Origin of the sequence: Limnohabitans sp., assembly GCF_038134685.1 — a bacterium.
Classification (GTDB): Bacteria; Pseudomonadota; Gammaproteobacteria; order Burkholderiales; family Burkholderiaceae_C; genus Limnohabitans_A.
Genome location: NZ_JAYPVP010000002.1, coordinates 31,580 through 86,820 on the forward strand (window position 1 = coordinate 31,580; position 55,241 = coordinate 86,820).

Annotated in this window: 57 protein-coding genes; 27 read left to right on the forward strand and 30 right to left on the reverse strand. The window is 60.3% G+C overall.

Annotation, left to right across the window (positions count from 1 at the left end; genetic code table 11):
* The first annotated feature begins 259 nt into the window (after positions 1–259).
* Positions 260–808: a YggT family protein gene (locus AAFM15_RS01090; RefSeq protein ID WP_341684855.1), complete on the forward strand. Its 549-nt coding sequence runs from the start codon at positions 260–262 to the stop codon at positions 806–808.
* Here the strand turns inward: AAFM15_RS01090 and accD are convergent, their stop codons facing one another.
* From accD to AAFM15_RS01180, 18 genes are all read right to left on the reverse strand, one after another.
* A complete protein-coding gene (accD, locus tag AAFM15_RS01095; RefSeq protein ID WP_341684856.1) occupies positions 809–1,681 on the reverse strand; it encodes an acetyl-CoA carboxylase, carboxyltransferase subunit beta in 873 nt (290 codons plus the stop codon).
* A 31-nt stretch (positions 1,682–1,712) separates the two neighbouring features.
* The gene (trpA, locus tag AAFM15_RS01100; protein ID WP_341684857.1) at positions 1,713–2,522 is read right to left on the reverse strand and encodes a tryptophan synthase subunit alpha; all 810 of its coding nucleotides are present in this window, start codon (positions 2,520–2,522) and stop codon (positions 1,713–1,715) included.
* A gap of 8 nt (positions 2,523–2,530) precedes the next feature.
* On the reverse strand, positions 2,531–3,814 hold the full coding sequence (gene trpB / locus AAFM15_RS01105) for a tryptophan synthase subunit beta (protein WP_341684858.1): 1,284 nt from the start codon (positions 3,812–3,814) through the stop codon (positions 2,531–2,533).
* Positions 3,815–3,835: 21 nt separating this feature from the next.
* Positions 3,836–4,513 carry a phosphoribosylanthranilate isomerase gene (locus AAFM15_RS01110; RefSeq protein ID WP_341684859.1) on the reverse strand — a complete coding sequence of 226 codons (678 nt, stop codon included), beginning with the start codon at positions 4,511–4,513 and terminating at the stop codon, positions 3,836–3,838.
* Entirely contained in the window at positions 4,510–5,292 is a 783-nt protein-coding gene (gene truA, locus AAFM15_RS01115; protein ID WP_341684860.1) for a tRNA pseudouridine(38-40) synthase TruA, read from the reverse strand. Before truA ends, AAFM15_RS01110 begins: the two co-directional genes overlap by 4 nt.
* Positions 5,289–7,016, reverse strand: coding sequence for a FimV/HubP family polar landmark protein (locus AAFM15_RS01120; RefSeq protein ID WP_341684861.1), 1,728 nt, complete (start codon positions 7,014–7,016; stop codon positions 5,289–5,291). Before AAFM15_RS01120 ends, truA begins: the two co-directional genes overlap by 4 nt.
* A gap of 51 nt (positions 7,017–7,067) precedes the next feature.
* Positions 7,068–8,198, reverse strand: a complete 1,131-nt coding sequence (asd, locus tag AAFM15_RS01125; RefSeq protein ID WP_341684862.1) for an aspartate-semialdehyde dehydrogenase — start codon at positions 8,196–8,198, stop codon at positions 7,068–7,070.
* Between the two features lie 230 nt (positions 8,199–8,428).
* Positions 8,429–9,496 (reverse strand): 3-isopropylmalate dehydrogenase, encoded by a 1,068-nt coding sequence (gene leuB / locus AAFM15_RS01130; RefSeq protein WP_341684863.1) that lies wholly within the window; start codon positions 9,494–9,496, stop codon positions 8,429–8,431.
* Between the two features lie 378 nt (positions 9,497–9,874).
* The gene (locus tag AAFM15_RS01135) at positions 9,875–10,936 is read right to left on the reverse strand and encodes a Fic family protein (protein ID WP_341684864.1); all 1,062 of its coding nucleotides are present in this window, start codon (positions 10,934–10,936) and stop codon (positions 9,875–9,877) included.
* A 97-nt stretch (positions 10,937–11,033) separates the two neighbouring features.
* Positions 11,034–11,681: a 3-isopropylmalate dehydratase small subunit gene (gene leuD / locus AAFM15_RS01140; RefSeq protein ID WP_341684865.1), complete on the reverse strand. Its 648-nt coding sequence runs from the start codon at positions 11,679–11,681 to the stop codon at positions 11,034–11,036.
* A gap of 12 nt (positions 11,682–11,693) precedes the next feature.
* Entirely contained in the window at positions 11,694–13,115 is a 1,422-nt protein-coding gene (gene leuC / locus AAFM15_RS01145) for a 3-isopropylmalate dehydratase large subunit (RefSeq protein WP_341684866.1), read from the reverse strand.
* Positions 13,116–13,325: 210 nt separating this feature from the next.
* On the reverse strand, positions 13,326–14,618 hold the full coding sequence (gene gltA / locus AAFM15_RS01150) for a citrate synthase (RefSeq protein WP_341684867.1): 1,293 nt from the start codon (positions 14,616–14,618) through the stop codon (positions 13,326–13,328).
* Between the two features lie 42 nt (positions 14,619–14,660).
* A complete protein-coding gene (locus tag AAFM15_RS01155; RefSeq protein ID WP_341684868.1) occupies positions 14,661–14,954 on the reverse strand; it encodes a succinate dehydrogenase assembly factor 2 in 294 nt (97 codons plus the stop codon).
* A gap of 24 nt (positions 14,955–14,978) precedes the next feature.
* Positions 14,979–15,683, reverse strand: a complete 705-nt coding sequence (locus tag AAFM15_RS01160; protein WP_341684869.1) for a succinate dehydrogenase iron-sulfur subunit — start codon at positions 15,681–15,683, stop codon at positions 14,979–14,981.
* A 32-nt stretch (positions 15,684–15,715) separates the two neighbouring features.
* Entirely contained in the window at positions 15,716–17,521 is a 1,806-nt protein-coding gene (gene sdhA, locus AAFM15_RS01165; RefSeq protein ID WP_341684870.1) for a succinate dehydrogenase flavoprotein subunit, read from the reverse strand.
* A gap of 40 nt (positions 17,522–17,561) precedes the next feature.
* Positions 17,562–17,927: a succinate dehydrogenase, hydrophobic membrane anchor protein gene (sdhD, locus tag AAFM15_RS01170; RefSeq protein WP_341684871.1), complete on the reverse strand. Its 366-nt coding sequence runs from the start codon at positions 17,925–17,927 to the stop codon at positions 17,562–17,564.
* A 19-nt stretch (positions 17,928–17,946) separates the two neighbouring features.
* Complete coding sequence (sdhC, locus tag AAFM15_RS01175; RefSeq protein WP_341684872.1) at positions 17,947–18,378, reverse strand: succinate dehydrogenase, cytochrome b556 subunit; 432 nt, start codon at positions 18,376–18,378, stop codon at positions 17,947–17,949.
* Between the two features lie 130 nt (positions 18,379–18,508).
* The gene (locus tag AAFM15_RS01180) at positions 18,509–19,291 is read right to left on the reverse strand and encodes a GntR family transcriptional regulator (protein WP_341684873.1); all 783 of its coding nucleotides are present in this window, start codon (positions 19,289–19,291) and stop codon (positions 18,509–18,511) included.
* A 153-nt stretch (positions 19,292–19,444) separates the two neighbouring features.
* Here AAFM15_RS01180 and AAFM15_RS01185 point away from each other — a divergent pair, with 153 nt between their 5' ends.
* From AAFM15_RS01185 to acnB, 3 genes are read left to right on the forward strand one after another with little or no spacing between them, the layout of a single operon-like run.
* Entirely contained in the window at positions 19,445–20,431 is a 987-nt protein-coding gene (locus tag AAFM15_RS01185) for a malate dehydrogenase (RefSeq protein ID WP_341684874.1), read from the forward strand.
* A 12-nt stretch (positions 20,432–20,443) separates the two neighbouring features.
* On the forward strand, positions 20,444–21,415 hold the full coding sequence (locus tag AAFM15_RS01190; protein WP_341684875.1) for an aldolase/citrate lyase family protein: 972 nt from the start codon (positions 20,444–20,446) through the stop codon (positions 21,413–21,415).
* Positions 21,416–21,430: 15 nt separating this feature from the next.
* Positions 21,431–24,022, forward strand: a complete 2,592-nt coding sequence (gene acnB / locus AAFM15_RS01195; RefSeq protein ID WP_341684876.1) for a bifunctional aconitate hydratase 2/2-methylisocitrate dehydratase — start codon at positions 21,431–21,433, stop codon at positions 24,020–24,022.
* A 100-nt stretch (positions 24,023–24,122) separates the two neighbouring features.
* Here the strand turns inward: acnB and AAFM15_RS01200 are convergent, their stop codons facing one another.
* The gene (locus tag AAFM15_RS01200) at positions 24,123–24,836 is read right to left on the reverse strand and encodes a DUF4395 family protein (RefSeq protein WP_341684877.1); all 714 of its coding nucleotides are present in this window, start codon (positions 24,834–24,836) and stop codon (positions 24,123–24,125) included.
* A gap of 83 nt (positions 24,837–24,919) precedes the next feature.
* Positions 24,920–26,287 (reverse strand): tRNA 5-hydroxyuridine modification protein YegQ, encoded by a 1,368-nt coding sequence (gene yegQ / locus AAFM15_RS01205; protein WP_341684878.1) that lies wholly within the window; start codon positions 26,285–26,287, stop codon positions 24,920–24,922.
* A gap of 55 nt (positions 26,288–26,342) precedes the next feature.
* Between yegQ and AAFM15_RS01210 the strand changes: the two genes are divergently transcribed.
* The gene (locus AAFM15_RS01210; RefSeq protein WP_341684879.1) at positions 26,343–27,530 is read left to right on the forward strand and encodes an FAD-dependent monooxygenase; all 1,188 of its coding nucleotides are present in this window, start codon (positions 26,343–26,345) and stop codon (positions 27,528–27,530) included.
* Positions 27,531–27,542: 12 nt separating this feature from the next.
* Here the strand turns inward: AAFM15_RS01210 and AAFM15_RS01215 are convergent, their stop codons facing one another.
* The 3 genes from AAFM15_RS01215 to AAFM15_RS01225 are packed head-to-tail and all read right to left on the reverse strand — an operon-like array spanning position 27,543 to position 29,978.
* Positions 27,543–27,848: a YkgJ family cysteine cluster protein gene (locus AAFM15_RS01215; RefSeq protein WP_341684880.1), complete on the reverse strand. Its 306-nt coding sequence runs from the start codon at positions 27,846–27,848 to the stop codon at positions 27,543–27,545.
* 10 nt (positions 27,849–27,858) lie between these two features.
* Positions 27,859–28,779 (reverse strand): ornithine carbamoyltransferase, encoded by a 921-nt coding sequence (gene argF / locus AAFM15_RS01220; RefSeq protein ID WP_341684881.1) that lies wholly within the window; start codon positions 28,777–28,779, stop codon positions 27,859–27,861.
* Positions 28,776–29,978, reverse strand: a complete 1,203-nt coding sequence (locus tag AAFM15_RS01225; RefSeq protein WP_341684882.1) for an aspartate aminotransferase family protein — start codon at positions 29,976–29,978, stop codon at positions 28,776–28,778. Before AAFM15_RS01225 ends, argF begins: the two co-directional genes overlap by 4 nt.
* A gap of 224 nt (positions 29,979–30,202) precedes the next feature.
* Here AAFM15_RS01225 and AAFM15_RS01230 point away from each other — a divergent pair, with 224 nt between their 5' ends.
* The gene (locus AAFM15_RS01230) at positions 30,203–30,523 is read left to right on the forward strand and encodes a DUF3579 domain-containing protein (RefSeq protein ID WP_341684883.1); all 321 of its coding nucleotides are present in this window, start codon (positions 30,203–30,205) and stop codon (positions 30,521–30,523) included.
* A gap of 107 nt (positions 30,524–30,630) precedes the next feature.
* On the opposite strand, the gene rpsT is transcribed toward AAFM15_RS01230, so the two are convergent.
* Positions 30,631–30,933 (reverse strand): 30S ribosomal protein S20, encoded by a 303-nt coding sequence (gene rpsT / locus AAFM15_RS01235; protein ID WP_341684884.1) that lies wholly within the window; start codon positions 30,931–30,933, stop codon positions 30,631–30,633.
* Positions 30,934–31,050: 117 nt separating this feature from the next.
* On the opposite strand from rpsT, the gene murJ reads away from it, so the two are divergent.
* Both murJ and AAFM15_RS01245 read left to right on the forward strand, forming a co-directional pair.
* A complete protein-coding gene (murJ, locus tag AAFM15_RS01240) occupies positions 31,051–32,616 on the forward strand; it encodes a murein biosynthesis integral membrane protein MurJ (protein WP_341684885.1) in 1,566 nt (521 codons plus the stop codon).
* A gap of 19 nt (positions 32,617–32,635) precedes the next feature.
* Positions 32,636–33,517: a tetratricopeptide repeat protein gene (locus AAFM15_RS01245; protein WP_341684886.1), complete on the forward strand. Its 882-nt coding sequence runs from the start codon at positions 32,636–32,638 to the stop codon at positions 33,515–33,517.
* 9 nt (positions 33,518–33,526) lie between these two features.
* Here AAFM15_RS01245 and purM read toward each other — a convergent pair whose 3' ends face one another.
* Positions 33,527–34,558, reverse strand: a complete 1,032-nt coding sequence (gene purM / locus AAFM15_RS01250) for a phosphoribosylformylglycinamidine cyclo-ligase (RefSeq protein WP_341684887.1) — start codon at positions 34,556–34,558, stop codon at positions 33,527–33,529.
* 142 nt (positions 34,559–34,700) lie between these two features.
* On the opposite strand from purM, the gene AAFM15_RS01255 reads away from it, so the two are divergent.
* From AAFM15_RS01255 to rfbC, 9 genes are all read left to right on the forward strand, one after another.
* Positions 34,701–35,780 carry an AI-2E family transporter gene (locus AAFM15_RS01255; protein ID WP_341684888.1) on the forward strand — a complete coding sequence of 360 codons (1,080 nt, stop codon included), beginning with the start codon at positions 34,701–34,703 and terminating at the stop codon, positions 35,778–35,780.
* On the forward strand, positions 35,777–36,463 hold the full coding sequence (gene hda, locus AAFM15_RS01260) for a DnaA regulatory inactivator Hda (RefSeq protein ID WP_341684889.1): 687 nt from the start codon (positions 35,777–35,779) through the stop codon (positions 36,461–36,463). Before AAFM15_RS01255 ends, hda begins: the two co-directional genes overlap by 4 nt.
* A complete protein-coding gene (locus tag AAFM15_RS01265) occupies positions 36,460–37,125 on the forward strand; it encodes an HAD family hydrolase (RefSeq protein ID WP_341684890.1) in 666 nt (221 codons plus the stop codon). The genes hda and AAFM15_RS01265 overlap by 4 nt, the downstream gene beginning before the upstream one ends.
* Positions 37,122–38,669, forward strand: a complete 1,548-nt coding sequence (gene pcnB / locus AAFM15_RS01270) for a polynucleotide adenylyltransferase PcnB (RefSeq protein ID WP_341684891.1) — start codon at positions 37,122–37,124, stop codon at positions 38,667–38,669. The genes AAFM15_RS01265 and pcnB overlap by 4 nt, the downstream gene beginning before the upstream one ends.
* Positions 38,670–38,673: 4 nt before the next feature.
* Positions 38,674–39,156 (forward strand): 2-amino-4-hydroxy-6-hydroxymethyldihydropteridine diphosphokinase, encoded by a 483-nt coding sequence (gene folK, locus AAFM15_RS01275; protein ID WP_341684892.1) that lies wholly within the window; start codon positions 38,674–38,676, stop codon positions 39,154–39,156.
* Positions 39,157–39,232: 76 nt separating this feature from the next.
* A complete protein-coding gene (locus AAFM15_RS01280; RefSeq protein WP_341684893.1) occupies positions 39,233–39,880 on the forward strand; it encodes a DUF47 domain-containing protein in 648 nt (215 codons plus the stop codon).
* A gap of 18 nt (positions 39,881–39,898) precedes the next feature.
* The gene (locus AAFM15_RS01285) at positions 39,899–40,909 is read left to right on the forward strand and encodes an inorganic phosphate transporter (protein ID WP_341684894.1); all 1,011 of its coding nucleotides are present in this window, start codon (positions 39,899–39,901) and stop codon (positions 40,907–40,909) included.
* 138 nt (positions 40,910–41,047) lie between these two features.
* Positions 41,048–41,920 (forward strand): glucose-1-phosphate thymidylyltransferase RfbA, encoded by an 873-nt coding sequence (gene rfbA / locus AAFM15_RS01290; protein WP_341684895.1) that lies wholly within the window; start codon positions 41,048–41,050, stop codon positions 41,918–41,920.
* Entirely contained in the window at positions 41,920–42,471 is a 552-nt protein-coding gene (gene rfbC, locus AAFM15_RS01295) for a dTDP-4-dehydrorhamnose 3,5-epimerase (protein ID WP_341684896.1), read from the forward strand. The genes rfbA and rfbC overlap by 1 nt, the downstream gene beginning before the upstream one ends.
* An 18-nt stretch (positions 42,472–42,489) precedes the next feature.
* On the opposite strand, the gene AAFM15_RS01300 is transcribed toward rfbC, so the two are convergent.
* Positions 42,490–42,936 carry a hypothetical protein gene (locus tag AAFM15_RS01300; RefSeq protein ID WP_341684897.1) on the reverse strand — a complete coding sequence of 149 codons (447 nt, stop codon included), beginning with the start codon at positions 42,934–42,936 and terminating at the stop codon, positions 42,490–42,492.
* 171 nt (positions 42,937–43,107) lie between these two features.
* Here AAFM15_RS01300 and rpsP point away from each other — a divergent pair, with 171 nt between their 5' ends.
* The 4 genes from rpsP to rplS all read left to right on the forward strand — a co-directional run bounded on the left by rpsP (position 43,108) and on the right by rplS (position 45,218).
* Positions 43,108–43,359: a 30S ribosomal protein S16 gene (rpsP, locus tag AAFM15_RS01305; protein WP_341684898.1), complete on the forward strand. Its 252-nt coding sequence runs from the start codon at positions 43,108–43,110 to the stop codon at positions 43,357–43,359.
* Between the two features lie 14 nt (positions 43,360–43,373).
* The gene (gene rimM / locus AAFM15_RS01310; protein WP_341684899.1) at positions 43,374–43,982 is read left to right on the forward strand and encodes a ribosome maturation factor RimM; all 609 of its coding nucleotides are present in this window, start codon (positions 43,374–43,376) and stop codon (positions 43,980–43,982) included.
* Positions 43,983–43,997: 15 nt separating this feature from the next.
* Positions 43,998–44,741 (forward strand): tRNA (guanosine(37)-N1)-methyltransferase TrmD, encoded by a 744-nt coding sequence (trmD, locus tag AAFM15_RS01315; RefSeq protein WP_341684900.1) that lies wholly within the window; start codon positions 43,998–44,000, stop codon positions 44,739–44,741.
* A gap of 96 nt (positions 44,742–44,837) precedes the next feature.
* A complete protein-coding gene (gene rplS / locus AAFM15_RS01320) occupies positions 44,838–45,218 on the forward strand; it encodes a 50S ribosomal protein L19 (protein WP_341684901.1) in 381 nt (126 codons plus the stop codon).
* Between the two features lie 86 nt (positions 45,219–45,304).
* On the opposite strand, the gene AAFM15_RS01325 is transcribed toward rplS, so the two are convergent.
* Together AAFM15_RS01325 and orn are read right to left on the reverse strand one after the other, a co-directional pair.
* Positions 45,305–47,203: a DEAD/DEAH box helicase gene (locus AAFM15_RS01325; RefSeq protein WP_341684902.1), complete on the reverse strand. Its 1,899-nt coding sequence runs from the start codon at positions 47,201–47,203 to the stop codon at positions 45,305–45,307.
* 235 nt (positions 47,204–47,438) lie between these two features.
* Positions 47,439–48,020, reverse strand: a complete 582-nt coding sequence (gene orn, locus AAFM15_RS01330) for an oligoribonuclease (protein WP_341684903.1) — start codon at positions 48,018–48,020, stop codon at positions 47,439–47,441.
* 54 nt (positions 48,021–48,074) lie between these two features.
* Between orn and AAFM15_RS01335 the strand changes: the two genes are divergently transcribed.
* Complete coding sequence (locus tag AAFM15_RS01335) at positions 48,075–49,334, forward strand: M48 family metallopeptidase (RefSeq protein ID WP_341684904.1); 1,260 nt, start codon at positions 48,075–48,077, stop codon at positions 49,332–49,334.
* 6 nt (positions 49,335–49,340) lie between these two features.
* A complete protein-coding gene (gene rsgA, locus AAFM15_RS01340) occupies positions 49,341–50,303 on the forward strand; it encodes a ribosome small subunit-dependent GTPase A (RefSeq protein WP_341684905.1) in 963 nt (320 codons plus the stop codon).
* A gap of 6 nt (positions 50,304–50,309) precedes the next feature.
* Here rsgA and AAFM15_RS01345 read toward each other — a convergent pair whose 3' ends face one another.
* On the reverse strand, positions 50,310–51,239 hold the full coding sequence (locus tag AAFM15_RS01345; RefSeq protein ID WP_341684906.1) for a CobD/CbiB family protein: 930 nt from the start codon (positions 51,237–51,239) through the stop codon (positions 50,310–50,312).
* Positions 51,236–51,949, reverse strand: a complete 714-nt coding sequence (locus AAFM15_RS01350) for a CoA pyrophosphatase (RefSeq protein ID WP_341684907.1) — start codon at positions 51,947–51,949, stop codon at positions 51,236–51,238. The genes AAFM15_RS01345 and AAFM15_RS01350 overlap by 4 nt, the downstream gene beginning before the upstream one ends.
* Positions 51,950–52,027: 78 nt before the next feature.
* Here AAFM15_RS01350 and AAFM15_RS01355 point away from each other — a divergent pair, with 78 nt between their 5' ends.
* The 4 genes from AAFM15_RS01355 (at position 52,028) to AAFM15_RS01370 (ending at position 55,225) form a co-directional block, all read left to right on the forward strand.
* A complete protein-coding gene (locus AAFM15_RS01355) occupies positions 52,028–52,858 on the forward strand; it encodes a symmetrical bis(5'-nucleosyl)-tetraphosphatase (protein ID WP_341684908.1) in 831 nt (276 codons plus the stop codon).
* Between the two features lie 18 nt (positions 52,859–52,876).
* A complete protein-coding gene (locus AAFM15_RS01360; protein WP_341684909.1) occupies positions 52,877–54,205 on the forward strand; it encodes a hemolysin family protein in 1,329 nt (442 codons plus the stop codon).
* 34 nt (positions 54,206–54,239) lie between these two features.
* Complete coding sequence (locus AAFM15_RS01365; protein WP_341684910.1) at positions 54,240–54,539, forward strand: H-NS histone family protein; 300 nt, start codon at positions 54,240–54,242, stop codon at positions 54,537–54,539.
* A gap of 140 nt (positions 54,540–54,679) precedes the next feature.
* Positions 54,680–55,225 carry a transcriptional activator RfaH gene (locus tag AAFM15_RS01370; RefSeq protein WP_341684911.1) on the forward strand — a complete coding sequence of 182 codons (546 nt, stop codon included), beginning with the start codon at positions 54,680–54,682 and terminating at the stop codon, positions 55,223–55,225.
* Positions 55,226–55,241 lie beyond the last annotated feature (16 nt).

Consider the following 55,241-nt stretch of genomic DNA (forward strand, 5'->3'; position numbering starts at 1 on the left):
GTGCTCAGGCTTGAAGTCGTTGGGAAAGGCCACGCCTTTGCCCTCAGCCTGGGCTTGGCGCAGGGCTTTGAGTTTTTCGCGGCGCTCGGCAATCAGCTGGTTTTCGTCTTGCTGGGGCGCGGCTGGGGCAGTGGTGGTGTCGGACATGGTCTTGTGTTTGCTAGGGTCCCGCATCGGTCTTGGCTGCGGGCTGGGCCAAAACCTTCTATTTTACCGGGCAGGCTCGGTATCATGAGAGGTTGTTGTTGAAAGGAGCCCCATGTTTTTGAACTTGATTTCCATGTTGCTGGATATCGCAGCCAGTCTGGTGGCGGGGGCCTGCCTGTTGCGTTTGCTGATGCAGTGGCAACGGGTGTCCTTTCGTCAGCCCTTGGGACAATTTGTCTGCGCTGTGACCGATTGGCTGGTGCTGCCCTTGCGTCGGTATATTCCGGCCTGGGGTAAGCTGGATACGGCCAGCGTAGCAGGGGCCTGGCTGGTCAAGGTTGTGCAATACGGCATGCTGTGGGCTTTTTCGGGCGCCCAGGGGGCGTTGGCCTTGCTGCCTTTGGTCAGTGTGGTGGGCTTGGTGCAGTTGGTGGTGTCGGCCCTGAGTGCACTGGTGTTTTTGTATGTGCTGATGTCCTGGTTACAGCCGGGTTCTGCGGCCTATCATTTGCTGAACCTGTTGACACAGCCATTTCTGGACTTCCTGCGCAGACGTATGCCACGCTTGGGGGGCGTGGACATTTCGGCTTGGGTATTTCTGATTTTGATGCAGGTCCTGGGCGTGGTCCTCGCAGGCCTGCAAACCAGCTGGATGCGCTGATCAGCTGACGGCGTCCGCACTCTGGCGCTGGAGCATGGCCAGGGTGCTGGCGATGGTCCAGCGCAGCTCGCGGCGGTCGCAAATAAAGTCCACAGCACCTTTTTCCTGCAAAAATTCTGCTCGCTGAAAGCCTTCGGGCAGCTTGACGCGCACGGTGGTCTCAATCACGCGCGGACCGGCAAAGCCGATCAGTGCCTTGGGCTCGGCAATCACCACGTCCCCCACGAAGGCGAAACCGGCGGACACACCGCCCATGGTCGGGTCGGTCAGCACGCTGATGTAGGGCAGGCCCTTCTTGGCCAGGCGCGTCAGGGCGGCATTGGTCTTGGCCATCTGCATCAGCGAGAGCAGGCCTTCCTGCATGCGGGCGCCACCGGTGGCGGTGAAGCAGACAAAAGGCACTTTTTGCTCGATGGCGGTCTCGACACCGCGCACAAAACGCTCGCCCACCACCGAACCCATCGAGCCACCCATGAAATCGAACTCGAAGCAGGCTACGACCAGCTCGATGCTGTGCACGGCGCCACCCATGACCACCAGCGCATCGGTCTCGCCGGTGTTGTCCATGGCTTCTTTCAGGCGCTCGGGGTACTTGCGGCTGTCCTTGAACTTGAGGGCGTCCACAGGCACGACTTCCTGACCGATCTCGTAGCGGCCCTCACCGTCCAGAAAAGCGTTCAGGCGTGCACGTGCGCCAATGCGGTGGTGATGTCCACAGCTGGGGCAGACGTTGACGTTTTCTTCCAGATCGTGCTTGTAGAGCACCGTCTCGCAGCTCGGGCACTTGATCCAAAGACCCTCTGGTACCGAGCGGCGATCTGCCGGGTCAGTGTGGGCGATCTTTGGGGGCAACAGTTTTTCAAGCCAACTCATTGGGGTCTCCTTGGGGAGGGATTATCGCTGCTCAAGCGTCCAAAGCCTGGCGGATACCAGACAGGAAGTCAGCGGCCACTGCGTTGACCTGGTCGGCGCTTTCGTTTTCGATCAGCTGGATCAGGCGCGAGCCGATCACCACCGCATCGGCGACGCGGCTGATGGCCTTGGCCGTGGCGGCGTCGCGGATGCCAAAGCCCACGCCAACGGGCACGCTCACGTGCTGGCGGATGCGGGGCAGCATGGCTTCCACGGCGTCGATGTCCAGCGCGCCAGACCCCGTCACGCCCTTGAGCGAGACGTAGTACACATAGCCGCTGGCCACTTGCGCGACTTGCTGCATGCGCTCGTCCGTGCTGGTCGGAGCCAGCAAAAAGATCAGGTCCATGCTGTGGGCGCGCAGCTTGGCGGCGAACTCTACGCACTCTTCGGGCGGGTAATCCACGATCAGCACGCCGTCCACACCGGCAGCAGCGGCATCCTTGATGAAACTGTCCGCGCCGTGCTTCTGGTCGTAGCGCTCGACCGGGTTGGCGTAACCCATCAGCACCACAGGGGTGGTGGTGTTGGTCTGGCGGAACGCGCGCACCATGTCCAGCACCTGCACCAGGCCAATGCCGAAGGCCAGCGCGCGGTCGCCGGCTTTCTGGATCACAGGGCCGTCAGCTGACGGGTCAGAGAAAGGCACGCCCAGCTCGATGATGTCGGCGCTGGCCGCGGCCATGGCGTGCATCAGCGAGGGGGTGCTGTCCGCGAACGGAAAGCCTGCGGTCACGAAAGGAATCAGCGCCTTGCGGCCCTGGGCTTTGAGCTGGGAGAGGGTGGTGTCAATGCGGCTCATCTCTTGGCTCACTTCACAAGATTCACGGGCTGTTCGCCGCCCTTGACCGACTGGCCACGGCAGCTGGGACGGCAGTAAAAGTCGGCCTGGCTCAGGTCTGCCACGGTACCAATGTCCTTGTCGCCACGGCCGGACAGGTTGACCAGAATCGACTGGTCCGGGCGCATGGTTTTGGCCAGTTTCATGGCGTAGGCCACGGCGTGGCTCGATTCGAGCGCCGGGATGATGCCTTCGGTACGGCACAGGTAGTGGAAGGCGTCGAGCGCTTCCTTGTCGGTGATGCCCACGTACTCGGCGCGGCCGATGTCCTTGAGGAAGGCGTGCTCGGGGCCGACGCCCGGGTAGTCCAGACCTGCACTCACGCTGTGCGTTTCGGTGATCTGGCCGTTGTCGTCCTGCAGCACATAGGTACGGTTGCCGTGCAGCACGCCGGGGCTGCCGCACTGCAGCGAGCACGAATGCTTGCCCGAATCCATGCCTTCACCGGCGGCCTCGACGCCGATCAGGCGCGTCTTCTCGTGCGCGATGTAGGGGTAGAAGATGCCCATCGCGTTGCTGCCGCCGCCCACGCAGGCGATCACGGCGTCGGGCTGCTGCTCGGCCATCTTCAGGCTCTTGAGCATTTCGGGCATCTGCGTCAGGCATTCTTCGCCGATCACGCTCTGGAAGTCGCGCACCATCATGGGGTAGGGGTGCGGGCCGGCCACAGTGCCGATGATGTAGAAGGTGTTGTCCACATTGGCGACCCAGTCGCGCATGGCTTCGTTCAGCGCGTCCTTGAGCGTCTTGCTGCCCGACTCCACCGGCACCACGGTTGCGCCCAGCAGCTTCATGCGGTAGACGTTGGGACTTTGGCGCTTGACGTCTTCACTGCCCATGTAGACCACGCACTCCAGGCCATAGCGGGCGCAGATGGTGGCGGTGGCCACGCCGTGCTGGCCCGCGCCGGTTTCGGCAATGATGCGCGGCTTGCCCATGCGTTTGGCCAGCAGCGCCTGGCCGATGGTGTTGTTGATCTTGTGCGCGCCGGTGTGGTTGAGGTCTTCACGCTTCAAGAAGATTTGCGCACCGCTCACTTCGCGGCTCATGCGGGCCGCGTGGTACACGGGGGAGGGACGGCCCACAAAGTGCGCCAGCTCGGACTTGAATTCGGCGATGAATTCGGGGTCTTGCTGGTACTTTGCGTAGGCCTCACGCAGTTCGTTGATGGCGTGCGTCAGCGTTTCGGACACAAAGCTGCCGCCGTAAATGCCAAAGTGGCCCTTGGCGTCGGGCTGGTGGTAGTCGTACATAAAACCTGAGGGGAAAGGGGTTCAGGAGAGCATGTTGTCAGCGGCGCGAACCGCAGCGACAAACTGCTGGATCTTGGCGGCATCTTTCAGGCCTTTGCCTGCTTCGATGCCCGAGCTCACGTCAACGGCCAAAGACCGCGCACGCGAGCGCAGCAGGCGAATGCCATCGGCCACGTTTGCAGGTGTGAGTCCACCAGACAAAACGAGGTGAGCGTTGACGTTTGGTGGCAGCAGTGACCAATTGAAGCTCTGGCCCGAGCCTCCGTAGCCGTCGACCAGGGTGTCGAGCAGCAGGGCTTGGGCATGTGGGTTGTCTTGGGCGAATTTTACCAAGTCGAAGCTGGAGGCGGGATTTTGCGGAATCCGGGCCACCCGTAAAAACGGTCGCTGACAGCGCTGGGCCACCTGGGCACAAAACTCGGCGCTTTCGTCACCATGAAACTGCAGCGTGGCACCCGGCACCTTGGCGCTGGCAACAGCCACTTCGTCACTGCTGGCATTCACAAACAACAACACCGGTGTGACAAAGGCGGGCAGGCGTACGGCCAATTCGCTGGCTCGCTCGGCGCTGACGTAGCGCGGGCTTTTGTCATAGAGCACAAAGCCCACGGCATCGGCACCAGCGTGGACGGCAGCGTCCACATCGGCTTCGCGGGTGAAGCCGCACATCTTGATGCGGGTACGGGTCTGAGCAGTCATGGCAGCCATTGAAAAGCAGGGGTATCGGTGGGCAGCTCCCATTCTGGCGCATAGACGGGGCCTGCGAAATACAGACCATCGGGCGAGAAGGTGGGCGCTGCCGCATCGCGGTTGCGCGCTGCCAGCACCTCGGCCATCCAGCTGGCCGGGTGCAGCCCTTGGCCAATGTAGACCAGGCAACCCATGATGTTGCGGATCATGTGGTGCAGAAACGCGCTGCCCTCGAAGTCGAAGCGCCAATAGGGGCCACGGCGCGAAATGTCGATGCGGTACAGCGTTTTGACCGGCGACAGCGCCTGGCAGCCACTGGCCCTGAACGAGCTGAAATCGTGCTCGCCCAGCAAATGCTGGCTGGCGCTTTGCATGGCCTGCAGGTCCAGCGGACGAAACACCCAGCCTACTTTGCCATGCTCAAGACTTGGGCGCACCGCAGACTCCAGCAGGATGTAGGTGTAGCGTCTTGCCACCGCACTGGCCCTGGCATGGAAGGTGTCGGGCACAGGTTGCGCCCATTGCACTGCGATGTCGGGGGGCAGGAAACGGTTGGTGCCGCGTACCCACGAAAACGGCTCACGGTCGATGTCGGTGTCCAGATGTACCACCTGCATCAGGCCATGCACACCCGTGTCGGTGCGGCCTGCGCAAAGCGTATGGACGGGGATGGTGGCGAATTCCTGCAGCGCGGCTTCAAGCTTGTCCTGAATGGTTTGACCATTGGGCTGGCTTTGCCAGCCCAAGTAGCCGTGACCGTTGTAGCTGATGCCGAGGGCCAGTCTCACTGCAGGGTGTTGAGCAGCTGCAGCGCCTGGGTTTGCACGCTGGGGTTGTTGGACTTGATGGCTGACAGCAAAAGTGCGCGGGCCAGATCTTTTTCACCCTGTTGTAACAATTGCTGGGCCAGTTGCAGTTTGTTGGCGCTGGTGTCGTTGGGGGCCGTCGGTACAGGTGCGGCAGGCACCTGTGCCGGGGTGGGCGATGTTGACATCACCATGGGGGCCACCGAGGCGGGCACAGGTGCATTGGGGGGACTGTTAAGGTCCAGGTTCAGTCCGGACAGACCCGCAGGCATGCCGGCCGGTGCGCTGGGCTCCATGCTGGGTGGGGTGTTGGCTGTGGCTGGAATATCGTCATAAGACGGGGAGTAAGCCATGGCACCTGCATGGCCACGCTTGTGGCTGCGTCGTACCCACCATGCCAAAGCGAACATGGCCGCCAGAAGTGCTGCCGCCCAGCCCATGGTGCGGGGGTCATTTTTGAGCTGCTCGAGCACATTGCTGGAGCTCTTGACATCGGGGGCGGCTTCAGTGGGCTTGGCTTCGGGTTGGGGCAGGTTGACGCCCACGCCCGGGCCGGTTTCCTTGTTCTTGGCCAAATCCTGTAACTCGGCCATGTTTTTCTGCAAGGCGTCGAGCTCTTTTTGCTTGTCCTGACCTTCTTGCTCTTTGGCAATTTTCACTTCCTGCCCATCGCTCACGGTGGCCTGGCTCAAGGTCAGTCGGTCTGGCTTGCCTTCTGCTTCCTTGACGCTGGCTTCCGGCGCGGTCAGGCGACCGCTCATTTCGTTGGTGGAGGTCTGGTCCACTTGCACGGGCGAGCGCGCCAGGCGCTGGGTGTAGGCGACGAAGTCGCGGGTTTGTGCAAGCACGATCTGGCGTGCTTCCTGGCGTGAGACGGTCTGGGCATCATTGGCTGAAGGCATACGCAGACGCGTACCGGCGCGCACCAGGTTCACATTGCCGTCGATGAAAGCTTCAGGGTTGGCTTTGGCCATTGCGACCAGCATCTGGTCCAGGGAGACGCTCTCAGGCAAATTGCGCACCGCAATTTCAGAAGCGGTGTCGCCCGTGTTGACCTCTACCGGACCCTCGGCCCGTGAGCTGGCGCTATGGACTTGTGCCGCGGGAGCCGACACGGCTGGCGCTGGCGAAACAGCTGGTGTCGAGGCTGCTGCAGGCGCATCAAACTTGTAGACGGGAACGCCATCGCTGTTGAGTACGGGGACAGGCATCTTGTCAGCAGGCTGGGCTGTCTGCACCGGCAATTGCGCAGCCGCGACAGGCTCATTTGTGCGTTGCCGCTGCGGTGTGATGCTGTTGAGCAGCAAAGCGTAATTGCGCTTGAGTTTGCCGCCATTGCTCCATTGGGCCTGAAGAATCAGATCCAGAAAGGTGTCCTTGACTGGCTGGCGTCCCTGTACCACGAGGAAGGGCAATCCTTCGCGTGTTTGAAGTGAGACCGTGGCACCTTGCAGGGCCGGGTTGAATTCCATGCCCGACTGGCTGAACAGGGCTGCGGGTGCCACCTGCGCTTGCAGACCGGACAGTTCTGCCGCGGTGGCGTCCACCACCGCGACTTCGGCATGCAGGGGATCACCCAAGCCGGACAACACTTGAAGACGCCCCAGATTCAGAGCGTGGACAGGCAAGCTCCAGGCCGCAAGCACGAGCAAGGCAGTGCTGCTCACAGCCCATGTGATGCGGTGGTTTGAGCTTTTCTGGGCCATGTTGTACTTCCCTGAATCTTGTTATGTGAACGACTTTGGCCTGAGGCGCGCTTATGCGTCCAGCAGGATGCGCAGCATGCGGCGCAGCGGTTCTGCCGCGCCCCACAGCAGCTGATCGCCAATGGTAAACGCGCCGACGTATTCCGGGCCCATGGCCAGTTTACGGATACGACCCACTGGAATGGTCATCGTGCCGGTCACGGCCACAGGCGTCAAGTCCTGCAGTGTGGCTTCGCGGGTGTTGGGCACCACTTTGACCCACTCGTTATCGGCGGCAATCATGGCCTCGATATCGGCCACGGGCACGTCTTTTTTCAGCTTGAAGGTCAGCGCCTGGCTGTGACAACGCATGGCGCCCACGCGCACGCAGAAACCGTCCACCGGAATGGCTGCAGAGCCAAAGCCTTCGCCCAGACCCAAAATCTTGTTGGTCTCAGCCATGCCTTTCCACTCTTCCTTGGATTGGCCGTTGCCCAGGTCTTTGTCGATCCAGGGGATCAGCGAGCCACCCAGGGGCACCCCAAAGTTGGCGGTCTCGGCACCGGTCAAGGCGCGCTGCTTGGCGATCACCTTGCGGTCGATTTCCAGAATCGCGCTCTTGGGGTCGTCCAGCAGGGCTTTGACTTCGGCGTTGAGCGTGCCGTATTGCGTGAGCAATTCGCGCATGTGCTGTGCGCCGCCGCCAGATGCAGCCTGGTAGGTTTGGGTGCTCATCCATTCGACGAGCCCTGCCTTGTACAGAGCGCCCACGCCCATCAGCATGCACGAGACGGTGCAGTTGCCGCCGACCCAGTTGTTACCACCCTTGGCCAGAGCGTTCTTGATCACGGGCATGTTGACCGGATCGAGCACGATCACGGCATTGCCTTCCATGCGCAGGGTGGAAGCGGCGTCGATCCAGTGGCCGTTCCAGCCAGCTGCGCGCAGCTTGGGGAAGACTGCGCTGGTGTAGTCGCCGCCTTGGGCGGTGATGATGATGTCGCAGCGCTTGAGAGCCTCGATGTTGTGCGCATCTTGCAGCACAGTCTCGTTCTTGGCCATGGCGGGGGCTTTGCCGCCAGCGTTGGAGGTGGAGAAAAAGACCGGCTCAATCAGGTCAAAATCTTTCTCGGCAACCATGCGGTCCATCAGAACCGAGCCGACCATGCCGCGCCAGCCGACCAAACCTACCAACTTGCTCATTTCAATGCCCTTTCAAAGTTTCAAACAGTGCCACGCCTGACTGTCTTGCCCGGCTCGTCTGGCCGGGTTGGGCGCACGACAAGCCAGAGCCGTTCAGCCCTTAATGGTCGTGGTTTTGGTGGAGATTGCGCGCACGCCAACGGCCACCGTGGTGGTGACAGCAAGATTCGGCGTGAACAGGCGTGCGGCAAACATGGGTGCAGATTGTAAAGGAAAGGCTTGGCCCGCCCTTACAGCGCCTTGACCACAGCGTCGCCCATCTGCGCGGTGCCGACCTTGGTCGTGCCTTCGCTGTAGATGTCGGGCGTGCGCAGGCCCTGGGCCAGCACTTTTTGCACGGCCGCTTCGATGCGGGCCGCAGCTTCGGGCTGGTTGAGCGAGAAGCGCAGCATCATGGCCGCAGACAGGATGGTGGCCAGCGGGTTGGCCACGCCTTTGCCCGCGATGTCGGGGGCGCTGCCGTGGCTGGGCTCGTACAGGCCCTGATTTTTCGTGTTCAGGCTGGCCGAAGGCAGCATGCCGATCGAGCCGGTCAGCATCGAGGCCTCGTCGGACAGGATGTCGCCGAACATGTTGCCGGTCACGACCACGTCAAAAGCCTTGGGCGCCTTGACCAGCTGCATGGCGGCGTTGTCGACGTACATGTGCTGCAGTTCCACGTCGGGGTATTGGGCGTGCACTTCGGTGACCACGTCCTTCCAGAACTGGAAGGTTTCGAGCACGTTGGCCTTGTCCACGCTGGTGACCTTTTTGTTGCGCTTGCGGGCGGCCTGGAAGGCCACATGGGCGATGCGCTCGATCTCGGGCTTGGAATAGCGCATGGTGTCAAACGCTTCTTCGGCGCCGGGGAAGTGGCCATCGGTGGCCACGCGGCGGCCGCGCGGCTGGCCGAAATAGATGTCACCGGTCAGCTCGCGGATGATCAGGATATCCAGGCCCGCGATCAGCTCGGGCTTGAGGCTGGACGCGCCCACCAGCTGCTCATAGCAAATGGCGGGACGGAAGTTGGCAAACAGCCCCAGGTTCTTGCGCAGGCCCAGGATGGCCTGCTCGGGGCGCAGTGGGCGGTCCAGGGTGTCGTATTTCCAGTCGCCCACGGCGCCGAACAGCACCGCGTCGGCGTCCATGGCCAACTTGAGCGTGGATTCGGGCAGTGGGTGGCCGTGCGCATCAAACGCTGCGCCGCCGACCAAAGCGGATTCCATCTCGAACTTCAGGTCGAGGGCGTTCAGGACTTTGACAGCTTCGGCGACGATTTCTGTGCCGATGCCATCACCGGGGAGGACTGCGATTTTCATGTTGAGAGGCGAGCACGCTCGCAAGAGAATAAGAGTGTTGGGAGCAAATCATTATTTTAGGTGGACTCCACATCAAGCGGATGGTGTGAATTTCACTTCAAACTGCAAGAAGTCGGTCAGCCGCTTTGATTCTGCAACGTCATCGTACTGCTCAAGCAAGTAGCGCCAAGGTTTGCTACCCACTGATGCCGTGTAGTCAGATGCATGTTTACACCAGCGCGATGCTGCCGCTGCCTCAACCTCAACCTGATGCGGGTTCAGATCGACTTGCTAGTCTACCAAGGTGGAGGCGAGCGACTCGACTGAATCCCCCGCTGTTCGATGAGTCAGCAACCACGCGTAGTACTAGCTTTGGTGTGGTGTCAGCACTGGGTGCATTCAGCTCTTTCCCTCCGCTTGGACTTGCGCCCACTTGGCGCTTCGGCCTTTGCCCATGGGTGCAATCAGCCCCTCAGCTTTCATGGCACGTAGCACCAGTCTGACGGTATCGCGGCTGATGCCGGGGCAGGCTTCTTCGATGTCGGTGATAGAGAAGGGTAGCTGGCGTTTGAGGATTTCTGCACGCACACGGTCGCCCTTGGTGCCGCGTCCACGCTCGATGGTGCCCACACGTTCTTCAAACTCTTTGTAGGCGCGCAGCAGAGCACCCCAAAAATAGTCCAGCCAAGGGGCAATGTTGTGCTCACCCTCGTGCCAGCCTTGCGAGCTGGCCTCCAGCGTTTCGTAGTAGCTCTCTTTTGTTTCTTCGAAGATGCGTTCCAGGCTGATGAAGCGGCCCACGGCGTAGTCAAAGTGGTAGAGCAACTGCAGGGTCAGCAGTCGCGCCATGCGGCCATTGCCATCTGGGAAAGGGTGAATACACAGGAAGTCGAGGATGGTCAACGGCACGAGCACCAAGGGGTCTGCCATGTGTTGATCTAACGCCAAGCGATAGCGCGCCATCAAATCCGCCATGGCCATGGGCGTCAGGTGCGCGGCCACGGGTCGGAAACGAATGCGAGAGGTGCCATCGGGGTGGCGCTCGATGATGTCGTTGTTGGTCGCCTTCCAGTGCCCACCCGGCTGTGGCATGTAGCGGTACAGCATACTGTGCAGTTGCAGCACAGTACCTTCCGAAAACGGCATTTGTTCGCCGCTTTCGTGGATCAGACCCAAGGCGTCGCAGTAACCTGCTACCTCCTGCTCGGAACGGCTTTGTGGCGTGGCGTTCTTGAGCACCAAGGACTTGAGTCGATGGGCCGCCACCACTACGCCCTCCAGGCGGTTCGACGACTCGGTGGATTCGACCACTGCGACTTGCTGCAGACCACCCAAAACCTCGGGTGATTGAGCGACAAATAGCTGCTGCTTGCCTCTGTATTCCCCCAATGCGCGCAGCGTTGCTAACTGCTGCGCACCAAAGCGAAGCTTGGCAAGGTATTCGGGTAGCAGGGAGTGCATTCAATAGCATTCAAAAATAAGATATTGGGGGAATGCTATCCGAAAAAATGGGGTATTCAGCTTAATGAATACCCCAATTAAGGTCCCATTACCCCATTTAAGCCATGTGCGCCAACCAGGGCTTGGTCGCCAGTCGTTCGGCTTCAAAAGCCTTGATTTTGTCGGCATGGCGCAAAGTCAGGCCGATGTCGTCAAAGCCGTTGAGCAGGCAGTATTTGCGGAAAGGGATCACGTCAAACGGGATCTCTTCGCCTTGCGGGCGCACGATGACCTGACGTTCCAGGTCGATGGTCAGTTCGTAGCCGGGGAAGGCTGCGACTTCGTTGAACAGCTGGTCCACGGTGGACTCGGGCAGCACGATGGGCAGCAGGCCGTTCTTGAAGCAGTTGTTGAAGAAGATGTCGGCAAAGCTGGGCGCGATGATGGCACGGAAACCGTACTGATCAATCGCCCAGGGCGCGTGTTCGCGGCTGGAGCCGCAGCCGAAGTTCTTGCGGGCCAGCAGGATGCTGGCACCCTTGTAACGCGGCTGGTTGAGCACGAAGTCCGGGTTGGGTTTGCGGTCGCTTTCGGGCACGCCGGGTTGGCCGGGCTGGTCCAGATAACGCCACTCATCGAACAGGTTGGGGCCAAAGCCGGTCTTGCGGATGGATTTGAGGAACTGCTTGGGGATGATGGCGTCGGTGTCCACGTTGGCGCGGTCCATCGGGGCCACCAGGCCTTTGTGAAGGGTGAATTTCTGCATGTCTGTAACCCTTTAAGCGAATTTGCGCACGTCCACAAAGTGGCCGTGGATGGCGGCGGCAGCGGCCATGGCGGGGCTGACCAAGTGGGTGCGGCCCCCGGCGCCTTGACGGCCTTCGAAGTTGCGGTTGCTGGTGGAAGCGCAGCGTTCTCCGGGCTCCAGGCGGTCGGCGTTCATGGCCAGGCACATCGAGCAGCCGGGCTCGCGCCACTCAAAGCCAGCGGCCTTGAAAATCTCGTGCAGGCCTTCGGCTTCGGCTTGGGCTTTGACCAGACCTGAGCCGGGCACGACCATGGCCAGTTTGACGTTCTTGGCCACTTTCTGGCCGAGCTTTTTGACCACGGCGGCGGCCTCGCGCATGTCTTCGATGCGGCTGTTGGTGCACGAGCCGATGAAAATTTTGTCCACGGTGATGTCGCTCACGGCTTTGCCCGGTTGCAGCGCCATGTAGGTCAGGGCGCGCTCGATGGCACCGCGCTTGACGTCGTCTTTTTCCTTGTCGGGGTCGGGCACGGTGCCGTCAATGCCCAGCACCATCTCGGGCGAGGTGCCCCAAGTGACTTGCGGCACGATTTGGGTGGCGTCCAGTTCCACCACGGCGTCGAACTTGGCGCCGTCGTCGGAGTGCAGTGTTTTCCAGTAGGTCACGGCCTGGTCCCATTCCACGCCCGTGGGCGAGAGCAGGCGACCCTTGACGTAGTCGATGGTCTTGTCGTCCACCGCCACCAGCCCGGCGCGGGCACCGGCTTCGATGGCCATGTTGCACACCGTCATGCGGCCTTCCATGCTCAGGGCGCGGATGGCGCTGCCGGCAAACTCGATGGTGTAGCCGGTGCCGCCAGCGGTGCCGATTTTGCCAATGATGGCCAGCACGATGTCCTTGGCGGTCACGCCGGGGGCCACCTGGCCCTCGACCTTGACCAGCATGTTCTGGGCCTTTTTGGCCAGCAGGGTCTGGGTGGCCATGACGTGCTCGACCTCGGAAGTGCCGATGCCGTGGGCCAGTGCGCCAAAGGCGCCGTGAGTCGAGGTGTGCGAGTCGCCGCAGACCACGGTCATGCCGGGCAGGGTGGCGCCGTTTTCCGGGCCGATCACGTGCACGATGCCCTGGCGCTTGGACATGAAGGGGAAGAAGGCGGCCGAGCCGAATTCGGCGATGTTCGCGTCCAGCGTGGTGATCTGTTCCTTGCTGATCGGGTCGGTGATGCCGTCGTAGCCCAGCTCCCAGCCGGTGGTGGGGGTGTTGTGGTCGGCGGTGGCGACGATGGAGCTGACGCGCCAGACTTTGCGACCCGCCTGGCGGATGCCTTCAAAGGCCTGGGGGCTGGTGACTTCATGGACCAGGTGGCGGTCGATGTAGAGGACGGCGGTGCCGTCTTCTTCGGTGTGGACGACGTGTTCGTCAAAAATCTTGTCGTAAAGCGTGCGGGCCATGGGGCGAGTCCTTCTTAGCAAGCCTGCCATTTTATGCGTTTGCGGCGTGTGTCGATGGGTGGAGATGGCAGCCTTTGGCGTCTCTCCCAGCCGCTGCGCGTCAGAACGTCGGGCCGCCAGAGCCCACCATCCCCACCCATCTGCCTTCGTGCTTGGGAATGAAAAAAGCCCGCCACATGTGGCGGGCTTGTGTGCGCAGCAGCGCAGCGCTTAGGCGTCGCGACGTGGCGAGCCGGTGAACAGCTGACGGGGACGGCCGATTTTGTACTCTGGGTCGCTGATCATTTCGTTCAGTTGGGCAATCCAGCCCACGGTGCGGGCCAGGGCAAAGATACCGGTGAACAGGTTCACAGGAATGCCAATGGCGCGTTGCACGATGCCGGAGTAGAAGTCCACGTTGGGGTAGAGCTTGCGGCTGACGAAGTATTCGTCTTCCAGGGCGATCTTTTCCAGCTCTTTGGCCAGCTTGAACAGCGGGTCGTTTTCCAGACCCAGTTCGGCCAGCACTTCGTTGCAGGTTTCCTGCATGAGCTTGGCGCGGGGGTCGTAGTTTTTGTAAACGCGGTGACCGAAGCCCATCAGCTTGACGCCAGAGTTCTTGTCCTTGACCTGGTTCATGAACTCGCCGACTTTGGAGACGCCACCCATTTTCTGGATGTCTTCGAGCATGTTCAGGCAAGCTTCGTTGGCGCCGCCGTGCGAGGGACCCCACAGGCAGGCCACGCCCGCGGCAATGGCTGCAAACGGGTTGGTGCCGGACGAACCGCACAGACGCACGGTGGAGGTGGAGGCGTTTTGCTCGTGGTCAGCGTGCAGGATGAAGATGCGGTCCATGGCGCGCTCGAGCACGGGGTTGACCTTGTAGTCTTCGCAAGGGGTGCCGAACATCATGCGCAGGAAGTTGCCGGCGTAGGACAGGTCATTGCGAGGATACATGTAGGGCTGGCCCATGCCGTATTTGTAGGCCATGGCCACCAAAGTGGGCATCTTGGCGATCAAGCGGATGGCCGCAATTTCGCGGTGCTCTGGGTTGTTGATGTCGGTGCTGTCGTGATAGAAGGCAGACAGGGCACCCACCAGGCCTGTGAGCACAGCCATGGGGTGGGCGTCACGACGGAAACCGCGCAGGAAGAACTGCATTTGCTCGTTGACCATGGTGTGGTGGTTCACGGTCTCGTGGAAATCTTTGCTTTGCGCGGCGTTGGGCAGTTCGCCCTTGAGCAGCAGGTAGCAGGTGTCGAGGAAGTCGATCTTGTTGGCCAGCTGTTCGATGGGGTAGCCGCGGTACAGCAGCTCACCCTTGTCACCGTCGATGTAGGTGATGGCGGACTGGCAGGATGCCGTGGACAGGAAGCCGGGGTCATAAGTGAACATGCCGGTTTGTGCGTACAGCTTGCGGATGTCGATCACATCCGGACCGATGTTGCCCGAGTAGACGGGCATTTCGACGCTCGGTGCGCCGTTGCTGAACGACAGGGTGGCTTTGTTGTCGGCAAGTTTCATGGTCGGGTTCCTTGAGGTAAAACGGGCTGGCCCCAAATTGGATCAATCTCGGAGCATGTTCAGGACTTGGCGCACCTCATCGGTGCTGATCTCGGGCTGCAACTCCTTGCGGCGCAGCAGCAAGTCCATGAGATCGTTGTCGGACAGGTCCATCAGTGTGTACATGCCGCGTGCCTGACCCACGGTCATGCAAGAAGCGTGCTTGTCGAAGAAACGCTCGATGAACAAATCGTTTTCGAGCAGGCCACGCCGGCAGCGCCAGCGCAGCTTGCTCAGAGACCGCTCGCTCAAAGGGGCGTGCTGATCCTGACCGTTCAAGGTTTCGTCGGCCAACATGTGGGTTCTGTCCGGGCTTTGGGGTCAGACGGCGCGGCGCACCATCAATTCCTTGATCTTGCCAATCGCCTTGGTGGGGTTCAGACCTTTCGGGCAAACGTCCACGCAGTTCATGATGGTGTGGCAACGGAAGAGACGGTAAGGGTCTTCCAGGTTGTCAAGACGCTCTGCGGTGGCCTGGTCGCGGCTGTCGGCGATGAAGCGGTAGGCCTGCAGCAGACCGGCGGGGCCCACAAACTTGTCGGGGTTCCACCAGAAGCTGGGGCAGCTGGTCGAGCAGCTGGCGCACAAGATGCACTCGTACAGGCCGTTGAGCTCGTCGCGCTCTTCGGGGCTTTGCAGACGCTCGGTGTCTGGGGCCTGGTCGTGGTTGATCAGGTAGGGCTTGACCGAGTGGTACTGCTTGAAGAACTGCGTCATGTCCACGATCAGGTCGCGCACCACGGGCAGGCCAGGCAGCGGTTTGAGGACGATGTCGCCCTTGAGCGTGTTCAGATTGGTCAGGCAGGCCAGGCCGTTCTTGCCATTGATGTTCATGGCGTCCGAGCCACACACGCCTTCGCGGCAGGAGCGACGGAAAGACAGCGTGGGGTCCGCAGCCTTGAGCTTGACCAGGGCGTCGAGCAGCATGCGCTCGGAGCCGTCGAGCTCGATGTCCAGGCTTTGCATATAAGGCTTGGCATCCTTGTCCGGATCGTAGCGGTAGATCTTGAATGTACGTTTTGCCATTTTTCAGATTCCTTGTTTTCTAACGTTCCGGATCAGAAGGTACGGGGTTTCGGCGGCACGGTTTCGGCCGTCAGAGGTTTCATGCGCACAGGCTTGTAGCTCAGGCGGTTGTTTTCGCTGTGCCACAGGGTGTGTTTCATCCACTCGGCGTCGTTGCGGCCCAGCGGGCAGGTGGGGTGGGTCACGTCGTGTTCGTAGTCACGCACCAGGTGGGCGCCGCGACACTCTTTACGGGCAGCCGCACTTTCCATGGTGGCCTGGGCGGCTTCCATGAGGTTTTCCACTTCCAGCGCTTCGATACGGGCTGTGTTGAACACCTTGGAGGTGTCTTGCAGACCGATGTTGGCCACGCGCGAACGCAGGGCGGCAATCTTGCGAACGCCTTCGTCCATGGTTTCCTGGCTGCGGAACACGCCGGCGTGAGCTTGCATGATGGCGCGCATGTCGTTGGCGATGTCCTGGGCGTATTCGCCGCTGGAAGCAGCTTCCAGGCGGTTCAGGCGGGCCAGGGTGGCGTCTGAGGCGCTGGCGGGCAGATCAGCTTGGGCTGCACCGGCCTTGGTGTTGGCGATGATGTGGTCGCCAGCGGCCTTGCCGAAGACCAGCAAGTCCAGCAAGGAGTTGGTGCCCAGTCGGTTGGCGCCGTGCACCGACACGCAAGAGCACTCGCCCACGGCGTACAGGCCTTTGATGGGCTTGTCTTCGCCGTTGATGTTTTCAACCACCTGGCCATTGATGTTGGTGGGGATGCCGCCCATCTGGTAGTGGATGGTGGGCACAACCGGAATCGGCTCTTTGGTGATGTCGACGTTGGCGAAGTTGTGGCCGATTTCTTCCACGGAGGGCAGACGCTTGCGAATGGTGTCGGCGCCCAGGTGGTCGAGCTTCATGAAGATGAAGTCCTTGTTGGGGCCGCAACCACGGCCTTCCAGGATTTCCTGGCCCATGCAGCGGGACACGAAGTCGCGCGGTGCCAAGTCTTTCAGGGTAGGCGCATAGCGCTCCATGAAGCGCTCGCCATTGCTGTTGAGCAAGATGGCACCTTCACCGCGGCAGCCTTCGGTCAGCAGCACGCCCGCGCCGGCCACGCCGGTGGGGTGGAATTGCCAGAACTCCATGTCCTGTAGCGGGATACCTGCGCGAGCAGCCATGCCCAGGCCATCACCGGTGTTGATGAAGGCGTTGGTGGAGGATTGGAAGATGCGGCCAGCGCCACCGGTGGCAAACAGCACGGTCTGTGCTTGCAGGGTGTACAGGTCGCCAGTTTCCATTTCGAGGGCGGTCACGCCGACCACATCGCCTTCGGCGTTGCGGATCAGGTCCAATGCCATCCATTCCACGAAGAAGGTGGTGCGGGCTGCCACGTTGGCCTGGTACAGGGTGTGCAGCATGGCGTGGCCGGTACGGTCAGCTGCAGCACAGGCGCGTTGCACCGGCTTTTCGCCAAAGTTGGCGGTGTGGCCGCCGAACGGGCGCTGGTAGATGGTGCCGTCAGGGTTGCGGTCGAAGGGCATGCCCATGTGCTCGAGTTCGTAAACGACTTTCGGCGCTTCACGGCACATGAATTCGATGGCGTCCTGGTCGCCCAGCCAGTCGGAGCCCTTGACGGTGTCGTAGAAGTGGTATTCCCAGTTGTCGTCGGACATATTGCCCAGCGAGGCGGACACGCCACCTTGGGCGGCCACGGTGTGCGAACGGGTGGGGAACACTTTGGACAGGACGGCCACATTCAGGCCGGCACGGGCCAGTTGCAGCGAGGCACGCATGCCCGAGCCACCGGCGCCGACGATGACAACGTCGAACTTGCGGTTGGCGATTTGGTCTTTGGTATAGCTCATGGTCTTCAATCAGTGAGAGGTACGCGAAGAAGGGCGACGATTACAGACGCCACAGCACCTGGACGGCCCAGCCGGCACAGCCGACCAGCCACACAATGGCAAACACCTGCAGCGACAGGCGGATGCCCACGGGCTGGATGTAGTCCATGAAAATGTCACGCACACCCACCCACACGTGCCACAGCAGGGCCACGATGACGGCAAAGGTGAGGAACTTCATCCATTGGGGGGCGAAGATGCCGGCCCACTGTTCGTAGCCGATGGGGCCGGAGGTGAAGATCACCTGAGCCAGTACCACCAGGGTGAACAGGGCCATGAGGGCGCCGGTAACGCGCTGCGCGAGCCAGTCGCGCAGACCATAGTGAGCGCCGACGACGATGCGCTTGGAGCCGTAATTGACGGACATGTTGTTTGCTCCTGGTGAATTAGTAAAGGCCGAACAGCTTGGCGCCCAGCACAGCGGTCAGACCCAGGCTCAGGGCGAGGGTGACCACGGCGGAAGACTTGCCAAATTCCTTGCTCACAGCATGGAACACGTCCATGTACAGGTGGCGAACGCCGGCAATGAAGTGGTGCAGATAAGCCCAGATCAGGGCCAGGGTCACCAGCTTGACCAGCACGCCGGGCACAAAGCCCAAGCCCACATTGAAGGCGGCGCTGAAGCTGGCGAAGGAGATTTCGGAGCTGACGGAGGTGTCGAACATCCAGATGATGAAGGGCATCAAGAGGAACATCAGGACACCGCTGACGCGGTGCAGGATCGATACCCAGCCTGCTGCGGGCAGGCGGTAGGTGGGCAGATCCTTCAGGGCATTGATGTTGCGGAACACGGGCCGCTTGCGTGCGATTTCAGTCATGGTGGCACTTTCTGAGGGGTGGTAACGCGTTTGTAATTTTTGGGGACAAACGCACGGATTCTATTGCAATGCAACAAACTGACATGAGCATTTCAGAAGGTTGACTTTGCAGCGTGGAAAAACGTTTTTTTCAGCTCAGGGCATTGTGGTAATGGTGACTGTCAGTGCGGTACAGGCCGCGGCGCAGCTCCATGGGGGTGTCGTTGTAGGTGTAGGCCACACGCTCGACGCTCAGCAGCGGGGTGCCAGCGGGCACGGCCAGCAGGGCTTGTTGGCCCTCATCGGGCAACACGGCACGGATTTTTTCGTCAGCTCGCACCATGCGCACGCCAAATTCGGACTCGAACAGGCCGTACATGGGGCCGTGGTACTCGGCCAGGCGCTCGGCACTCAGGCCTTTGAAGGGGCCGCCGGGCAGCCACAGGTCTTCCAAAATGGTCGGCACACCCGCAAAGGCCAGCACGCGCCGCACCTGCACCACGGTGTCGCCCGAGCGCAGGGCCAGGGTGCGGGCAATTTCGGCGCTGGCGCGCAGACGGCGGCAATCCACGATGGTGCGCTGTGCCGGGCCTTCGCTGGACAGATCGCCACTGTCGGGCACAAGTTTGAGGAAGCGGTATTGAACGTGCTGTTCGGCATGGGTGGCCACAAAGGTGCCTTTGCCCTGGCGACGTACCAGCAGGTTGTCGCCAGCGAGCTCGTCAATGGCTTTGCGCACAGTACCCTGGCTGACCCGGTAGCGGGCGGCCAGGTCCATCTCGCTGGGAATCGATTCGCCTGGCTTCCACTCTGCGGCTTGCAGGCTTTGCAGGATCAGCCCCTTGATCTGTTGGTACAGCGGGCTGAAGGCCGGCGCAGATGCGGTGTTTTCCGAGCTTGCTGTGAGTTCTGGAGGGGTGCTTTGCGTGTTCATGGGCAACAAATGGGTGCAGGAGGTCAGCCCCCTGTCAGGGGTGCAATCATATCTTATATAAGACATAAGACAAATTGACCTCTCAGGGTTTTCGCGGGTACACTCACGCGTTGTTTCTCTTTTCTGTTACCTCACACTTTTCTGGAGTTTTCTATGAGCAAGAAGCCTGTCCGCGTTGCCGTTACCGGCGCAGCTGGTCAAATCGGTTACGCCCTGTTGTTCCGCATTGCCTCTGGCGAAATGCTGGGCAAGGACCAGCCCGTCATCCTGCAACTGCTGGAAATTCCTGACGAGAAAGCACAGAAAGCCCTCAAGGGCGTGATGATGGAACTCGAAGACTGCGCTTTCCCGTTGCTGGCCGGCATGGAAGCCCACTCTGACCCGATGACCGCCTTCAAGGACACCGACTACGCCCTGCTGGTGGGCTCGCGTCCGCGTGGCCCCGGCATGGAGCGTGCCGAGCTGCTGTCCATCAATGGCGCCATCTTCACCGCCCAGGGCAAGGCTCTGAACGCCGTGGCCAGCCGCGACGTCAAGGTGCTGGTGGTGGGCAACCCCGCCAACACCAACGCGTACATCGCCATGAAGTCGGCTCCCGACCTCAAGCCCGGCAACTTCACCGCCATGCTGCGCCTGGACCACAACCGCGCTGCCTCGCAAATCGCCGCCAAGACCGGCAAGGCCGTCAAGGACATCGAGAAGCTGGCCGTGTGGGGCAACCACTCGCCCACCATGTACGCTGACTACCGCTTCGCCACCATCAACGGCGAATCCGTCAAGGACATGATCAACGACCAGGTCTGGAACGAAACCGTCTTCCTGCCGACCGTCGGCAAGCGCGGCGCCGCCATCATCGAAGCCCGTGGCCTGAGCTCTGCTGCTTCGGCTGCCAACGCCGCCATCGACCACATGCGCGACTGGGCCCTGGGCACCAATGGCAAGTGGGTCACCATGGGCATCCCTTCGCAAGGCTGGTATGGCATTCCCAAGGACGTCATGTTCGGCTTCCCCGTCACTTGCGAAAACGGCCAGTACAAGGTTGTCGAAGGCCTGTCCATCGATGCCTTCAGCCAGCAGTGCATTGACAAGACGCTCAAGGAACTGACTGACGAGCAAGCTGGCGTGGCCCACCTGCTCTGATAGGTCGCTTGCATGCATCCGCGTGACGTGTTGTTAGGGGCGCAAGCCGGTAGCGAGCAGCTGCCGGTGTGTGACCATTACAGCGGCGTCGAAGCGCGGATGCGCAAAAGCCTGCAACTGCAGGCCGAGATGACGCAGGAATACGGCACCTGTGTCTTCGATGTCACCCTCGATTGCGAGGATGGCGCCCCGGTGGGCGGCGAGGCGGAACACGCCGCGCTGGTCACCGAGCTGGCGCTGGCCGCAGCACCAGACGCTCGCGTTGCGGTGCGGGTCCACCCGGTGGATCACCCCTCTTTTGATGCCGACGTGGCCCAGATTGCAGGTCGCGCTGGTCACCGCCTGGTGCACATCATGGTGCCCAAGGTGGAATCGGTGCGAGATGTGGAGCGCGCTGCTGCAGCGCTCGATGCCGCTGGTGCCACAGCCCTGCCGCTGCAGGTGCTGATCGAGTCCCCCGCCGCCGTGCACCGTACTTTTGATATTGCAGCCCACCCCCGCGTGCAGTCGCTCAGTTTTGGGTTGATGGACTTTGTGTCGGCCCATGGCGGTGCGATTCCATCGGACGGCATGGCAGCGCAAGGGCAATTCACCCACCCGCTGGTGGTGCGTGCCAAGCTCGACATTGCCAGCGCCTGCCACGCTCACGGCAAAGTGCCGTCGCACTGTGTAGTGACCGAGTTCAACAACACGGACGCCATGCGCGAAGCCGCCCGCAAAGCTGCACGCGAGTTTGGTTACACCCGCATGTGGAGCATCCACCCGGCGCAGATTCGCCCCATTCTGGAGGCGATGGCCCCCACCGAAGCCGAAATCGAGCGCGCCAGCGACATCATTGCTGCAGCGCACGCTGCGCAGTGGGCACCCATCAGCCATGCCGGTCAATTGCACGACCGCGCCAGCTACCGATTTTTCTGGCAGGTGCTCGAACGTGCGCACCAGACAGGACGCAGTCTGCCATCTGCCACTCAGACCTTTTTTTAGACAGGAGAACGTACCATGTTGCAAGCCTACCGTGAACACGTCGCCGAACGCGCGGCACTCGGCATTCCACCGCTGGCGCTTGACGCCAAGCAAGTGGAAGCTCTTATCGAGCTGATCAAGAACCCGCCCGCAGGCGAAGACGCATTCCTGATGGATCTGCTCACCCACCGCGTGCCGCCGGGCGTGGACGATGCCGCCAAAGTCAAGGCCTCTTTCCTGGCTGCGGTTGCCCATGGCGACATCAAAGTGGGTCTGGTCTCCAAGGCCAAGGCCACCGAGCTGCTGGGCACTATGGTCGGCGGCTACAACGTGCACCCCCTGATCGAACTGCTGGACGACGCTGAAGTCGCCGGCATCGCCGCTGAAGGTCTGAAAAAGACCCTGCTGATGTTCGATTACTTCAACGACGTCGCCACCAAGGCCAAGGCCGGCAACGCCAAGGCCAAGGAAGTCATGCAGAGCTGGGCCGACGCCGAGTGGTTCACCACCCGTCCCGAAGTGCCCAAGTCCATCACCGTGACCGTGTTCAAGGTGCCTGGCGAAACCAACACCGACGACTTGTCGCCCGCGCCCGACGCCACCACCCGTCCTGACATCCCCATGCACTACCTGGCGATGCTCAAGAACACCCGTCCCGACGCGGCCTTCAAGCCTGAAAAAGACGGCGTTCGCGGCCCCATCCAGTACATTGAAGACCTCAAGAAAAAGGGCAACCTCGTGGCCTACGTGGGCGACGTGGTCGGCACCGGTTCTTCGCGCAAGTCCGCCACTAACAGCGTGATCTGGGCCACGGGCCAGGACATCCCCTTCGTGCCGAACAAGCGCTTTGGCGGTGTGACCCTGGGCGGCAAGATCGCTCCCATCTTCTTCAACACGCAAGAAGACTCCGGCTCCCTGCCGATCGAAGTGGACGTCTCCAAACTCGAGATGGGTGACGTGATCGAAGTGCTGCCCTACGACGGCAAGATCACCAAAAACGGCGCTGAAGTCGCTGCCTTTACGCTCAAGTCGCAAGTGTTGCTCGACGAAGTGCGCGCTGGTGGCCGTATCAACCTGATCATTGGACGTTCGCTGACCGCCAAGGCCCGCGAATTCCTGGGTCTGCCTGCTTCTACCCTGTTCCGTCTGCCCCAGGCGCCTGCCGCCAGCAAGGCCGGCTTCACCCTGGCCCAGAAGATGGTCGGCCGCGCCTGCGGTCTGCCTGAAGGCCAGGGCGTGCGTCCGGGCACCTACTGTGAACCCAAGATGACCACCGTGGGCTCGCAAGACACCACTGGCCCGATGACCCGCGACGAGCTCAAAGACCTGGCTTGCCTGGGCTTCAGCGCTGACATGGTGATGCAGTCCTTCTGCCACACCGCTGCTTACCCGAAGCCGGTGGACGTGAAAATGCACCGCGAACTGCCCAAGTTCATCTCTAACCGTGGTGGCGTGGCCCTGCGCCCGGGCGACGGCGTTATCCACAGCTGGCTCAACCGCCTGCTCTTGCCCGACACCGTGGGCACCGGCGGTGACTCGCACACCCGTTTCCCGATTGGTATTTCCTTCCCCGCGGGCTCCGGCCTGGTGGCTTTCGGCGCTGCCACTGGCGTGATGCCGCTGGACATGCCCGAATCCGTGCTGGTGCGCTTCAAGGGCCAGATGCAGCCTGGTATCACCCTGCGCGACCTGGTGCACGCCATTCCGCTGTACGCCATCAAGGCGGGTCTGCTGACTGTGGAGAAGGCCGGCAAGAAGAACGTGTTCTCGGGCCGCGTGCTCGAAATCGAAGGCCTGCCCGACCTAAAGGTGGAGCAAGCGTTCGAACTGTCTGATGCCGCTGCCGAGCGCTCTGCCGCTGCTTGTGCCATCCAGCTCAACCCCGAGCCGATCGCCGAGTACCTGCGTTCCAACATCGTTCTGATGAAGAACATGATCGCCAACGGCTACGAAGACGCCAAGACCCTGGCCCGCCGCATCGAGAAAGTCGAAGCCTGGCTGGCCAAGCCCGAGCTGCTCAAGGCCGACAAGGATGCCGAATACGCTGCCGTGATCGAGATCGACCTGGCCGACATCAAGGAGCCGATCGTCTGCTGCCCCAACGACCCCGATGACGCCAAGTTCATGTCCGAAGTGTCCGGTACCAAGATCGACGAAGTGTTCGTCGGCTCTTGTATGACCAACATCGGCCACTTCCGCGCTGCGGGCAAGATTCTGGAAGGCAAGAAAGACATCCCGGTGCGCCTGTGGGTGGCCCCGCCGACCAAGATGGACGCAGCCGAGTTGACCAAGGAAGGCTACTACGCCACCCTGGGCGGTGCGGGCGCCCGCATGGAAATGCCCGGCTGCTCGCTGTGCATGGGCAACCAGGCCCAGATCAAGGAAGGCTCGACCGCCATGTCCACCTCGACCCGCAACTTCCCCAACCGTCTGGGCAAGAACACCAATGTGTTCCTGGGCTCGGCCGAACTGGCGGCGGTGTGCTCCAAGCTGGGCCGCATCCCTTCTGTCGAAGAGTACATGGCCGAGATCGGTGTTGTCACCAAGAACGCCGACAAGATCTACAAGTACATGAACTTCGACCAGATCGAAGAGTACGCAGAGACTGCCAAAAGCGTGACCCTCTGAACTTGAGAGGCTGAAAAGCGAAACCCCCGCCAGCGTAAGCTGGCGGGGGTTTTTATTTAGAGTCGTCATTGCGAGGAGTGCAGTGACGAAGCTACCTTGTTCAGTAACGGAAATCCAGGTTGTTGCACTCTTCGCACTCTTCTTTCACCAGCCCCAGCTTGGCGGCGATCGAGTGCAATTTGCAACCCATACAAAAGCCTAGAACGGTTTCAAGCCACATGAAGCCCAGACAGGTCCAAACCAGGGTCACTGGAATCCAGCGCGGCATGTAGTTATAAGTTGTAGGCAGTACTTCGCTGCGCAGCAGGGTGTTGACCCAACCGGCAAATGTGTCCGGATTGAAGAAGATCAGACAGGCAATGATGAAGCTTGAACCCAAGGTCCAGGCAAAGCGCTTGGGCACCAGTGGCTTCCAGTAGGGACGGTGGCTCTTGGCCAGGAAGCTGGCCATCAAAATCGTCGGCGATAGGCGAGAAGTGGTCACAAACAGGCCGGACAGCATTTCGAACAGGGCATAAAACAAGACCCAGGTCTGCGTCGTGTAATCGTAGGTACGACGTACGGCTTCGACATGGTAGAGAATGCGGCCGTCAAAGTCCGTGTCAAACGTGTCCTTGATCATGTTGCCCGTGATTTCCCAGTGTGAGCCAAAGACCACGTCAAACAAGGTCAGGCCCATCATGATGGGAATGATCATCAAGATGCCTGCGCGGATGCGCACGGCGGTGTCGTTGATGAAGATGCTGTCTTCCTGTGTGTCGCGAAACCAGAGGTTGCGAACCGTGGTGCGGACTTCGTTAAGGTTCCAGGCCATGTTTTGTCTCCCGGGGGAAAACCGAAATTGACGGGGTCAATGAAGACAAAACTATACTCCTTTTACCCCTGGGGGTAAATGATTCAGAACATGCGTGCGATCAACGCGCCATCTGCCGGGCCATCCATGGGAATCAAAACACGCAGCGGGCTGCCCGAAGCCACTTCGATGGTGTGGCCATCCATGTTTTTCATCTGGGTCAGCTGTACTTTGCGGTTGCCGCTGGGGTGAATGATTTCCAGCGTATCGCCCACCGCAAAGCGGTTTTTGGTTTCCACCTCTACCCAACCCTCGCGGACGCTGCGCACCTCGCCGACAAACTGACTGCGGTGGCCCACCGAATGGCCGGTTTCGTAGTTCTGGTAACTCTGCGCGGGACGGCGCTCCAGAAAACCGGTGGTGTAACCCCGGTGGGCCAGGCCATCGAGCTCGCTGATGAGTTCGGGGTTGAAGGGGCGGCCAGCTACGGCATCGTCAATCGCGCGGCGGTACACCTGTGCGGTGCGGCTCACGTAATACAGGCTCTTGGTGCGGCCTTCGATCTTGAGCGAGTCCACACCAATTTTGACCAGGCGCTCAATCAACTCGACTGCGCGCAGGTCCTTGCTGTTCATGATGTAGGTGCCGTGCTCGTCTTCCATGATGGGCATGAGCTCGCCAGGGCGGTTGGCTTCTTCGATCAAATACACCTTGTCCGCGGCCGGGTGGCGCTGGCCATCGCCGCAGGACGAAAATGCCTTGTCGGCGGTTTCCTGTTCGCTGGCAAAGTTGAAGTCGCCTTCCATCTTGACGGGCAGCACTTCGCCGCTGTCGGTCTGGTCGGTGGCTTCGCTGGTGGCGTAGTTCCAGCGGCAGGCGTTGGTGCAGGTGCCCTGGTTGGGGTCGCGGCGGTTGAAGTAGCCCGACAACAGGCAGCGGCCCGAGTAGGCAATGCACAGCGCACCGTGCACGAACACTTCAATTTCCATGTCCGGACATTCCTGGCGGATTTTTTCCACCTCGTCCAAACTCAGCTCGCGGCTCAAAATAATGCGGCTCACGCCCATCTTCTGCCAGAACTTCACCGTGGCCCAGTTGGTGGTGTTCGCCTGCACCGAGAGGTGGATCGGTACGTCAGGCCACTTGTCGTGCACCATCATCATTAGACCGGGGTCGGCCATGATCAGGGCATCTGGCTTCATCTCGATCACGGGTTCAATGTCGCGCAGGTAAGTGCGCACCTTGTCGTTGTGCGCAATCAGGTTGCTGGTGACAAAAAATTTCTTGCCCAAGGCGTGTGCTTCAGAAATGCCTTGGGCCAGTTGTTCCAGTCGGAATTCGTTGTTACGGGCACGCAGGCTGTAGCGCGGCTGGCCGGCGTAGATGGCGTCGGCACCAAAAGCATAGGCGGCGCGCATTTTGTCCAGCGAGCCGGCAGGCAGCAAAAGTTCGGGGGCTTTGATCGAGGTCATGCCCGTATTGTCCGATGTTTGGCTCCGCTTGGCATGCAGCAGGCACAATGGGCCCATGGTGAAGACAGACATGGTGATTGCAGGCGCAGGCATTGGCGGGCTGGCTGCCGCGTTGGCACTGGCGCGTCAGGGGCAGGCGGTGCAGGTGCTCGAGCGTGCCGAGGCGTTTTTCGAGGTGGGGGCGGGCATTCAAATTGGGCCCAATGTCACGCGCATTTTGCAAGCCTGGGGTTTGAAAGACGCTTTGCATGCCGTGGCGGCATTCCCCAAACGCCTGCAGGCGCGCGATGCACGCAGTGGTCGTGTCGTGGGCGAGCTGCCTTTGGGCGAGCGCACGCAAGCCGTTTATGGCGCACCCTATGCCAGCATTCACCGCGCCGACCTGCATGCTTTGTTGGCCAAGGCTGCTTTGGGTGCAGGTGCCAGGATGTTCCTGGGACATCAACTACAGCAGGTGCTGCAAACCTGCGATGGCGTGCAAGTGCAAGGCGTACGTGCCGACGGCTCGGCCTGGCAAATGCACAGCCCCGCGCTACTGGGGGCCGATGGCCTTTGGGGCCTGACCCGACAAGCCATGGGACTCTTGGAGGAGCCGCGCTTTTCGGGGCAACTGGCCTACCGTGCCTTGGTTCCGCAAGCGGACTTGCCCGCGCATTTGCGTACCGACCAGGTGACGGTCTGGATGGGTCCTAAAGTTCATGTGGTGCACTACCCGGTGCAGGCAGGGCAAGGGCAAAACATCGTGGCCATTGTGCATGGCGCCAAACCGCAAAACCCGCAAGACTGGGACCAGGCAGCCGTGCAACAAGGTCTGAGGACGGGTTTGGGCGTTGTCTGTTCATCTCTGCGTGAGCGTTTGGAAGCAGTGCCGAGCTGGCGCTTGTGGGCTTTGCACGACCGCCCACCGTTGATCAGTGCAACCCAAATGGCGCAAGGTCGCCTGGCCTTGCTGGGCGATGCCGCACACCCCATGCGACCATACCTAGCACAGGGCGCGGGCATGGCCATTGAAGATGCATACGCCCTGGCCCAATGCTGGTCGCAGGGCGAGCCTGTTGAACAACGGTTGGCGCACTACGCCAGCCAGCGCTGGGCGCGCAATGCACGGGTGCAAGCGCGATCCATTCGAAATGGCGAAATCTTTCATGCCCAAGGGCCCATGGCACTGGGGCGTAATCTGTCGTTACAGTTGCTGGGCGATCGTCTGATGGATGTGCCCTGGCTGTACGGGCACCAGGGTTAGAAGGCAAAGGCTTTAGGCGAGCGTTGGCATACCGTGGCGTTGGCGGGCGCGCTGGCAGGCATCGCTGCCTTCCTCAAACTCGCGGCAAGGGGAAGGGCGCCACTCGTAAATGCCGCAAGTGGCCTTCTCGCCAATGCGGCCATACAGTGCTGCACAGCGTGGTGGGCTGTGGTCGGTGCCGCGCATGCGGCAGGTGTGTTCGGTGATCGGGGCGGCCAAGCCTGCAGGCACCGAGCCGCCGCCTTCTTCGTATTCAAACACCGAAAAGTCCACCCGAAAGCTGGCGCAGCAAGCCCCGCAGCTGGTGCACTGGCTCATGTCACTGCATTCAGGCGTTCACGCGGCCGAGCAGCAAAAACTCCATGAGTGCTTTTTGCACATGCATGCGGTTCTCGGCTTCGTCCCACACGACGGACTGCGCGCCGTCGATGACTTCGGCGGTCACTTCCTCGCCGCGGTGGGCGGGCAGGCAGTGCATGAACAACGCATCGGGCTTGGCCACGGCCATCATTGCTTCGTCCACGCACCAGTCGGCAAAAGCGGCTTTGCGCGCTTCGTTCTCGGCCTCGTAGCCCATGCTGGTCCACACATCGGTGGTGACCAGGTCTGCGCCACGACAGGCTTCGAGCGGGTCGCTGAACACCTTGTAATGTGCATTGCCTTTGACGCCCGCCACCTCGGCATTGACTTCGTAGCCGCTGGGTGTGCTCACGTGCACGGTAAAGCCCAGCAGCTCCGCTGCCTGCAGCCAGGTGTTGGCCATGTTGTTGCCGTCACCCACCCAAGCCACCACCTTGCTCTGGATGGAACCGCGGTGCTCGATGTAGGTGAAGATGTCCGCCATGATCTGGCAGGGGTGAAATTCGTTGGTCAGGCCGTTGATGACTGGCACGCGGGAATGCGAGGCGAACTTTTCGATCTTGTCCTGGCCAAAGGTGCGGATCATGACCAGGTCGGTCATGCGGCTGATCACGCGGGCGCTGTCTTCGATGGGTTCGGAGCGCCCCAGCTGGCTGTCGCCCGTGGTCAGATGCACCACCGAGCCACCGAGCTGGTACATGCCCGCCTCAAAGCTCACGCGGGTGCGGGTGCTGGCCTTTTCAAAAATCATGGCCAGCGTGCGGTCAGCCAGCGGATGGTATTTTTCGTAAGCCTTGAACTTGCGCTTGATCTCGGCAGCGCGCTTGAACAAGTGCGCGTATTCGTCGGCCGTGCAATCGGTGAACTGAAGGTAATGGCGAATCGTCATGCTTGCTCTGCCAAAAATTGTTGGATCTGCGGCACCACAATAGACAGCGCCTCGTCAGCCTCGGCGATGGTCATGATCAGCGGGGGCACCATGCGCACCACGCTGTCCGCAGTCACGCTGATCAGCAAGCCCGCTTCGGCGCAGCGGTTGGTCAGCACGCCGCATGGCTTGTCCAGTTCCACACCGAGCATCAAGCCAAAACCACGGATCTCTTTCACGCCAGGCTTGCCGGCCAGGGCTTTTTCCAGACCGGCTTTCAGGTGCGCGCCGACTTTAGCGGCGTTGTCCAGCAGGCCATCTTTTTCCATGATGCGAATGGTCTCCACCCCGGCGCGCATGGCCAGCGGGTTGCCGCCAAAGGTGCCGCCGTGGTTGCCCGGCTGGAATACGTTGGCGGCCTTGGGGCCCGCCACCACGGCGCCAATCGGCACACCCGAGCCCAGGCCTTTGGCCAGCGGCATCACGTCGGGCACGATGCCCGCCCACTGGTGCGCAAACCATTTGCCGGTGCGGCCCATGCCGCACTGCACTTCGTCAATCATCAGCAGCCAGTCTTTTTCGTCGCACAGGGCGCGCACTTGTTGCAGGTACTCGGTGCCCATGGGGTTGACGCCGCCTTCGCCCTGAATGGTTTCAAAGAACACGGCCACCACGCTAGGGTCGTTGGCGGTGGCGGCCTTCAGGGCTTCGATGTTGTTGACGGGTACGCGGATGAAGCCCTCGACCAACGGCTCAAACCCCTTTTGGATTTTGGCGTTACCCGTGGCACTCAGCGTGGCCAGCGAGCGGCCATGGAAGGCTTTTTCGTACACCACGATTTTCGGAAAGCTGATGCCCTTGTCGTGGCCAAACTTGCGCGCCAGTTTGATGGCGGCTTCGTTGGCCTCCAGCCCGGAGTTGCAGAAAAACACATTGGTCATGCCCGACAGCTCCACCAGCTTGGCAGCCAGCTTTTCCTGGTTGGGTACGTGGTAGTAATTGCAGCTGTGGATGATCTTGGCCACCTGATCCTGCAGCGCAGGCACCAGTTCGGCGTGGTTATGGCCCAGGGTGTTCACGGCAATGCCGGCCAAGGCATCGAGGTACTGCTTGCCATTGACATCCCAAACGCGGCAACCCTGACCGCGCTCAAGCGCGATGGGCAGGCGCCCATACGTGTTCATGGTGTGCGGCGAAGCGGCTTCAATGAAAGCGGACATGCGAAAACTCCGGTGCAAATAAAAAGCGGCCCAACGAAGAGGGCCGTTGAAACGTGATTTTAGAGGTATTCATGCCCCTCTCCTGGCAAGCTCTTCGCTTGTGGAAAACCGTTGCTTCTCAGGGTTACCACTGAGTTTCAAGTCTTATATAAGATAGAATACCCTTATCGAGTGGCGTGTGGTGATCCCATGCGTCAGCGTCATGCGTTTTATCCCTCTACCCGATGGTCTCCAATACTGCCAAAGAAGTTTTCATCCAGGGCATCACCCTCGATGGCAAAACCTTCCGTCCCAGCGACTGGGCGGAGCGTCTGGCAGGCGTCATGAGCCCGTTTCGCCCCGGTGGTGCGCGCTTGGGCAGTCACCTGAGTTATTCCCCTTGGTGTATTCCCACCTCTATGGGGGGTGTCAAATGTGTGGTGGTCAACCGTGATTTGCGCGACCATGAACCCATGGCCTGGGATTTCGTCATGAACTTCGCCAAAGACAATCATTTGCAGGTGGTCGAAGCCTGTTTGCTGCCAGATCCTCCGGTAGCCAAATGACCATGAAAAAACCGCCCGAAGGCGGTTTTTTATTTTTTTGCTGACAGCGCACCCGTTTCAAACGGCGGCAGGGCTGGCCCTGCCGGGCTGTGATCCGGTAGAGGGGATCAGGCTGCGGCCAAGGCCAGAGCCTTGACTTTGGCGGACAGGCGGCTCTTGTCGCGAGCGGCCTTGTTTTTGTGGAAGATGCCTTTGTCGGCAATGCTGTCAACCACGGCTTGCATTTTGGCAAACAGTTCGGTGGCTTTGGTTTTGTCACCAGCCACAACAGCTTTTTCCACGTTCTTCACAGCGGTGCGGTACTTGGAGCGCAGCGAAGAGTTGGCGGCGTTGATTTTGGTGTCCTGGCGGACGCGTTTACGGCCAGAGGCCAGACGGGGGTTCTTTTTCTTAGGCTTTCCAGATGCCATGATAATTTTCCTTAGGAGTCTGAGGATGTTGTCAGCAAAGCCAACCATTGTAGCAGGTCAGCGAGAGCCTGCCAATGCAGCACACCCAAGCGTGCGCCAAGCCGCTACACTGCGCATGTGAGCTTGTTCAAATCTGCCTCTGTTGTGTCTTTCCTGACTCTGGCCTCGCGCGTGCTGGGTCTGGGGCGCGAGTTGTTGGTGGCTTCGACTTTTGGAGCCAGTGCCTTGACCGACGCCTTCAATGTGGCGTTTCGCATTCCCAACTTGTTTCGCCGTCTGTTTGCCGAGGGGGCTTTCAGCCAGGCCTTTGTGCCTGTTTTGGCGGGGCATCGCGCTCGTGAAGGAGACGATGCTACACGCGAAGTGATTGACAACGTGGCCACTTGCTTGTTTTGGGCCTTGTTACTGGTCTCGGTGGTGGGCGTGCTCGCCGCTCCAGCCCTTGTGTGGGCGCTGGCCAGCGGCTTGCGTCAAAACGCCCAGGGCTACGACGCAGCCGTGCACATGACGCGCTGGATGTTTCCCTATATTGCCTTCATGTCCCTGGTGGCCTTGTCGGCGGGGATTCTCAACACATGGAAGCGTTTTGCGGTCCCGGCGGCCACGCCGGTCTTGCTCAACGTCAGCATGATTGCAGCTGCCTGGTGGGGAGCGCCGCTGTTTGAACGCGTGGGTCTGCCCGCTATTTATGCCTTGCCCGTGGGGGTCATGGTCGGCGGAGCCCTTCAGCTGGCACTGCAATGGCCAGCACTCAGGCGCTTGAAGCTTCTGCCCGGCATCGCCATGAGCGCCCGGGGCGTTGCGCAGGCCTGGCGCAGTCCGGCCACCCGTGATGTGCTGCGCTTGATGGCGCCGGCTTTGCTGGGTGTAGGTGTGGCACAGGTGTCCTTGCTCATCAATACCCAGATTGCGTCGTACCTGCAAGAAGGCAGTGTCAGCTGGCTCAGTTACGCTGATCGCTTGATGGAGTTCCCGACTGCCTTGTTGGGTGTGGCGCTGGGCGTCGTGCTCATGCCCCAACTGGCAGCGGCACGTGCCAAAGGTGATGCGCACTCCTACAGCGCCATGCTGGACTGGGGGTTGAGGTTGGTGCTGCTGCTGGCCTTGCCTTGCGCACTGGCCTTGTTGGTGTTTGCCAAACCGCTGGTGTCTGTGCTCTACCACTATGGCGCGTTCACAGCGATAGATGTACAGCAAACCACGTTGGCACTGATGGGGTACGGCCTGGGGCTGATGGGGTTGGTGGCCATCAAGGTGCTGGCGCCAGGTTACTACGCCAGCCAGGATATTCGTACGCCTGTTCGTATTGCCATGGTGGTGCTGGTGCTTACACAGTGTATGAACCTGGTTTTCGTACCCTGGCTGGCCCATGCAGGGTTGGCCTTGTCGATCGGCGTGGGCGCTCTCATCAACGCAGCCTGGCTGCTGGCAGGGCTGCTGCGCCAAAAACGCTACACACCTCAAGCGGGCTGGTTACGGTTTTCCGGACAAGTAACGGCCGCTACTGTTGCACTGGGTGTGTGGCTGTGGTGGGCCGCTCAGGCGCTGGACTGGGTGCAACTGAAGGCTCAACCCTTGCAGCGGCTAGGCTGGATGCTGGGCGTATTGTTGGGCAGCGCGCTGGTGTACTTCTCCGGTCTCTGGCTCTTGGGCGTGCGTCGCCAGGCTTTTGTACGCCGTTGAAATTCAGAGGTGATTCATCATGAACATCCCCAACTTTGACCAAACTCCATCGGCACTGGACTACTTTGCCGCACTGGTGAGCAGTGATGAACATTTCCCTTTGCTGGAGGCGGCTGCCAGCATTGCCCTGATCGATGAACCCGAGCTGGATGTGGAGTCGGTGCTGGAAGAAGTGGAACGCATGGTTGATCGTGTGCGCAGTCGCATGATCAGCAGTGCCGATGACCTGACGCGCTTGGCTGTCCTCAACCACGTGTTCTACAAGGACATGGGCTTTGGTCTCAATGCCAATGACTACTATGCGCCGCGCAACAGTTTTGTCAACGAAGTGTTGCGTACGCGCCGAGGCATTCCAGTCTCACTGTCCGTGATCTGGCTGGAAATGGCCCAAGAGCTGGGCTTGCGTGCCCACGGGATTGCTTTTCCGGGTCACTTCCTGGTCAAGGTGGCGCTCGACAGTGGTCTGGTGGTGCTGGACCCCGCAACTGGCGAGTCGCTGGGCATTGACCACTTGTCTGAGCGTCTGGAGCCTTTCCGCGACCAAGAAGATCAGCTGCTCAAACCCGATCTGGACGAGGGTGAGACCCCGCTGGGCCTGTATCTGCAAAGTTGCCCGCCGCGCGATGTGCTCACGCGTATGTTGCGCAACCTCAAAGAGATATACCAGACCCAGCAAGACTGGCCTGCCTGCCTGGCGGTGCTGGACCGCATTTTGGTCTTGTGGCCAGAGTCCTGGGCAGAGCGCCGCGACCGCGGCCTGGTGCACGCCGAGCTGGGTAATGCAGGCCAGGCTTTGTCAGACTTGCAAGCCTATCTGGATGCAGAGCCCCTGGCCGCAGACCAAGGGGCGCTGCAAGCCCGGATCAAGGAGATTGCTTCGCCACTGAGTGGCTCGCAATGACCTTGGGCCTTAAGCTACCACCACCTGTGCGCCGTCGCCTTGAACAGCAATCTGGCCAATGGTATAGACCGTCTCGCCAGCGGCGCGTAGCGTGGCAGAGCAGGCCTCGGCCTGGTCAGCGGCAATCACCACCACCATGCCGATGCCGTTGTTGAAGGTGCGGTTCATCTCGATATCGTCAATGCCAGCGGTTTTTTGCAGCCAGGCAAAGAGTTCTGTTTGCGGCCAGCTGCCTTTTTGCAGGTGGGCGGCCAGGCCCTCGGGCAACACGCGCGGGATGTTTTCCAGCAAGCCGCCACCGGTGATGTGAGCCAGCGCCTTGATCGGATGTGCGGCCAGCGCAGCCAGCACGTTCTTCACATACAGGCGGGTCGGCTCCATGATGGCGGCTTTGAACGGCTTGCCGTCCAGCGTGGCTGGGGTGTTGGTGCCCGCGCGTTCGATGCACTTACGCACCAGTGAAAAGCCGTTTGAGTGCACACCTGCGGAAGCCAGGCCCAGCACCACGTCACCTGCCTGCACGTTTTGACCGGTCAGGATTTTGGATTTTTCGACCGCACCGACCGCAAACCCGGCCAGGTCGTATTCGCCCGCGGGGTACATGCCCGGCATTTCGGCCGTTTCGCCGCCAATCAAGGCGCAGCCCGACAGCTCGCACCCCTTGGCAATGCCGCCGACCACTGCGGCGGCCGTGTCCACATCGAGCTTGCCGCAGGCAAAGTAGTCCAGGAAGAACAGGGGCTCTGCGCCTTGTACCAGTACATCGTTCACGCTCATGGCCACCAGATCGATGCCCACGGTGTCGTGCATGTTCCACTCAAACGCCAGCTTGAGCTTGGTGCCCACACCGTCGGTACCGCTCACCAGCACCGGTTCCTTGTAGCGCTTGGGCACTTCAAACAGGGCGCCAAAGCCACCGATGCCGGCCAGCACGCCTTCGCGCATGGTTTTTTTGGCCAGGGGCTTGATTCGTTCGACGAGTTCGTCACCGGCAACAATGTCCACGCCGGCGTCTTTGTAGGAGAGAGGTGTTTGGCTCATGAGGGGGCCTGCGCATGTGCAGGTCTAATCAGGGTCGATGGGGCCCGATAAACGGTGGGCAGACTAAAATCAGACTCAATTTTAAGGGTTTACCCAAAACGGCTGATCTTCAAGCCCGGCTTTTTATACAAACTCATCTGTCATGACCTCCAATCCTTCATTTGCTCGCTGGCTCGCTTGGGCTGGCCTGGCTGCCCTGGCTGCGCTGCTGGTGTGGATGTTGGCACCGGTTCTTTCCCCTTTTGTGGTGGCTGCAGTGCTCGCCTATGCTCTACAGCCGCTGGTGAAAAAGCTCCATGGCTCAGGTTTGCCTCGCTGGCTGGCTGCAGTGCTGGTGCAATGCCTGGCTGTGCTGGCTCTACTGGGGTTGCTGATGCTTTTGGTTCCCGTGCTGCTCAAGGAGCTGCCATTGATCCAGCAACAGCTGCCGGTCATTGTTGAGCGCCTGGGCGTGGCTCTGGAGCGTTTGCTGGCTCAGTGGGGATTGCCAAGCGTGCCGGATTTTCCCCAGCTGCAGGCGCAGCTGCTCTCTTATCTGAACGATAACCGTGAAGATTGGATCAAGCCCTTGCTGTCTTCGCTCAAGGTGGGGGGCAGCGCGGCCATGGCTGTTTTGGGGCACGCCGTGCTGGTGCCTGTGGCGCTTTTTTTCCTGCTCAAGGACTGGGGCCGTTTGTCCGACCAGGTTCACGTGCTTGTTCCTCCTGCCTGGCGCGCTACGCTGGACAGTTTGCTCCATGAAGTGGACGAAGTGCTTGGCCAGTACCTGCGTGGCCAACTTTCGGTGATGGTGCTGCTGGCGCTTTACTACGCGCTGGGCCTGCGTTTGTTCGGACTCGAACTGGCTTGGCCCATTGGCGTGTTCACCGGCTTGGCCATGTTTGTGCCGTATTTGGGTTTCGGTGTGGGCTTGCTGCTGGCGCTGATGGCCGGGGTGCTGCAAATGCCAGTCGCTGATGCGTTGACCATGGTGGCCGTGGTGTATGGCAGTGGGCAATTGATCGAAAGTTTTTTCTTGACCCCCCGCTTGGTCGGCGAGCGTGTAGGCCTGCACCCACTGGCCGTGATTTTTGCTTTGCTGGCTTTTGGGCAAGTGTTGGGTTTTGTGGGTGTATTGGTGGCGTTGCCTGTCAGTGCGGTGTTATTGGTGGCGTTGCGCCATGTGCGTGCTCGTTACCTCAGCAGTCCGTTGTATCGTGCCAGACCGGAAGGTGACGCGTGAGGCAAATCGCGCTGGACATTGGTCTGGCCCCAGAGCCCTCGTTGGATAATTTTGTGGCTGTGGGCAATGAGGCCGCGCTCAACCACCTGCGCTTATGGACGCAAGATGGCGCACGTGCTCCAGTGCCTACTTACCTTTGGGGTAGGGAGGGCTGTGGCAAAACCCACTTGCTGCGCGCCGTCTATCTGGCTCTGCGCGATCACGGTGTGCCTGTTGGCTGGATGGACGCACACATGCGCCACCCCCCTGAGTTCGATGAGGACTGGCGCGTTGTCATCCTGGACGACGTGCATCTGTACGACGCCGAGCAGCAACACATGGCCTTCAACTGGTTTGTGAACGCGCTCACCCCCCAAACCGGCGACGCCCGCTGGCTACTCGCCTCGGGCAGCGTAGCGCCCATGCAACTGCAACTGCGCGACGACCTGCGCAGTCGCCTGGGCTGGGGTCACGTCTACAGCCTGCACGTGCCAGACGACGACGCGCGCCGCGCCGTACTGCGACAGGCGGCCGATGCCCGCGGCCTGTTTTTGAGCGACGAGGTCATGTCCTATATGCTCAACCGTTTTTCACGCGACCTCTCCAGCCTGATGCAACTGCTGGACAATCTGGACCAATACGCTTTGCAAACCCGTCGGGCCATCACCATCCCCCTGCTCAAATCCATGCTGGAAAACGAATGAAACTGGCCCTTTTCGATCTGGACCACACCCTTTTGCCCATCGACTCCGACTACTCCTGGGGCGAGTTCACCATCACCCTGGGCTGGACCGATGCCAGCAGTTTCAAGCAACGCAACGACGAGTTCTACGCCCACTACCAGGCCGGCACGCTCGATATTCACGACTATGTGCGCTTTGCCACCCAAGCTGTGCGCTTGCAAGGCGCGCAAGCCGCCGCTCAGGCACACGAGCGCTACATGCGCGAAGTCATCACCCCCAACATCCGTCCCGCCGCACAGGAGCTGGTGCGCAAACACCAGGCTGCGGGCGACACCGTCATGATCGTCACCGCCACCAATGAGTTTGTCACCCGCCCCATCGCCCAAGCCTTTGGGGTGAGCGAACTCATTGCCGTGGAACTCGAGCGCGACATCAGCGGCTGGATCACCGGCGAAATCAAAGGCACGCCGTCTTTCAGAGAAGGTAAAGTGCAACGCGTGCAGCAGTGGCTGGCCCACCGCGGTCTGGACTGGAGCGATGTCGACATGCACTTTTATTCCGACTCGCCCAACGACCTGCCCTTGCTTGAGCGCGCCCAACACCCCGTGGCCACCAACCCCGACGAGCGCTTGCGCCAGCTGGCACAAACCCGTGGCTGGCCCATACTGGATTTGTTTCAATGATCAAAAAAATCATCCATAAATTGCTGGGTAAATCTGCCGGCAACCGTCCCGACTTTGGTCGCCGCCACGAAGTGCCGGTTTCTGTACACGGCATCAACCCCGAGCTGGTGGACGAGCGCGCCATTACCGTGGTGCGCACCTTGCACCAGGCGGGTTACGAAGCCTATGTGGTCGGCGGTGCTGTGCGCGACCTGCTGGTCGGTCTGCGCCCCAAAGACTTTGATGTGGCCACCAACGCCACACCCGAGCAAGTCAAAAGCCTGTTTCGCCGCGCCTTCATCATTGGTCGCCGCTTTCGGATCGTGCACGTGGTCTTTGGCCGTGGCCGTGAACACGAAGTGATCGAAGTCTCCACTTTCCGCGCCTACCTCGACAACAGCGCTGCCGAGCAAGTCAAAGGCAACGAAAAAACCAGCAAACGCGCCCTCGAAGGCGTCAAACACGCGGTCGACGCCAGCGGCCGTGTGCTGCGCGACAACGTCTGGGGCCCGCAAGACGAAGACGCCACCCGCCGCGACTTTACGGTCAACGCCATGTACTACGACCCGCAAACGCAAATCGTGGTCGACTACCACGGTGGCATTGCTGACGCCCAAAAACGTGTACTGCGCATGATTGGCGACCCCCAATCGCGCTACCGCGAAGACCCGGTGCGCATCATCCGCGCCGTGCGCTTTGCCGCCAAACTCAGCCCCTTGGGCTTTGCCATCGAGCCTCGCACCGCCAAGCCCTTGGCCAGCATGAAAAAACTGTTGGCCGACGTGCCCCAAAGCCGCCTGTTTGACGAAATGCTCAAACTGCTGCAAACCGGCCATGCGCTTGCCTCCATTGCGCAGCTGCAAACCCTGGGCCTGGCCAAAGGCATTTATCCGCTGCTCGACATCGTGGTCGAACGTGCCCAAACCGATTTTGTGCGCGCCGCCCTGGCCGACACCGACCGCCGCGTGGGGGAGGGCAAGCCCGTCGCCCCCAGCTTCTTGCTCGCGTGTGTGTTGTGGCAAGACGTGCGCCAAGCCTGGCAAGAGCGCCTGGCCCAAAAAGAGCACCCCTTCCCCGCGCTGCAAGGCGCCATTGACGAGGTGTTTGACACCCGCATTGGCGACGTCTCTGGCCGCGGCAAGCTCGGCGCCGACATGCGCGAAATCTGGATGATGCAACCCCGCTTCGAAAAACGCGTGGGCAGTACCCCCTTCAGCCTGGCAGAGCAACCGCGCTTCAGGGCCGGGTTCGACTTTTTGCGCCTGCGTGCGGATGTCCAGGAAGTGCCCGAAGAGCTCGCAGATTGGTGGCAGGAATTCAGCCTGGCCGACGAGCAAACTCGCGCCGAACTGGTCGAGCAAGCCCGCACCCAGCAACAAGCCAAACCCAAAACCCGCACCCGCCGCGTCAGCAAACCCAAGCTGGACACGGCTGCTCCCGAAGCGGCCAGCAGCGAAGTGCAGGGCAGTGCAGGCGAGGGCGAAGCCAGCCCCGCCAAAAAACGCCGCCGTCGCCGCCGCAAGCCAGCGGGCGGCGCAGCAGGCGAGGGTGGTAGCGAAAGCTAAGCCCTTGTCCACGCGCCCCCCCGTCACTGCCTACATTGGCCTGGGTGCCAATCTGGGCCAGGCTGCGCAAACCCTGCGCTGGGCGGTGGCGCAAATGGCGCAGTGGCCCGGCGTACAAGTGCAAGCCGTGTCCGACCTGTACCGCACCGCACCGTTCGAGGCCCAAGGCCCCGACTTTGTGAATGCCGTGGCCGCGCTGCACACGCCCCAAACCGCACCCGATCTTCTGCAAAACCTGCTGGCGCTGGAGCTGCAAGCCGGGCGTGAGAGGCCCTACCGCAACGCTCCCCGCACGCTGGACCTGGACTTGCTCTTGTACGGCCACGCCAGCATCAGCAGCCCGCACCTCACGGTGCCGCACCCCCGCATGCATGAGCGCGCTTTCGTTCTTGTACCTTTGGCACAAATTGCGCCAGCGCTGGTAACTCCCGATGCATTGCGCGATGTGAAAAATCAGGCCGTTTCCAAGCTTGAGTCCTGGGGCTAAGCGGTTAAACTTCTTCTGTCATAAAAGTGTCACGTCACAGAAACGGTCGTGTCACCCAAACCGTCAGGAGTACCGCATGTTGTTTGCCAAACTGCTGCCCAAAGAGGGCAATTTTTTTCATTTATTCAATCAACATGCAGATCGTGTTGTTGAGGCTGCACGTGCGTTCTCGAACCTGGTAGCCAATTACCAGGATGCGCACCTGCGCGAAAAATACAACCGCGATGTGGACAACGCCGAACATGCAGCAGATCGTGTCACCCAGGAAGTCAACCGTTTGTTGCACACCACGTTCATCACTCCGATCGATCGTGAGCAAATCCATGCGCTGATCAACATGATGGATGATGTCGCCGACCTCATCCAGGACTCAGCCGAGACCATGGCCCTGTATGACGTCAAGCACATGACTGACGAAATTTCGCGCCTGACCGACCTTTCGGTCAAGTCTTGCGAGCGCTTGCAAGATGCGGTCAAGCTGCTCGCTCGTATTGGTGAGCCCGCTGTGGCCGAAGCTGCGCTCAAGACCTGCGAGGAAATTGACCGTCTGGAGTCGGACGCTGATCGTGTGTTGCGCAGCGCCATGAGCAAGCTCTTTCGTGACGAGCCCGATGTGCGTGAAATCATCAAGCTCAAAGCGATTTACGAGTTGCTCGAAACCATCACCGACAAGTGCGAGGATGTGGCCAACCAGATCGAGGGCATCGTCCTCGAAAACTCCTGATCCGGACGGGACTGCGCGATGGAAACCGTGCAAGCTGCTTTCTGGATCGTCTCGCTGCTGGTGGTGCTGGCGCTGGTGTTTGACTTCATGAACGGATTTCATGATGCGGCCAACTCCATTGCGACCGTCGTGTCCACCGGAGTGCTCAAACCCTCTCAGGCAGTGGTGTTTGCAGCCTTCTTCAACTTTGTAGCCATCTTCATCTTTCACCTCAGCGTGGCAGCCACCGTCGGCAAAGGCATTGTCCAGCCTGGGGTGGTGGACGTGAACGTGGTCTTTGGGGCCTTGACAGGCGCCATCGTCTGGAACGTGATCACCTGGTATTACGGTATTCCCAGCAGCTCTTCGCACGCCCTGATTGGTGGCATTGTCGGAGCTGTGATCGCCAAGGCGGGCACGGGTGCGTTGCTGTCTTCGGGCATCATCAAGACCGTGTTGTTCATCTTCGTTTCACCTTTGCTGGGCTACTTGCTGGGCTCTCTCATGATGGTGCTGGTTGCCAACATCTTCCGTCGTACCCGACCGCTCAAAGTGGACAAATGGTTCCGTCGTTTGCAGCTGGTCTCGGCCGGTGCCTATAGTCTGGGGCACGGCGGTAACGATGCTCAAAAAACCATTGGCATCATCTGGATGATGCTCATTGCTACCGGGTACGCCACAGCTGCCGACAAGGCACCTCCTACATGGGTCATCATCAGTTGCTACCTGGCCATCGGTCTGGGCACCATGTTTGGGGGGTGGCGCATCGTCAAAACTATGGGCCAGAAAATCACCAAACTCAAGCCCGTTGGCGGCTTTTGTGCCGAAACGGGGGGAGCCATGACCTTGTTCCTGGCTACCGCGCTGGGCATCCCCGTGTCCACCACCCACACCATCACCGGTGCCATCGTCGGCGTGGGTTCTACTCAGCGAGCCAGCGCCGTGCGCTGGGGAGTGGCGGGCAACATTATCTGGGCATGGGTGCTGACTATTCCAGCCAGCGCTTTTGTGGCTGGTATCGCTTATGGGGGTAGTCTGTACCTCTTCTGAACAGCTTGAGATACAGACCAAGGGCCGCATTCACTGCGGCCCTTTCATTTACAGCATGGCCTTGCCTGAGCTGCCTCTTGGTTTCTGGCATCACGCATGGCGCATACGCTATGCTTGGAACGATTGGAAAGCATGTTTATGACGCAACGCAAAGGCATCATTCTGGCTGGTGGCTCGGGCACCCGGCTGTATCCCGTCACGCAGGCCGTGAGCAAGCAGCTCATGCCGGTGTACGACAAGCCTATGGTGTACTACCCGCTCACCACGCTGATGCTTGCGGGCATACGCGATGTGCTGCTCATCAGTACCCCGCAAGACACGCCGCGCTTTACTGACCTGCTGGGCGACGGCAGTCAGTGGGGCATGAATATTCAGTATGCGGTGCAGCCGAGTCCGGACGGGCTGGCGCAAGCCTTCATCATCGGCAAAGACTTTGTGGGCAAGCACCCGAGCACGCTGGTGCTGGGCGACAACATCTTTTACGGCCATGACCTGGTCAAGCTGCTGTCCAGCGCCAATGCACGCACCCAGGGCGCGAGTGTGTTTGCCTACCATGTGCATGACCCCGAGCGTTATGGTGTGGTCGACTTTGACCCCCAGCAACGCGCCCTCAGCATTGAAGAAAAGCCCGCCAAGCCCAAGAGCAACTACGCCGTGACCGGACTGTATTTTTACGACCAGCAGGTGTGCGACATCGCGGCAGACATCAAACCGTCGCCACGCGGTGAGCTGGAAATCACCGACGTCAACAAACGGTACCTTGAACAAGGCCAACTCAATGTCGAAATCATGGGCCGTGGCTACGCCTGGCTGGACACCGGCACGCACGACAGCCTGCACGAGGCGGCAGGCTTTATCGCGACTTTGCAAAAGCGACAGGGTTTGATGGTGGCCTGTCCTGAGGAAATTGCCTTTGCCCAAAAGTGGATTGATGCCGCAGCCATCCAAAAGCTCGCAGCTCCGCTGGCCAAGAACGGCTACGGTCAATACCTGCTGAACTTGCTTAAATAATGCCTTACACCGTAACCTCTACTGCGATTCCCGATGTGCTGATCCTCGAGCCGAAGGTGTTCGGTGATAGCCGGGGTTTCTTTTTTGAGAGCTTCAACGCGCAGGACTTTGCCAAGGCTACCGGCCTGAATGTTGAGTTTGTGCAGGACAACCACAGCCGCAGCAGCCAAGGGGTGTTGCGTGGGCTGCACTACCAGCTGCAGCAGCCGCAGGGCAAGCTGGTGCGCGTGGTGCGCGGCGCTGTGTTTGACGTGGCCGTGGACATCCGCAAAAGCTCACCCACGTTTGGCCAATGGGTGGGCTGCGAGCTGACCGAAGACAATCGCCGTCAAATGTGGGTGCCTCCGGGTTTCGCACACGGCTTTGTCGTGATGAGCGCGTCGGCTGACTTTTTGTACAAAACCACCGACTATTACGCCCCCGCGCATGAGCGCTGCATCGCCTGGAACGATCCGGCCATTGGCATCCGCTGGCCCCAGGGCATCGCGCCGCAGTTGTCGCCCAAAGACCAGGCCGGACTATCGCTGGCGCAGGCTGAGGTGTTTGGGTGAGCAGCCCAAATTGCCGTTTTATTGGCTGATCAGACGTGCTGCTTCGATCTGATATTCAAAGTAGCGCTGAAAACTGAAGACCAGGCTGGACATCAGGATTGCGGTCCCGATCAACAGGGATACAGCGACGCCACCGATGGTGAGCCAGCTGGTTTGTCCTGCAGGGTGTTCAACCGAGTGTTCTGGATTGAACCTGGCGTTCCACTTTTCAGTTGGCATCAGGCCATAAACGATGGCGTTGAGCGCACAGGCGGCGATGTTGAAGCCCAACAAGGGAATAAGCCACCAGCTCATCATGTCATCCAAACCGAACGCCTGGACACGGCTTATACCGTAAAGTCCCAACGCAGTCGGGACAGGCATCAGCCAGCCGAGCCAGTCACCCAAGCCGTGCAAGTAAAACCGGTGCAAGCCCAGTGGGCCGCCAAAGAACGTTAGCCAGGTCGAGAGGGTCTTGCTTTTCATGTACGCATTATCGTGTCGTTTGTCTCTGCGAGCGCAGCGCGACAGTCTAAAAGGTTATAATCCAAGGCTTTTCAGTGTGTCACTGGCCGGGTGGCCAGTTGCGTGTCTCAAACGCTGAAGATTTGATGGATGCTGCACAAGGCAGTTTCCAGACCACCCAAGGATTTAAAAATGGTCGTTATCCGTATGAGCCGTGGCGGCTCCAAAGCCCGTCCTTTCTACAACATCGTTGTGGCCGACAAGCGCGTTCGTCGCGATGGCAGCTTCATCGAGCGCCTGGGTTTCTACAACCCTACCGCCAAGGGCGGTGAAGAAGGTCTGCGCGTTGCCATGAACCGCGTGACTTACTGGAAGAGCGTTGGCGCTCAGGCTTCTCCCACCGTGGAACGCCTGCTCAAGCAAGCCGCCAAAGCTGCTGCCTGATAGGCCCGTACCTGATGCGCCCACAACTCGAAGTGGCCGAATTGCCGGCTGACGCTGTAGAGGTGGGGCGCATTGCAGATGCCTGGGGCATCAAAGGCTGGTTCAAGGTCTTGCCCCACAGCGCCTCGCCCGAGGCGCTTTTTTCTTCCAAACGCTGGTATTTGTTGGCACCCGAAAGGCAACAGGTGCGTCCGGCACGAGCTGCTGCCTCGGCCACGACCACCCCCAGCTTGCCCTGGACCGAGCCTTTGCTGCTCAAGGTCAAAGAGGCCAGAGAACATTCCGACAGCATCGTGGCGTGCAGCGCAGACGTGACTGACCGCAATGGCGCCGAGGCCCTGAAGGGCGCTCGGGTGTTTGTGTCGCGTTCGAGCTTTCCGACCCCGGAAGATGGCGAGTATTACTGGGTGGACCTGATGGGCTTGCCCGTGACCAACCGCGAGGGCGAGAGCCTGGGCGTGGTGCACGATTTGCTGTCCACCGGGCCGCAAACGGTGCTGGTGTTGCACTCAGAAGAGGGCGGCAAAAAAGTGGAACGCATGATTCCGTTTGTGGACGCCTTTATCGACAAGGTGGATCTGCAGGCACGGTGCATCACCGTGGACTGGCAGCCCGATTACTGATGAAGGGCGCGTGCTGTGCGCTTTGACATCATCACCCTGTTTCCTGAACTGTTTGAGCCGTTTTTAAAAGCGGGCGTGACGCGCCGTGCCTTTGAGACGCGTCAGGTGGATGTGCGCCTGTGGAACCCGCGCGATGTTGCCGAGGGCAATTACCGCCGCGTGGACGACCGCCCCTTTGGCGGTGGCCCCGGCATGGTGATGCTGGCCGAGCCGCTGGAAAAGTGCTTGCAGGCCATTCGCGCCGACCGAGGTGAGGGCGCGCCCGTTGTTCTGTTTTCCCCCATTGGTCAGGCCTTGAACCACACGGCGGTGCAGGCCTGGTCGGACAGCGAGGGCGCCGTTTTGCTGTGCGGCCGCTACGAGGGTGTGGATCAGCGTTTTATTGACCGCTATGTAACGCACCAGATCAGCCTGGGCGACTTTGTATTGTCGGGCGGCGAAATTGCGGCCATGGCTTTGCTGGACGCGGTGGCGCGGCTGCAGCCTGGCGTGCTCAATGACGAGGGCAGTCACCAGTTGGACAGCTTCAACCCCGCACTCGATGGCTTGCTGGACAGTCCGCACTACACCCGCCCCGAGGTGTGGCAGGGCGAGCCGGTGCCCGAGGCTTTGATGTCTGGCCACCACGCCCGCATTGAGCGCTGGCGGCGCGAGCAAAGCCTGACGCTGACGGCTAAGCACCGCCCCGAACTGTTGGCGCAGGCCCGTGCAGACGGCAAACTGAGCCCGGCTGACGAGCTTTTCCTGAAAAAGCTATAATCGAAGGCTTTTCGGTCCTCTACCCGCCGCGGTCCAGCTTAGATTTGGAACGCCCCTAGTGCAGCGGGCATGAACGAAAAAATTGTGGAGTTTCAGATGAACCTGATCCAAACCCTTGAGCAAGAAGAAATTGCTCGCCTTGGCAAGACCATTCCCGAATTCGCCCCTGGCGATACCGTGATCGTGAACGTGAACGTGGTTGAAGGTAACCGCAAGCGCGTGCAGGCTTACGAAGGTGTGGTGATCGCCAAGCGCAACCGTGGCCTCAACAGCGGCTTTACCGTGCGCAAGATCTCCAGCGGCGAAGGCGTGGAACGTACGTTCCAGACCTACAGCCCCCTGATCGCCAGCATCGAAGTCAAGCGTCGTGGCGACGTGCGTCGTGCCAAGCTGTACTACCTGCGCGAGCGCAGCGGCAAGTCGGCCCGTATCAAGGAAAAGCTGCCCCAGCGCAAAGCTGCTGTGGTTGCCCAGTAATCCTGATCAGCACAAAAAGAAAACCGCCCGTGGTGCAAACCCGGGCGGTTTTTCTTTGGGCGCCTTGTGGACGCCCATAAAGGTTTTTAACCGCGACGCTTGGGGGCGTGAGGCTTGAAGCCGCCGCCGACCACTTTGGGGCCACGGCTGGGGCGATCGCCGAAGCGGTCGTTGCCGCCAGCGCGGGCTTGGGCGCCACGCGGCGCGTGTTGGGGCTTGTCGGAGCCACCACCAAAGCCACCACGGGGCGCGCGGTCGTCGCGGCGCTCGAAGCGTTGCTCGCCGGGGAGGCCAAAGCCACGGTCCTGGCCGCGGTCGTTGCCACGACGTGGGTCGTTGTTCCAGCCGCCCTGGCCCTGCTCAAAGCGAGGGTCGTGACGAGCCTCAAAGCGGGGCTCCTGGCGAGCGCCGAAACGATCGCCACCAAAGCGGTCACCGCCACGGAAGTCGTTGCCGCGTTGTTCGTTGTTGCGGTTGCCCCAGCCTTTGGCTTGGCCGCCAAAGCCGCGGTCACCACCGCCAAAGCCGCCACGCTCGCTGCGGCCACCTTTGCCGCCCTTGCCGCCAAAAGATTTGCGCGCAGGGTAGTCAAAGCGTTGCTTGGGTTCCAGGCCGGGAATGGTTTCGGCCTTGAAGGGTTGCTTGGTGTAGTGCTCGATATCGCCAATCTTGCGGCGGTCGCGGATTTCGGCAAAGGTCACGGCTAGGCCTGAGCGGCCAGCGCGGCCAGTGCGGCCGATGCGGTGGGTGTAGTCCTCGGCCTTCATGGGCAGGCCGAAGTTGAACACGTGTGTGATGGTGGGCACGTCAATACCGCGCGCGGCCACATCGGTGGCCACCAAAATTTGCACCTGGCCGTTGCGCAGCGCCATCAGGCGGCGGTTGCGCAGGCCCTGGCTCAGGGCGCCGTGCAGGGCCACGGCGGCAAAACCAGCCTGCTGCAGTTCGGTGGCCAGGCCGTCGCACTCGATCTGGGTGCTGGCAAACACAATGGCCTGGTCGATGGACGCATCGCGCAGCCAGTGGTCGAGCAGCTGGCGCTTGTGCTCGGCGTTGTCGGCCCAGAACAGCACCTGCTTGATGTTGGCGTGTTTCTCCTGCGGGCTGTCGATCTGCACCTTGTGCACGCCCGAGCCACCGTCGTGCATGACGCGCATGGCCAGCTGCTGAATGCGCGGCGCAAAGGTGGCAGAGAACATCATGGTCTGGCGGCGTTGAGCCGTCAGGTCGTTGATTTCGGCCAGGTCATCGGAGAAGCCCAGGTCCAGCATGCGGTCGGCTTCGTCGACCACCAGGAACTGCACTTCATTGAGCTTGATCTGCATCGAGCGCTGCAGGTCCAGCAGGCGGCCCGGCGTGGCCACCACCAGGTTGGCGTTTTGCAGTTTGGCAATTTGCAGCTGGTAAGGAATGCCGCCCACCACGTTGGCAATACGCAGGCCTTTGCAGTGTTTGACCAGCTCGATGGCGTCGTGCGCCACCTGTTGCGCCAGTTCACGCGTGGGGCACAGCACCAGGGCGCCGGGCACGGCGGCCTTGAAGTTGCGCGGGTTGGTGGGGTCTTTACGGCGGGCGCGCTTGGGCGGCTCTTCGCCACGGGCGATAGCGTCGGCGCAGGCCTGGTCGAAATCGGCCTTGGCTTTGGCGTCGGCAGCGGCTTGCTGCGCAATCAGGGTGTGCAGTACGGGCAGCAGGAAGGCGGCGGTCTTGCCGCTGCCGGTCTGGCTGGAGACCATCAGATCGTTGTAGCCGTGATGTTCCTGGTCATCGGCGGGCAGGGCCAGCGGGATGGTGCGCGATTGCACGGCGGTCGGCTGGGTGTAGCCCAGATCGGCTACGGCCTGGACGAGCTCGTTGGCCAAGCCCAGTTGAACGAAGCCGTTAGGTTCGTTGGACTCGGTGGCTTGGACCACTTCGGGTGTATCGATGGAAAGGTCTTGCGCAGGCACGTGCTCGGCCTGCAGGTCGGTGATTTGTTCAGTCATGAATAACTCGCACGGCACTGCAGCGGGTGGCTGCAGGCACCGTCAGGTTGAAAACAACATCAACCTTCAAACGGTGCTCAGCGAAGGCGTGAAGCCTGGTTCGCGAGTGACCCGAATTCAGACGCAAGCGTCATGGGCCAAGGCATGAGGGGAGATGCAAGAAAAACGCCACCGCTGGGGTGGCGTGGCGCAATTATCGCACGGATCGGATTTTTGTGCAGGGTTTTCCCTGAAATCACAAACGAATGAACTGCTCGCGGTAGTGTTCGAGCTCGTCAATGGACTCGTGCACATCGGCCAGCGCGGTGTGGCGTTGCTTCTTTTTGAAGGCTGAGTACACCTCGGGCTTCCAGCGGCGCGAGAGCTCTTTGAGCGTGCTCACATCCAGGTTGCGGTAGTGAAAGTACGCCTCCAGCTTGGGCATGAACTTGACCAGAAAGCGGCGGTCCTGGCTGATGGTGTTGCCGCACAGCGGCGAAGCGCTCTTGGGCACGTACTTCTTGATGAAGTCCAACAGCTGTTGCTCGGCGTCGGCCTCGGAGGTGGTGCTGGCTTTGACCTTGTCGATCAGGCCGCTGCGGCCGTGGGTGCCTTTGTTCCAGGCGTCCATCTTGCCCAGCAGCTCGTCGCTTTGGTGAATGACCAGCACCGGGCCTTCGATGCGCGGCGTCAGCTGCGGGCCGGTGACGATGACGGCGATTTCCAGCAGGCGCTCTTTTTCAGGGTCGAGCCCGGTCATTTCGCAGTCGATCCAGACCAGGTTTTGGTCGGACTTGGCGAGTGTTTCTGGAGCAGGGGATGCGTTGACTTCAGACATGGGGGAATTGTCGCCGAAGAAAACCGAATGCCTGGGGCTTTTACAATTTCCCCCATGAATCCTTCTTTGTTGTTGACGGTGGCGCTGGCTGCGGTGCTGGTGCTGCATGTGCTTCTCAAGCTTTGGCTCAATGCTCGCCAGGTGCGGCATGTGGCTGCGCATCGGGCGCAGGTGCCTGCGGCGTATGCGGGCACCATTGGCCTGGCTGACCACCAGAAGGCGGCTGATTACACGCTGGCCAAGGCGCGGCTGGCACAGTGGGATATTTTGCTGGACGCTGCACTGGTACTGGGCTGGACCTTGCTGGGTGGTTTGCAAGCTTTGCAGACCGTGGTGCAAAGCCTGGTGTCGCCGGGCTTGATGCAGCAGGTGGCGCTGGTGCTGGGTTTTGCTTTGGTGGGTGGTGTGCTGGCCTTGCCCTTGTCGTGGGTGCAGACCTTTGGTGTGGAGCAGCGGTTTGGTTTCAACAACATGACGCCCGCGCTGTGGCTGACGGATTTGGCCAAGGGGCTGGCGCTGGGCCTGGTGCTGGGTGTGCCTTTGCTGGCATTGGTGCTGTGGCTCATGCAAGCCGGGGGCAGCCTGTGGTGGCTGTGGGCCTGGGGCGCGCTGGTGTTGTGGCAGCTGGTGCTGATGGCGATTGCGCCCAATGTGATCATGCCGCTGTTCAACAAGTTTTCGCCTTTGGAGGACGAGGCCCTCAAGGCCCGTGTGCAGGCGCTCATGGCGCGTGCAGGTTTCAAGGCCAAGGGCTTTTTTGTGATGGACGGTAGCCGCCGCTCGGCGCATTCCAATGCGTTTTTTACCGGCTTTGGTGCCAGCAAGCGTGTGGTGTTTTTTGACACATTGCTCAAGCAGTTGAGCATGGCTGAAATGGAAGCTGTGCTGGCCCATGAGTTGGGGCACTTCAAGCACAAGCACATTGTCAAAATGATGGTCACGTCGTGGCTGACCAGCCTGCTGGGCTTGGCGCTGCTGGGGTGGCTGGCGCAGCAGGTGTGGTTTTATACGGGGCTGGGCGTATTGCCTGATATTCAGGGCGGCAACGATCCGTTGGCGTTGGTGCTGTTCATGCTGGTGGTGCCTTTGGTGACGTTTTTTGCTTCGCCCATATTGTCGTGGCGTTCACGCCAGCAGGAGTTTGAGGCCGATGCTTACGCGGCCTCGCTAACACCTTCCAAAGACCTGGCCAGTGCCTTGCTCAAGCTCTACCAGGACAACGCATCCACCCTCACGCCCGATCCGCTGTATGTGCGTTTTTATTATTCGCACCCCCCGGCCAGTGAGCGCCTGGCGCGCATGCAGGCGGCCTGAGGCAGTATGGCCAAGAAACTTTTGCAAACTGCCGCCACGATTGCCTTGCAGCAGGCGCTGGTGGTGGGCTCGTTCGGGCGGCATTGCCTGATTGAAACAGACGATGGTCAGCGCCTGATTGCCTATCCGCGTGGCAAGAAAAACCAGGCGGTGGTTGGCGACCGCGTGCAGTGGGTCGCCACGGGCGACGAGGCCAGCATTGAGGGTGTGGTGCCCCGGCGCAACTTGTTTTACAGGCAGGATGAGATTCGTACCAAATCGTTTGCGGCCAACCTGGACCGGGTGCTGATTTTGGTTGCGGCCGAGCCCGAGTTTTCTGAAAGCCAGTTGGCACGCGCTTTGGTGGCCGCTGAAGCCGAGCACATTGTGCCGATCATTGCCTTGAACAAGTGCGACTTGCGCGAGCAGTTTGAACGCGCCTGGCAACGTTTGGCGCCGTATCGCCGCATGGGCTACCAGGTGTTGCCATTGGGTTTGGCGCCGCGCAGCGATGATGTGGCTGAAGACGGCGTGGCCGCGCTTGTGCAGGCGCTCTCTGGGCACCATACCCTGGTGTTGGGCCCTTCGGGTTCCGGCAAAAGCACCTTGATCAACCGCCTGGTGCCTGATGCGCAAGCTGAAACGGGCGAGATTTCGCAAGCCCTCAACTCGGGCAAACACACCACCACCAGCACCCGCTGGTATTGGGTGCCTGCGCTGGATGCAGGTGCCGAGCGTGGCGCCTTGATCGACTCACCAGGATTTCAGGAGTTTGGCTTGCACCACATCGAACCGACCATGCTGGCCCAATGCATGCCGGACTTTCGAACCTACCTGGGGCAATGCAAGTTCTATAACTGTACGCATCTGCATGAGCCCGGTTGTGCTGTATTGCCCCATGTGGGCACTCAGCAGGACGACCGCATCAGCGAGCGGCGTCACAGCATTTACGCACAGCTCTTTGAAGAGCTCAGTCAACAGCGCTGGTAAGGACGGTCAGCCCAGCAAGTTGGCCATGCTCAGCAAAGCCAGCAGTGCCAGCCACATGATCACCGAGCGCCAGACCAAACCCACCACTTGTGCAAAATGCGCCAAGGTGACATGGTGACCCGGTGTGCTGGCGCTGTCTTGTTTGTCGGGAGCATCGGTATGGAGGTCTGCTCCGCCAAGTTGAACATTGATCGCGCCTGCTGTAGCCGCCAAGACCACGCCATCGTTGTCTTGCGGAAATTTCTGTGCGTGAAAGCGCCAGCCGTCCATGACTTCTTCGAAATTACCCACAACGGCAAAGCCCAATGCTGTGGCGCGGGCGGGCAACCAGTCCACCACCCGCCAAGCCTGACGGGAGATCGCTTGCAGTGCGGGATTGTCCTGACTCCAGCTCCGAGGCAAGGCGGCAGCCAGACGGTAAATGACAGCACCCAAAGGCCCCAGACCAACGATGGCCAGCACGCTGTACCAGAAGAACACTCCGAAAACATGTCGGTGCGCGGCCAGTACGGATTGTTCGATCACGTGTCTCATGATTTCGTTGCGTGAAATCTGACCCACGCCTACATGTTGCCACTCGGCCAGCAACTCTCGGGCTTTCTGCTCGTCGCCCATATTGAGGGCTTCGCGAATGTCCGTAAAGTGGTGACTGAACTGGCGAAAGCCCAAGGTCAGGTACAACAGTGCCACATTCCAGGTCATGGCTGCAAGCCAGCCCAGGGTGTGCAGCAAGGCGCTGTGTACAAACCAGGCCGCCAGAGCGGGCAGCAGTACAGTCAGCCACCAGGCCAGCCAGGCTTGCCGGGGGTGACCGGTGTCCAAGGTGCGGGCCATCCATTGCATCCACTCACGCATGAACTGGTTGAGCGCATGGCTGGGAGACAGGGGCCGGATTTGTTCGGCAATCAGGGCGAGCAGTATGGCGAAGAAACTCATGCGCTGTTCGAAGGCAAGGGGGCTTGCAAAAAACGGTACAGATTGCGAAGCATACCCGCTGTGGCGCCCCAGATGAAGCGCTCAATGGCCTGCGGCCGAGCGGGTTGCAAGTAGGGCATGGAGTACCACTGGCGTATCACGCCTTCAAATTCCATCTGGTGCAATCGATGATGAGCGGGGTTCATCAAGTAGCTCAATGGGACTTCAAAGACCTCGTCAACTTCCTGCGGATTGGGCGCAAGGGCCTCACCACTTTGGACCAGGGCCACAACAGGCTGTACCCAAAAAGCACTGCCGGTGATGTAGGTCGGCAGCTGACCGATCACCTGTACACGCTCCGGGTCAAGGCCAATTTCTTCGTGCGCTTCGCGCAAGGCGGCAGCTTGTGCATTGGCATCGTTGTCGTCTACCTTGCCGCCAGGAAAAGCAATTTGACCAGAGTGGGTGGACAGGTGCTTGCCCCGTAGTGTCAGCAGCACATGCAGTTCATCATGGGCATGCGCTGGTGTGGTCAGTCCAATCAGTACAGCCGCTTGTGCGCTCGGGCGTTGCATATAGCTGGGCTCGCGGCGCAGCTCGGGCTCCCAGTCGGGTTGAATGGCGAACCGATGGCGCAGCGCTTGGGCGGTGAGTTGGCTGGCGTCGATGGCGGGCAATTCGGTACTGACATGTACAACTGGGACGCTTTGGGGGTGAATGATGGTGCTCACGGCCCGTTTATAGCAGCAGCTGCCAGCATTCGGTGTCACCTGAGGCTGCGACAATGCGAGCCATGAGGAGTGATGTGCATGGCAGTCTATCTGGTGGGCGACATTCAGGGATGTGACGAGGCTTTGACTCGTTTGCTGCAGGCCGTGGATTTTTCGCCGAGCCGTGATCATTTGATCGGGCTGGGTGATTTGGTCAACAGGGGGCCGAACTCCCTGGCCGTGTTGCGTCGCTTTGTCGCGTGGGAGGGCAGCGCCGATGCCGTACTGGGCAATCACGACTTGCATGCCTTGGCTGTGCATGCAGGTGTACGCCGTTCCAGTCGGATGGATACCTTGGGCGAGCTGCTTGAGGCCGACGACGCCTTACCCTTGATGCGTTGGCTGCAGGACAGACCCCTTGCGATGCATACGCATGGGATGCTGTTGGTGCACGCCGGGGTGCTGCCGCAGTGGACGCTCCAGCAGGTGATGACATTGGCTCAAGAGGTACAACAGGTCCTGCGCGGACCTGATTTGACGAATTTCCTGGCGCAGATGTATGGCAACACGCCTGATACTTGGGACGAGAATTTGCAGGGGACCCAGCGCTGGCGCGTGGTCGTCAATGCGCTGACGCGCTTGCGGTTCTGCACGGTGCAAGGGCGCATGGAATTCGACAGCAAAGAGGGGGCGGACGGCGCGCCCGAGGGTTTTTTGCCCTGGTTTGAGGTGCCTGGCAGACAAACTTCTCAGGTGGATGTGGCCTTTGGCCATTGGTCCACCTTGGGCGAGGTTTCAACGGCCCACGTTTGGGCATTGGATACGGGTTGTGTCTGGGGTGGGCAATTGACTGTGCTCAGGGTGTCTGCAGACGGGCGGCATGAGCGCATTGCCGTTGATTGCCCACAAGCCCAAAAGCCTGGGCGCTGAACTTGGCACAATAAGAACATGGATCTGCTATTGATTGTTTTTCTGACGCTGCTCAACGGCGTGTTTGCCATGTCGGAAATGGCCGTTGCGTCGAGCCGCAAGGTTCGCTTGCAGGCCCTGCAAGAGGCAGGTGAGCATGGCGCTGCTGCTGCGCTGGGCCTGATGCAGGAGCCCACCCGATTTTTGTCTACGGTGCAGGTCGGCATTACCTCCATTGGCATGCTCAATGGCATTGTGGGCGAAGCTGCGTTCAGCGGCGCGCTTGCCTTGAAGTTACAGGTCTGGGGCGTGAGCAGTGCAGTAGCGGGTGGGTTGGCGACGGCGATTGTGGTGACCTTGATCACCTTTACCACCATCATTTTTGGTGAGTTGGTACCCAAGCGTATCGGGCAGCTTTACCCGGAGACCGTGGCACGCCTGACAGCTGTGCCCATGGCCTGGCTGGCGCGTGTTGCGGGGCCGTTTGTGAAGCTGCTGTCTTTGTCCACGCAAACCATATTGGGCCTGATGCGGATAGACACCAAAGCCCAGCGACAGGTGACCGAAGAGGAAATCACTGCCAGCCTGGAGGAGGGCGTGGATGCTGGCTTGATTGAAGCGCACGAGCATCAGATGGTGCGCAATGTGTTTCATCTGGATGACCGGCCTTTGACTTCCATGATGACGGCTCGTGCCGATATTGTCTGGCTCGACGCAGATCTCAATGTGGCCACTGCATTAAAGAAAATCCAGTCTGAAATACAGGCTTACGGCGCGCACTCCTGGTACCCGGTATGCAAGGAGGGGCTGACTCATGTGGTCGGGGTGGTCAGCGTGATTCGTTTGCTGGGTGTGCCAGACCATGAGCTCTCATTGCAGACTTATATGGAGCCAGCGCATTTTGTCCCCGAAACCTTGACGGGCATGGAATTGATGGAACAACTCAAAGATCGCTCGGGGCGAATGTTGTTCGTGGTCGATGAATATGGCGATATTCAGGGCCTGTTAACCCCTCGCGATTTACTGGAGGCCATTACTGGCGAGCTCAAACCCGCGCAGCAGCTGGAAGGCTGGGCGACGCAACGCGCCGATGGGAGCTGGTTGCTGGATGGGCAAATGCCTCTGTCTGAACTTAAGAGCCGCTTGCAGATCAAGGCTTTGCCTGATGAGGATCGAGGACGCTATAACACTGTGGCTGGCCTGATCATGTATTTGCTGGGAGATTTACCAATCACAGGGCAAACTGCATATTGGCATGAATGGTCATTTGAAGTGGTCGATATGGATGCGCGCAGGATCGATAAGGTTTTGGCTTTTTGCACCAGACCATTAACTGAAAATCATATTAAAAATGAAAAAAGCCTATAATACGGGCATATTATTCAATTGAAAGGTTCAGATCATGACCAATTCCTACAAAGATTTGCTCGCCCAGCGTGAAGCCTTGGAAAAAGCCATTGAGCAAGCTCGCCAGAATGAAATTGCCGGTGCTGTTACCAAGGTGCGCGAGCTGGTGGCTGAATACGGTCTGACCGTTCAGGACGTGTTCCCTGGTCGTGCTGGCAAATCGGCGGCCAAGTCTTCGGGTGGCAAGGTTGCGGCCAAATACCGTGATCCGGCCACCGGTCAGACCTGGACGGGTCGCGGCAAAGCGCCCAAATGGATTGACGGCAAAGACCGCAGCGCTTTTCTGATCGCCTGAAGTTATTGCGAGCGTTGCGTGCCCATCTTGCAGATGGGCTCACTTCATTCCTCATAACAGTCAACGTAAAGCCCCATTTTGGGGCTTTTCTGCTTTTGGGCCAGCGAGGTCATTTATAATGTGACAAATTCTAGAAAACAATGTCTGATTCGCCTTTGGTCTCCGATTTGTTGCAGCCTCGTACCGATATTTGGTACCTGGTTTATGCCAAGCCTCGGCAAGAAGAGATCGCACGTTTTAATTTGCAGCAGCAAGGTTTTGAGGCCTATGTGCCGCTCTACAAGAAATTCAAAAAGACAGAGCAGGGACCCGTTGCGGTGTTTGAACCGATGTTCCCGCGCTATCTGTTTTTCCGCCCAACATCCTCCGGTCAAAGCCTAAGCTCTGTGCGTTCTACGCGTGGTGTGACGACGTTGGTACGCTTTGGCTTTGAACCTGCGCTGGTGGCTGACGCTTTGGTAGATCGCATCCGACAGCTTGAGCATGAACGCAACGAAGCGACTTTGCAGCAAACCAGTGATGTACGGGCCGGACAAAGAGTCCGCCTCAGGCACACAGCCTTGGGTGATGTGGAAGGCTTGGTTCAAAGCGTGTCGAGCAAGCGGGTAGCCGTGTTGCTCGAAATTCTGGGCAGGCCTGCAGTGGTTCAGGTTGAGTATTTTCAGGTGGAGCCAGCTGACGCCTGATGCAGGGCAACAGCGG

Coding starts and splice junctions, on each gene's coding strand:
- AAFM15_RS01090 (WP_341684855.1), top strand. CDS start 260: ATGTTTTTGAACTTGATTTCCATGTTGCTGGATATCGCAGCCAGTCTG.
- AAFM15_RS01210 (WP_341684879.1), top strand. CDS start 26,343: ATGGTGAAGACAGACATGGTGATTGCAGGCGCAGGCATTGGCGGGCTG.
- pcnB (WP_341684891.1), top strand. CDS start 37,122: ATGATCAAAAAAATCATCCATAAATTGCTGGGTAAATCTGCCGGCAAC.
- AAFM15_RS01155 (WP_341684868.1), bottom strand. CDS start 14,954: ATGTTGGCCGACGAAACCTTGAACGGTCAGGATCAGCACGCCCCTTTG.
- gltA (WP_341684867.1), bottom strand. CDS start 14,618: ATGAAACTTGCCGACAACAAAGCCACCCTGTCGTTCAGCAACGGCGCA.
- accD (WP_341684856.1), bottom strand. CDS start 1,681: ATGAGTTGGCTTGAAAAACTGTTGCCCCCAAAGATCGCCCACACTGAC.
- AAFM15_RS01285 (WP_341684894.1), top strand. CDS start 39,899: ATGGAAACCGTGCAAGCTGCTTTCTGGATCGTCTCGCTGCTGGTGGTG.
- AAFM15_RS01280 (WP_341684893.1), top strand. CDS start 39,233: ATGTTGTTTGCCAAACTGCTGCCCAAAGAGGGCAATTTTTTTCATTTA.
- AAFM15_RS01345 (WP_341684906.1), bottom strand. CDS start 51,239: ATGAGTTTCTTCGCCATACTGCTCGCCCTGATTGCCGAACAAATCCGG.
- rpsT (WP_341684884.1), bottom strand. CDS start 30,933: ATGGCATCTGGAAAGCCTAAGAAAAAGAACCCCCGTCTGGCCTCTGGC.
- AAFM15_RS01300 (WP_341684897.1), bottom strand. CDS start 42,936: ATGAAAAGCAAGACCCTCTCGACCTGGCTAACGTTCTTTGGCGGCCCA.
- AAFM15_RS01215 (WP_341684880.1), bottom strand. CDS start 27,848: ATGAGCCAGTGCACCAGCTGCGGGGCTTGCTGCGCCAGCTTTCGGGTG.
- AAFM15_RS01180 (WP_341684873.1), bottom strand. CDS start 19,291: ATGAACACGCAAAGCACCCCTCCAGAACTCACAGCAAGCTCGGAAAAC.
- acnB (WP_341684876.1), top strand. CDS start 21,431: ATGTTGCAAGCCTACCGTGAACACGTCGCCGAACGCGCGGCACTCGGC.
- sdhC (WP_341684872.1), bottom strand. CDS start 18,378: ATGACTGAAATCGCACGCAAGCGGCCCGTGTTCCGCAACATCAATGCC.
- AAFM15_RS01200 (WP_341684877.1), bottom strand. CDS start 24,836: ATGGCCTGGAACCTTAACGAAGTCCGCACCACGGTTCGCAACCTCTGG.
- AAFM15_RS01230 (WP_341684883.1), top strand. CDS start 30,203: ATGGTCTCCAATACTGCCAAAGAAGTTTTCATCCAGGGCATCACCCTC.
- trpA (WP_341684857.1), bottom strand. CDS start 2,522: ATGAGCCGCATTGACACCACCCTCTCCCAGCTCAAAGCCCAGGGCCGC.
- yegQ (WP_341684878.1), bottom strand. CDS start 26,287: ATGACCTCGATCAAAGCCCCCGAACTTTTGCTGCCTGCCGGCTCGCTG.
- sdhA (WP_341684870.1), bottom strand. CDS start 17,521: ATGAGCTATACCAAAGACCAAATCGCCAACCGCAAGTTCGACGTTGTC.
- AAFM15_RS01190 (WP_341684875.1), top strand. CDS start 20,444: ATGCATCCGCGTGACGTGTTGTTAGGGGCGCAAGCCGGTAGCGAGCAG.
- AAFM15_RS01110 (WP_341684859.1), bottom strand. CDS start 4,513: ATGACTGCTCAGACCCGTACCCGCATCAAGATGTGCGGCTTCACCCGC.
- rfbC (WP_341684896.1), top strand. CDS start 41,920: ATGCCTTACACCGTAACCTCTACTGCGATTCCCGATGTGCTGATCCTC.
- AAFM15_RS01120 (WP_341684861.1), bottom strand. CDS start 7,016: ATGGCCCAGAAAAGCTCAAACCACCGCATCACATGGGCTGTGAGCAGC.
- AAFM15_RS01335 (WP_341684904.1), top strand. CDS start 48,075: ATGAATCCTTCTTTGTTGTTGACGGTGGCGCTGGCTGCGGTGCTGGTG.
- AAFM15_RS01245 (WP_341684886.1), top strand. CDS start 32,636: ATGAACATCCCCAACTTTGACCAAACTCCATCGGCACTGGACTACTTT.
- trpB (WP_341684858.1), bottom strand. CDS start 3,814: ATGTACGACTACCACCAGCCCGACGCCAAGGGCCACTTTGGCATTTAC.
- AAFM15_RS01185 (WP_341684874.1), top strand. CDS start 19,445: ATGAGCAAGAAGCCTGTCCGCGTTGCCGTTACCGGCGCAGCTGGTCAA.
- AAFM15_RS01325 (WP_341684902.1), bottom strand. CDS start 47,203: ATGACTGAACAAATCACCGACCTGCAGGCCGAGCACGTGCCTGCGCAA.
- argF (WP_341684881.1), bottom strand. CDS start 28,779: ATGACGATTCGCCATTACCTTCAGTTCACCGATTGCACGGCCGACGAA.
- AAFM15_RS01160 (WP_341684869.1), bottom strand. CDS start 15,683: ATGGCAAAACGTACATTCAAGATCTACCGCTACGATCCGGACAAGGAT.
- leuD (WP_341684865.1), bottom strand. CDS start 11,681: ATGCAGAAATTCACCCTTCACAAAGGCCTGGTGGCCCCGATGGACCGC.
- AAFM15_RS01225 (WP_341684882.1), bottom strand. CDS start 29,978: ATGTCCGCTTTCATTGAAGCCGCTTCGCCGCACACCATGAACACGTAT.
- AAFM15_RS01365 (WP_341684910.1), top strand. CDS start 54,240: ATGACCAATTCCTACAAAGATTTGCTCGCCCAGCGTGAAGCCTTGGAA.
- rfbA (WP_341684895.1), top strand. CDS start 41,048: ATGACGCAACGCAAAGGCATCATTCTGGCTGGTGGCTCGGGCACCCGG.
- rsgA (WP_341684905.1), top strand. CDS start 49,341: ATGGCCAAGAAACTTTTGCAAACTGCCGCCACGATTGCCTTGCAGCAG.
- AAFM15_RS01360 (WP_341684909.1), top strand. CDS start 52,877: ATGGATCTGCTATTGATTGTTTTTCTGACGCTGCTCAACGGCGTGTTT.
- AAFM15_RS01135 (WP_341684864.1), bottom strand. CDS start 10,936: ATGCACTCCCTGCTACCCGAATACCTTGCCAAGCTTCGCTTTGGTGCG.
- orn (WP_341684903.1), bottom strand. CDS start 48,020: ATGTCTGAAGTCAACGCATCCCCTGCTCCAGAAACACTCGCCAAGTCC.
- asd (WP_341684862.1), bottom strand. CDS start 8,198: ATGAGCAAGTTGGTAGGTTTGGTCGGCTGGCGCGGCATGGTCGGCTCG.
- AAFM15_RS01370 (WP_341684911.1), top strand. CDS start 54,680: ATGTCTGATTCGCCTTTGGTCTCCGATTTGTTGCAGCCTCGTACCGAT.
- AAFM15_RS01355 (WP_341684908.1), top strand. CDS start 52,028: ATGGCAGTCTATCTGGTGGGCGACATTCAGGGATGTGACGAGGCTTTG.
- purM (WP_341684887.1), bottom strand. CDS start 34,558: ATGAGCCAAACACCTCTCTCCTACAAAGACGCCGGCGTGGACATTGTT.
- AAFM15_RS01255 (WP_341684888.1), top strand. CDS start 34,701: ATGACCTCCAATCCTTCATTTGCTCGCTGGCTCGCTTGGGCTGGCCTG.
- sdhD (WP_341684871.1), bottom strand. CDS start 17,927: ATGTCCGTCAATTACGGCTCCAAGCGCATCGTCGTCGGCGCTCACTAT.
- rimM (WP_341684899.1), top strand. CDS start 43,374: ATGCGCCCACAACTCGAAGTGGCCGAATTGCCGGCTGACGCTGTAGAG.
- AAFM15_RS01265 (WP_341684890.1), top strand. CDS start 36,460: ATGAAACTGGCCCTTTTCGATCTGGACCACACCCTTTTGCCCATCGAC.
- leuC (WP_341684866.1), bottom strand. CDS start 13,115: ATGGCCCGCACGCTTTACGACAAGATTTTTGACGAACACGTCGTCCAC.
- rpsP (WP_341684898.1), top strand. CDS start 43,108: ATGGTCGTTATCCGTATGAGCCGTGGCGGCTCCAAAGCCCGTCCTTTC.
- leuB (WP_341684863.1), bottom strand. CDS start 9,496: ATGAAAATCGCAGTCCTCCCCGGTGATGGCATCGGCACAGAAATCGTC.
- rplS (WP_341684901.1), top strand. CDS start 44,838: ATGAACCTGATCCAAACCCTTGAGCAAGAAGAAATTGCTCGCCTTGGC.